This window comes from Pseudomonas sp. 3MAES_34.3B (assembly GCF_058145875.1).
In genome coordinates, this window is sequence record NZ_CM176960.1 from 3,648,046 (window position 1) to 3,701,648 (window position 53,603).

The 53,603-nt window shown below is 62.7% G+C and carries 57 protein-coding genes and 1 pseudogene (2 of these 58 only partly in view); 20 read left to right on the forward strand and 38 right to left on the reverse strand.

The window, feature by feature from the left end; translation table 11 throughout:
* Positions 1-23, reverse strand: partial view of an amidohydrolase gene (locus AC3Z8Y_RS16005; RefSeq protein WP_490086666.1) — the 5' end (the start) only. It extends 1,333 nt beyond the left edge of the window; only the first 23 of its 1,356 coding nucleotides appear in the window; the start codon lies at positions 21-23; the stop codon falls past the left edge of the window.
* 154 nt (positions 24-177) lie between these two features.
* On the opposite strand from AC3Z8Y_RS16005, the gene AC3Z8Y_RS16010 reads away from it, so the two are divergent.
* Positions 178-969, forward strand: coding sequence for a hypothetical protein (locus AC3Z8Y_RS16010; RefSeq protein WP_490086667.1), 792 nt, complete (start codon positions 178-180; stop codon positions 967-969).
* An 87-nt stretch (positions 970-1,056) separates the two neighbouring features.
* Here the strand turns inward: AC3Z8Y_RS16010 and AC3Z8Y_RS16015 are convergent, their stop codons facing one another.
* From AC3Z8Y_RS16015 to AC3Z8Y_RS16065, 11 genes are all read right to left on the reverse strand, one after another.
* Positions 1,057-1,191 carry a transposase domain-containing protein gene (locus AC3Z8Y_RS16015; RefSeq protein WP_490086668.1) on the reverse strand — a complete coding sequence of 45 codons (135 nt, stop codon included), beginning with the start codon at positions 1,189-1,191 and terminating at the stop codon, positions 1,057-1,059.
* 78 nt (positions 1,192-1,269) lie between these two features.
* On the reverse strand, positions 1,270-2,112 hold the full coding sequence (gene tnpC, locus AC3Z8Y_RS16020; RefSeq protein WP_490086669.1) for an IS66 family transposase: 843 nt from the start codon (positions 2,110-2,112) through the stop codon (positions 1,270-1,272).
* A complete protein-coding gene (locus AC3Z8Y_RS16025) occupies positions 2,013-2,498 on the reverse strand; it encodes an IS66 family transposase zinc-finger binding domain-containing protein (protein WP_490090017.1) in 486 nt (161 codons plus the stop codon). The genes tnpC and AC3Z8Y_RS16025 overlap by 100 nt, the downstream gene beginning before the upstream one ends.
* Before the next feature lie 187 nt (positions 2,499-2,685).
* The gene (gene tnpB / locus AC3Z8Y_RS16030) at positions 2,686-3,021 is read right to left on the reverse strand and encodes an IS66 family insertion sequence element accessory protein TnpB (RefSeq protein ID WP_490086670.1); all 336 of its coding nucleotides are present in this window, start codon (positions 3,019-3,021) and stop codon (positions 2,686-2,688) included.
* A complete protein-coding gene (gene tnpA, locus AC3Z8Y_RS16035) occupies positions 3,018-3,374 on the reverse strand; it encodes an IS66-like element accessory protein TnpA (protein WP_490086671.1) in 357 nt (118 codons plus the stop codon). Before tnpA ends, tnpB begins: the two co-directional genes overlap by 4 nt.
* 680 nt (positions 3,375-4,054) lie before the next feature.
* Positions 4,055-4,453 (reverse strand): hypothetical protein, encoded by a 399-nt coding sequence (locus AC3Z8Y_RS16040; RefSeq protein ID WP_490086672.1) that lies wholly within the window; start codon positions 4,451-4,453, stop codon positions 4,055-4,057.
* A gap of 144 nt (positions 4,454-4,597) precedes the next feature.
* Positions 4,598-5,161: a TetR/AcrR family transcriptional regulator gene (locus AC3Z8Y_RS16045; protein ID WP_490086673.1), complete on the reverse strand. Its 564-nt coding sequence runs from the start codon at positions 5,159-5,161 to the stop codon at positions 4,598-4,600.
* Positions 5,162-5,327: 166 nt separating this feature from the next.
* A complete protein-coding gene (locus AC3Z8Y_RS16050) occupies positions 5,328-6,029 on the reverse strand; it encodes a glutathione S-transferase family protein (RefSeq protein WP_490086674.1) in 702 nt (233 codons plus the stop codon).
* Positions 6,030-6,366: 337 nt separating this feature from the next.
* Positions 6,367-10,026, reverse strand: a complete 3,660-nt coding sequence (locus AC3Z8Y_RS16055) for an autotransporter domain-containing protein (RefSeq protein ID WP_490086675.1) — start codon at positions 10,024-10,026, stop codon at positions 6,367-6,369.
* Positions 10,027-10,327: 301 nt separating this feature from the next.
* Positions 10,328-10,969, reverse strand: a complete 642-nt coding sequence (locus tag AC3Z8Y_RS16060; protein WP_490086676.1) for a DUF1109 domain-containing protein — start codon at positions 10,967-10,969, stop codon at positions 10,328-10,330.
* Positions 10,956-11,543: a sigma-70 family RNA polymerase sigma factor gene (locus AC3Z8Y_RS16065; RefSeq protein WP_490086677.1), complete on the reverse strand. Its 588-nt coding sequence runs from the start codon at positions 11,541-11,543 to the stop codon at positions 10,956-10,958. The genes AC3Z8Y_RS16060 and AC3Z8Y_RS16065 overlap by 14 nt, the downstream gene beginning before the upstream one ends.
* A 207-nt stretch (positions 11,544-11,750) precedes the next feature.
* Here AC3Z8Y_RS16065 and AC3Z8Y_RS16070 point away from each other — a divergent pair, with 207 nt between their 5' ends.
* From AC3Z8Y_RS16070 to AC3Z8Y_RS16085, 4 genes are read left to right on the forward strand one after another with little or no spacing between them, the layout of a single operon-like run.
* Positions 11,751-12,029, forward strand: coding sequence for a BufA1 family periplasmic bufferin-type metallophore (locus AC3Z8Y_RS16070; RefSeq protein ID WP_490086678.1), 279 nt, complete (start codon positions 11,751-11,753; stop codon positions 12,027-12,029).
* A 16-nt stretch (positions 12,030-12,045) separates the two neighbouring features.
* Complete coding sequence (bufB, locus tag AC3Z8Y_RS16075) at positions 12,046-12,882, forward strand: MNIO family bufferin maturase (RefSeq protein ID WP_490086679.1); 837 nt, start codon at positions 12,046-12,048, stop codon at positions 12,880-12,882.
* Positions 12,879-13,637: an HvfC/BufC N-terminal domain-containing protein gene (locus AC3Z8Y_RS16080; protein ID WP_490086680.1), complete on the forward strand. Its 759-nt coding sequence runs from the start codon at positions 12,879-12,881 to the stop codon at positions 13,635-13,637. The genes bufB and AC3Z8Y_RS16080 overlap by 4 nt, the downstream gene beginning before the upstream one ends.
* 11 nt (positions 13,638-13,648) lie before the next feature.
* Positions 13,649-14,116, forward strand: coding sequence for a DoxX family protein (locus AC3Z8Y_RS16085; protein WP_490086681.1), 468 nt, complete (start codon positions 13,649-13,651; stop codon positions 14,114-14,116).
* Between the two features lie 63 nt (positions 14,117-14,179).
* Here the strand turns inward: AC3Z8Y_RS16085 and AC3Z8Y_RS16090 are convergent.
* A pseudogene (locus AC3Z8Y_RS16090) lies at positions 14,180-14,293 on the reverse strand (NADP oxidoreductase); the annotation flags it as partial.
* A 114-nt stretch (positions 14,294-14,407) separates the two neighbouring features.
* Here AC3Z8Y_RS16090 and AC3Z8Y_RS16095 point away from each other — a divergent pair.
* The 3 genes from AC3Z8Y_RS16095 to AC3Z8Y_RS16105 all read left to right on the forward strand — a co-directional run bounded on the left by AC3Z8Y_RS16095 (position 14,408) and on the right by AC3Z8Y_RS16105 (position 16,487).
* A complete protein-coding gene (locus tag AC3Z8Y_RS16095) occupies positions 14,408-15,184 on the forward strand; it encodes an AraC family transcriptional regulator (protein WP_490086682.1) in 777 nt (258 codons plus the stop codon).
* A 133-nt stretch (positions 15,185-15,317) separates the two neighbouring features.
* Positions 15,318-15,491 (forward strand): DUF1427 family protein, encoded by a 174-nt coding sequence (locus tag AC3Z8Y_RS16100; RefSeq protein WP_490086683.1) that lies wholly within the window; start codon positions 15,318-15,320, stop codon positions 15,489-15,491.
* 36 nt (positions 15,492-15,527) lie between these two features.
* On the forward strand, positions 15,528-16,487 hold the full coding sequence (locus tag AC3Z8Y_RS16105) for a quinone oxidoreductase family protein (RefSeq protein WP_490086684.1): 960 nt from the start codon (positions 15,528-15,530) through the stop codon (positions 16,485-16,487).
* 99 nt (positions 16,488-16,586) lie between these two features.
* Here the strand turns inward: AC3Z8Y_RS16105 and AC3Z8Y_RS16110 are convergent, their stop codons facing one another.
* Both AC3Z8Y_RS16110 and AC3Z8Y_RS16115 read right to left on the reverse strand, forming a co-directional pair.
* Positions 16,587-16,922, reverse strand: coding sequence for a hypothetical protein (locus AC3Z8Y_RS16110; protein WP_490086685.1), 336 nt, complete (start codon positions 16,920-16,922; stop codon positions 16,587-16,589).
* A gap of 46 nt (positions 16,923-16,968) precedes the next feature.
* Positions 16,969-17,388, reverse strand: coding sequence for a winged helix-turn-helix transcriptional regulator (locus tag AC3Z8Y_RS16115; RefSeq protein WP_490086686.1), 420 nt, complete (start codon positions 17,386-17,388; stop codon positions 16,969-16,971).
* Positions 17,389-17,534: 146 nt separating this feature from the next.
* Here AC3Z8Y_RS16115 and AC3Z8Y_RS16120 point away from each other — a divergent pair, with 146 nt between their 5' ends.
* Positions 17,535-18,524: a zinc-dependent alcohol dehydrogenase family protein gene (locus AC3Z8Y_RS16120; RefSeq protein WP_490086687.1), complete on the forward strand. Its 990-nt coding sequence runs from the start codon at positions 17,535-17,537 to the stop codon at positions 18,522-18,524.
* Positions 18,525-18,572: 48 nt separating this feature from the next.
* Here AC3Z8Y_RS16120 and nanR read toward each other — a convergent pair whose 3' ends face one another.
* The 3 genes from nanR to AC3Z8Y_RS16135 are packed head-to-tail and all read right to left on the reverse strand — an operon-like array spanning position 18,573 to position 21,229.
* Entirely contained in the window at positions 18,573-19,268 is a 696-nt protein-coding gene (gene nanR / locus AC3Z8Y_RS16125; RefSeq protein WP_181112837.1) for a transcriptional regulator NanR, read from the reverse strand.
* 39 nt (positions 19,269-19,307) lie between these two features.
* A complete protein-coding gene (locus AC3Z8Y_RS16130) occupies positions 19,308-20,510 on the reverse strand; it encodes a D-apionate lactonase family protein (RefSeq protein ID WP_490086688.1) in 1,203 nt (400 codons plus the stop codon).
* The gene (locus AC3Z8Y_RS16135; RefSeq protein ID WP_490086689.1) at positions 20,507-21,229 is read right to left on the reverse strand and encodes a D-apionate lactonase family protein; all 723 of its coding nucleotides are present in this window, start codon (positions 21,227-21,229) and stop codon (positions 20,507-20,509) included. Before AC3Z8Y_RS16135 ends, AC3Z8Y_RS16130 begins: the two co-directional genes overlap by 4 nt.
* 157 nt (positions 21,230-21,386) lie before the next feature.
* Between AC3Z8Y_RS16135 and AC3Z8Y_RS16140 the strand changes: the two genes are divergently transcribed.
* Genes AC3Z8Y_RS16140 through AC3Z8Y_RS16155 form a run of 4 tightly spaced genes read left to right on the forward strand, consistent with a single transcriptional unit; the run spans position 21,387 to position 25,800 of the window.
* Positions 21,387-22,145 (forward strand): DUF2291 family protein, encoded by a 759-nt coding sequence (locus AC3Z8Y_RS16140; RefSeq protein ID WP_490086690.1) that lies wholly within the window; start codon positions 21,387-21,389, stop codon positions 22,143-22,145.
* Positions 22,142-23,722 carry a sugar ABC transporter ATP-binding protein gene (locus tag AC3Z8Y_RS16145; protein ID WP_490086691.1) on the forward strand — a complete coding sequence of 527 codons (1,581 nt, stop codon included), beginning with the start codon at positions 22,142-22,144 and terminating at the stop codon, positions 23,720-23,722. The genes AC3Z8Y_RS16140 and AC3Z8Y_RS16145 overlap by 4 nt, the downstream gene beginning before the upstream one ends.
* A gap of 1 nt (position 23,723) precedes the next feature.
* A complete protein-coding gene (locus AC3Z8Y_RS16150) occupies positions 23,724-24,818 on the forward strand; it encodes an ABC transporter permease (protein ID WP_490086692.1) in 1,095 nt (364 codons plus the stop codon).
* Positions 24,819-24,849: 31 nt separating this feature from the next.
* On the forward strand, positions 24,850-25,800 hold the full coding sequence (locus tag AC3Z8Y_RS16155) for a D-ribose ABC transporter substrate-binding protein (protein ID WP_490086693.1): 951 nt from the start codon (positions 24,850-24,852) through the stop codon (positions 25,798-25,800).
* An 83-nt stretch (positions 25,801-25,883) separates the two neighbouring features.
* On the opposite strand, the gene AC3Z8Y_RS16160 is transcribed toward AC3Z8Y_RS16155, so the two are convergent.
* The 8 genes from AC3Z8Y_RS16160 to ttcA form a co-directional block, all read right to left on the reverse strand.
* Complete coding sequence (locus AC3Z8Y_RS16160; protein ID WP_490086694.1) at positions 25,884-26,924, reverse strand: Gfo/Idh/MocA family protein; 1,041 nt, start codon at positions 26,922-26,924, stop codon at positions 25,884-25,886.
* 69 nt (positions 26,925-26,993) lie between these two features.
* Positions 26,994-27,863, reverse strand: a complete 870-nt coding sequence (locus tag AC3Z8Y_RS16165) for a phosphogluconate dehydrogenase C-terminal domain-containing protein (protein WP_490086695.1) — start codon at positions 27,861-27,863, stop codon at positions 26,994-26,996.
* 24 nt (positions 27,864-27,887) lie between these two features.
* Positions 27,888-28,718, reverse strand: coding sequence for a sugar phosphate isomerase/epimerase family protein (locus AC3Z8Y_RS16170; RefSeq protein WP_490086696.1), 831 nt, complete (start codon positions 28,716-28,718; stop codon positions 27,888-27,890).
* A complete protein-coding gene (locus tag AC3Z8Y_RS16175; RefSeq protein WP_490086697.1) occupies positions 28,703-29,482 on the reverse strand; it encodes a triose-phosphate isomerase family protein in 780 nt (259 codons plus the stop codon). Before AC3Z8Y_RS16175 ends, AC3Z8Y_RS16170 begins: the two co-directional genes overlap by 16 nt.
* On the reverse strand, positions 29,479-29,949 hold the full coding sequence (locus AC3Z8Y_RS16180) for a ribose-5-phosphate isomerase (protein WP_490086698.1): 471 nt from the start codon (positions 29,947-29,949) through the stop codon (positions 29,479-29,481). Before AC3Z8Y_RS16180 ends, AC3Z8Y_RS16175 begins: the two co-directional genes overlap by 4 nt.
* Entirely contained in the window at positions 29,942-31,705 is a 1,764-nt protein-coding gene (locus AC3Z8Y_RS16185) for a dihydroxyacetone kinase family protein (RefSeq protein WP_490086699.1), read from the reverse strand. The genes AC3Z8Y_RS16180 and AC3Z8Y_RS16185 overlap by 8 nt, the downstream gene beginning before the upstream one ends.
* A 13-nt stretch (positions 31,706-31,718) precedes the next feature.
* Entirely contained in the window at positions 31,719-33,068 is a 1,350-nt protein-coding gene (locus tag AC3Z8Y_RS16190; protein WP_490086700.1) for an MFS transporter, read from the reverse strand.
* Between the two features lie 378 nt (positions 33,069-33,446).
* The gene (gene ttcA / locus AC3Z8Y_RS16195) at positions 33,447-34,271 is read right to left on the reverse strand and encodes a tRNA 2-thiocytidine(32) synthetase TtcA (protein WP_181112874.1); all 825 of its coding nucleotides are present in this window, start codon (positions 34,269-34,271) and stop codon (positions 33,447-33,449) included.
* A gap of 181 nt (positions 34,272-34,452) precedes the next feature.
* Between ttcA and AC3Z8Y_RS16200 the strand changes: the two genes are divergently transcribed.
* Positions 34,453-34,947 carry a SprT family zinc-dependent metalloprotease gene (locus tag AC3Z8Y_RS16200; RefSeq protein WP_490086701.1) on the forward strand — a complete coding sequence of 165 codons (495 nt, stop codon included), beginning with the start codon at positions 34,453-34,455 and terminating at the stop codon, positions 34,945-34,947.
* Between the two features lie 136 nt (positions 34,948-35,083).
* Here AC3Z8Y_RS16200 and AC3Z8Y_RS16205 read toward each other — a convergent pair whose 3' ends face one another.
* From AC3Z8Y_RS16205 to AC3Z8Y_RS16220, 4 genes are all read right to left on the reverse strand, one after another.
* The gene (locus AC3Z8Y_RS16205; RefSeq protein WP_490086702.1) at positions 35,084-36,406 is read right to left on the reverse strand and encodes a dicarboxylate/amino acid:cation symporter; all 1,323 of its coding nucleotides are present in this window, start codon (positions 36,404-36,406) and stop codon (positions 35,084-35,086) included.
* Between the two features lie 283 nt (positions 36,407-36,689).
* A complete protein-coding gene (locus AC3Z8Y_RS16210; RefSeq protein WP_490086703.1) occupies positions 36,690-38,039 on the reverse strand; it encodes an ATP-binding protein in 1,350 nt (449 codons plus the stop codon).
* The gene (locus tag AC3Z8Y_RS16215; protein WP_181112883.1) at positions 38,036-38,713 is read right to left on the reverse strand and encodes a response regulator; all 678 of its coding nucleotides are present in this window, start codon (positions 38,711-38,713) and stop codon (positions 38,036-38,038) included. Before AC3Z8Y_RS16215 ends, AC3Z8Y_RS16210 begins: the two co-directional genes overlap by 4 nt.
* 81 nt (positions 38,714-38,794) lie before the next feature.
* Positions 38,795-39,997, reverse strand: a complete 1,203-nt coding sequence (locus tag AC3Z8Y_RS16220) for an aminotransferase-like domain-containing protein (RefSeq protein ID WP_490086704.1) — start codon at positions 39,995-39,997, stop codon at positions 38,795-38,797.
* A 179-nt stretch (positions 39,998-40,176) separates the two neighbouring features.
* Between AC3Z8Y_RS16220 and AC3Z8Y_RS16225 the strand changes: the two genes are divergently transcribed.
* Both AC3Z8Y_RS16225 and AC3Z8Y_RS16230 read left to right on the forward strand, forming a co-directional pair.
* Complete coding sequence (locus AC3Z8Y_RS16225; protein WP_490086705.1) at positions 40,177-41,001, forward strand: NAD-dependent epimerase/dehydratase family protein; 825 nt, start codon at positions 40,177-40,179, stop codon at positions 40,999-41,001.
* A gap of 90 nt (positions 41,002-41,091) precedes the next feature.
* Positions 41,092-41,694 carry a TetR/AcrR family transcriptional regulator gene (locus AC3Z8Y_RS16230; RefSeq protein ID WP_490090018.1) on the forward strand — a complete coding sequence of 201 codons (603 nt, stop codon included), beginning with the start codon at positions 41,092-41,094 and terminating at the stop codon, positions 41,692-41,694.
* A 73-nt stretch (positions 41,695-41,767) separates the two neighbouring features.
* Here the strand turns inward: AC3Z8Y_RS16230 and AC3Z8Y_RS16235 are convergent, their stop codons facing one another.
* Together AC3Z8Y_RS16235 and AC3Z8Y_RS16240 are read right to left on the reverse strand one after the other, a co-directional pair.
* Positions 41,768-42,937 (reverse strand): zinc-dependent alcohol dehydrogenase, encoded by a 1,170-nt coding sequence (locus AC3Z8Y_RS16235; protein ID WP_490086706.1) that lies wholly within the window; start codon positions 42,935-42,937, stop codon positions 41,768-41,770.
* Positions 42,937-43,752 (reverse strand): SRPBCC family protein, encoded by an 816-nt coding sequence (locus tag AC3Z8Y_RS16240; protein ID WP_490086707.1) that lies wholly within the window; start codon positions 43,750-43,752, stop codon positions 42,937-42,939. Before AC3Z8Y_RS16240 ends, AC3Z8Y_RS16235 begins: the two co-directional genes overlap by 1 nt.
* Before the next feature lie 199 nt (positions 43,753-43,951).
* On the opposite strand from AC3Z8Y_RS16240, the gene AC3Z8Y_RS16245 reads away from it, so the two are divergent.
* From AC3Z8Y_RS16245 to AC3Z8Y_RS16260, 4 genes are all read left to right on the forward strand, one after another.
* Positions 43,952-44,458, forward strand: a complete 507-nt coding sequence (locus tag AC3Z8Y_RS16245) for a hypothetical protein (protein WP_490086708.1) — start codon at positions 43,952-43,954, stop codon at positions 44,456-44,458.
* A gap of 18 nt (positions 44,459-44,476) precedes the next feature.
* Positions 44,477-45,490 carry a zinc-dependent alcohol dehydrogenase family protein gene (locus AC3Z8Y_RS16250; RefSeq protein WP_490086709.1) on the forward strand — a complete coding sequence of 338 codons (1,014 nt, stop codon included), beginning with the start codon at positions 44,477-44,479 and terminating at the stop codon, positions 45,488-45,490.
* Between the two features lie 159 nt (positions 45,491-45,649).
* Positions 45,650-46,645 carry a sulfate ABC transporter substrate-binding protein gene (locus tag AC3Z8Y_RS16255; protein WP_490086710.1) on the forward strand — a complete coding sequence of 332 codons (996 nt, stop codon included), beginning with the start codon at positions 45,650-45,652 and terminating at the stop codon, positions 46,643-46,645.
* 167 nt (positions 46,646-46,812) lie between these two features.
* Positions 46,813-48,957, forward strand: a complete 2,145-nt coding sequence (locus tag AC3Z8Y_RS16260; RefSeq protein WP_490086711.1) for an acyltransferase family protein — start codon at positions 46,813-46,815, stop codon at positions 48,955-48,957.
* On the opposite strand, the gene AC3Z8Y_RS16265 is transcribed toward AC3Z8Y_RS16260, so the two are convergent.
* The 6 genes in view from AC3Z8Y_RS16265 to ccmE are tightly spaced (at most 14 nt apart) and all read right to left on the reverse strand, a layout consistent with a single transcriptional unit that may run on beyond the window.
* Complete coding sequence (locus tag AC3Z8Y_RS16265) at positions 48,852-49,250, reverse strand: hypothetical protein (protein ID WP_490090019.1); 399 nt, start codon at positions 49,248-49,250, stop codon at positions 48,852-48,854. The two genes, AC3Z8Y_RS16260 and AC3Z8Y_RS16265, sit on opposite strands and share 106 nt — an antisense overlap.
* A 14-nt stretch (positions 49,251-49,264) precedes the next feature.
* Positions 49,265-50,458 carry a c-type cytochrome biogenesis protein CcmI gene (gene ccmI, locus AC3Z8Y_RS16270; RefSeq protein ID WP_490086712.1) on the reverse strand — a complete coding sequence of 398 codons (1,194 nt, stop codon included), beginning with the start codon at positions 50,456-50,458 and terminating at the stop codon, positions 49,265-49,267.
* Positions 50,451-50,912 carry a cytochrome c-type biogenesis protein gene (locus tag AC3Z8Y_RS16275; RefSeq protein WP_490086713.1) on the reverse strand — a complete coding sequence of 154 codons (462 nt, stop codon included), beginning with the start codon at positions 50,910-50,912 and terminating at the stop codon, positions 50,451-50,453. Before AC3Z8Y_RS16275 ends, ccmI begins: the two co-directional genes overlap by 8 nt.
* Entirely contained in the window at positions 50,909-51,445 is a 537-nt protein-coding gene (locus tag AC3Z8Y_RS16280) for a DsbE family thiol:disulfide interchange protein (RefSeq protein ID WP_490086714.1), read from the reverse strand. Before AC3Z8Y_RS16280 ends, AC3Z8Y_RS16275 begins: the two co-directional genes overlap by 4 nt.
* Entirely contained in the window at positions 51,442-53,409 is a 1,968-nt protein-coding gene (locus AC3Z8Y_RS16285) for a heme lyase CcmF/NrfE family subunit (RefSeq protein WP_490086715.1), read from the reverse strand. The genes AC3Z8Y_RS16280 and AC3Z8Y_RS16285 overlap by 4 nt, the downstream gene beginning before the upstream one ends.
* On the reverse strand, positions 53,406-53,603 hold the 3' end of the coding sequence (gene ccmE / locus AC3Z8Y_RS16290) for a cytochrome c maturation protein CcmE (RefSeq protein WP_490086716.1). 246 nt of this gene lie beyond the right edge of the window; 198 of the gene's 444 nt are visible here — the last part of the coding sequence; its start codon lies off the right edge, out of view; it ends in the stop codon at positions 53,406-53,408. Before ccmE ends, AC3Z8Y_RS16285 begins: the two co-directional genes overlap by 4 nt.

Consider the following 53,603-nt stretch of genomic DNA (forward strand, 5'->3'; position numbering starts at 1 on the left):
CATAGGGCTGTGTATTTGATCATTTCAGCACCCCTTCCTAGACTCGATGAGCGTAGTGAGGCATCGGGGTTTTTTCCACGGTTTGATCAGTCCTACGCTGATAAAAACCAGGGCTCAGATAATCTCAAGCTTGAACTCCAGCGTCACAACGGCAAAAGATCTAGGGGGTGGTCAAACATGAGTCAATTCGTCAGCTCGCCAATACCAGCAATGATTTTGACGACGTGTTTTTTGTCGATATGCCCCACTGCTTCAGCGGATGAATGGCTGATCTTGGCTAGTCCTTATGTATGGGCAGCCTCTATGAAGGGCAACGTCACTGTCGGCGGCGTCAAAGGTGATGTCGATAAGTCGTTCTCTGAAATTCTTGATCATTTGGATTCGGTTTTTATGGGGAACGTGGAAGTCACCAATCGAAAGCTAGGGTTTTACGTCGATGGTGTTCATGCGCAGACCAGCGAAAGCCATGTGTTAAATGCCGGAAAAACCGACATCGCAATTACCCAGACGTCCTTGGCGGTCGGAGCGTTTTACCGCATCTATGAGAAAAATCTTGGAGGCTTGAATGTTTTCGGAGAGCCGCGTGTTTTCGCGATTGAACCATCACTAGGGCTACGCTGGACGAAGCTTAAGGCTAAAGTTGAGATTGATCAGTTGGGCATTCAGGAGACCAAAGGAGCGGATTGGCTCGATCCATTGGTAGGTGTACGGTTTACGGGAGACCTAAACGACCAATGGACGCTGCTTGGTCAGGCGGAGGTTGGTGGGATGGATACGGCATCAAAGAAAACTTTCAGTGCCCAAGCTTACCTTGGTTACCGAACCTACCTGTTGAGTCATCCAACTGTAGTTCGTATCGGCTACCGGCTCCTGTCACAGGAGTATGAAACTGGCGACTTTACTGGTAACAGATTCAGATACGACGTTACTCAGCGTGGGCCCGTTATGGGGTTCACAATGAGATTTTGACAGACCATGATCGCAATTGGCTGCCGGGTTTTGAAGTTGCCGATTATGATTCCAAGAGTGTCCGTCCTGGCATCCTGTCTTGAGTAGCTAAACGGGTTGCCATTTATGCGGCAGCAACTCGGAAATTTCACTTGCCCGCTGCGTCGGTAGACGCGTGAGAACGTCCTTCAAGTAGACATACGGATCGTGCCCATTTAGCCGTGCAGATTGGATCAAGCTCATGATCGCCGCCGCACGTTTTCCACTGCGTAGTGATCCAGCGAAAAGCCAGTTCTTACGTTCAAGAGCCCATGGCCGGATCTAGTTCTCTGCCCAATTGTTGTCTATGGGTACGGCCCCGTCATCGAGGTAGCGCGACAGCGCTGCCCAGCGTTTGAGGCTGTAATCCAGCGCTCTGCTGATGGCCGAACCTTCGGGCACGAGATCGCACTGGGCGATCATCCAGGCATGTAGCTTATCCATCACCGGCGCGGCTTTTTCCTGCCGTATTCGGCGCCGCAAATCCGGTTTCAGATCGCGGACTTCGCTCTCGATTTCGTACAGCAGCTGGATGTACTGCAAGGCTTGCTCGGCGAGCTGGCTCTTGTTGGTCGCGTGCAGTTCGAAGAATTTGCGTCGGGCATGGGCCATGCAGCCGATCTCGGTTACGCCAAGTTCGAAGCTGGCCTTATAGCCGCCAAAATCATCGCAGACCAGCTTGCCCCTCCAGTCTTGCAAGAAGTTGCGAGCATGCTCTCCGGCGCGACTGGGACTGAAGTCATAAACCACTGCTGCCACGTCCGAGAACTGGCTGGTGGCATAGGCCCATACATAGGAGCGGTGGGTTTTCTTCGTGCCCGGCGCGAGCATTTGCACGGGTGTTTCATCCGCGTGGACGACCTGCTGCCCCAGCACCACATCGCGCAGTGCATCGACCAGAGGCTGCAACTGCACGCCGGATACACCCACCCATTGAGCCAAGGTTGAGCGTGGAATCACCAGGCCCGCTCGACCGAAGATCGATTCCTGACGGTAAAGCGGCAGGTGGTCGGCGAACTTGGCAATCATGACGTGGGCCAGCAGGCTAGCAGTTGGGATGCCCTTATCAATAACCTGTGCCGGTACGGTGCCTGAATCAGCGTTTTGCAGTCGTTGCAGACCCATTTGCCACGCACATGGCGTTCGACGGTAAACACGCCGGGCGTGTAATCCAGCTTCTCGCTGACGTCCTCGCCAATGCGCTTGAGGGCGCAGCCGCATGGACAGTGAGTGTTGTCGGGTTCGTGATGGATCAAGATGCGGGGAAATTCTGCCGGTAAAGCAGTTCGTTTGGGCTTCTGCTTTTTCTCAGGCGCAACTATCACGGTCCGCAAGCTTTGAAACTCTGCTTCAATCGCTGCGATATCGGTATCGATCAGGTCATCAAGCAGGCTGGCCTGCTCAGGATTCATCCGTTCGCTGCGCTTGGCAAACTTCAAACGCTTTAGTTGTGCGATCTCGTGGGTCAGCTTCTCGATCACCGTTTGATCGCGGTTAATCTTCTTGCCCATTGTTTCGACCGTTTTGCCCAGGGTATCGACCTCCTGGTCGAGCGTCTCGACACGTTGTACCAACAGCGCCGCCAAAGCGCGCAGTTCTTCAGGGAGCAGGTGATCGAGACCGGGGAGCGAAATCATGGCGCCGATTTTGCCAGAGCAGACAATTTACGGCGATAAACCGATAGGCTAATGGCTACCGTTAAAGCAGTGTGATTGCTGCACTGGAGCCGGCTCGTTGCCATGGTAGCCCCAGTACCAGCGCCTGAAGTTGTTCGGTATCCAGCTCCATTTCAGAACCATGGCGAATACCAGGCCAGTTGAACCTACCCTGGTTCAATCGGCGAGCAGCCAGCCAAACCCCGAAACCGTCATGCACCAGCACTTTCATGCGATTGGCACGGCGGTTTGCAAAGAGGTATGCACCGTGCGGCTGCGCCGCACCGAACACCGCAATCACCCGAGCCAACGCGGTGTCTGTGCCTGCCCGCATGTCCATCGGCTCGGTGGCCAGCCAGATGGAGTCGATGCGGATCATTGCGCGAGCCCACGGATAAGTCGGGCGCATCCATCAGGGTCTGAAGATGGCCATTTCACGGTAAGTGTTTGCTGGCCGAAAGGGATCTCGATGCTGGCAACCCCTTGCTGACCGGGCTGATGTGCCGACTCAAGCTTCATCGGAACGAAAGCGGGCAGCGTCGTCGGTTGATCATCTCGATAAGCAGGAATCCATTTACGAACCAGGTTGGCATTTATGCCGTGGCGCAGAGCTACACTGGCCAACGACACACCTGGTTGCAGGCACTCCTGGACGACCTGGGCTTTAAAGGGCTTGGGATAAGAGATTCTTTGGCGCATGGAAATCCTGAAGATTAGGGTGATGGTGTCCACGTATTTTTAAGTGGAGAACATCACCCTTATCACCGGAGCAGGGTAGATGACTTCGCCGGACGGTTACGGTGCAGGGAACGGTCGTATGGTAAACCGAGCGTCCCGGCACCAAGGGCTGTGGGCAATTACCACCGCCCTGACAGGCCGCTACCGACCCAAAGCGGACGGTTCCGACAGGCAAAAATTGGCCCGAAGCAGCCTGTAGGATGAGAGTCTTCGCAATATGGCCATTATTCCAAGGAACCTTTATGAGTAGGTTATCGACTCTCATCGCGCAGGCAAGAGAAGGGATAAGTTTCGCGGAATCAACCCCCCAAGACAGATGGGAGGCTATTGCCTTCCAGTGTGGGCCTGAAGAGATAGCAGAAATTGAGCACCGTATCGCTGCATTGAGACGTGAGTTGCGCGAGGTTGAGGAGTGGGATGGTGACACCCAAGACGACATAAATATTGCAATCTACCAATTTTCTCAGTTGCTCAAAGCTTTCAACTGTTGGTAGTGGCCTTCCGAATCGCGCCGCCCAGCCTCATGTGGCTTGCAATGGTTGCAAAGAATTATTAAAGGTAAATCCCCGATAAAATGGATGGCTGAGGTCTAGCATCATCGCTATGATTGGGCCTTCTAGGAAGCGTAGGCTTGCCTGTGCGAAGGGTTGCTATCCATAATCGAAACGTCATTATCAAGGTTCTGATGCAACGGGGGTCACCCAGCCAGCCAAACTCTCAGTACTGGTGCTATCATAAACCGCGACATGTATTTGGTTATAACCAAATACAGTGGTTACTCGGCCCGAGGTTAGATTTTTGCAAAAACCACGATTGCCACGTCCGATGACATAGCTAGTCTGACCTTCTATTGTTTTTTCAAATAAAAGTTTTAATGTACAGGCATAGGGATCTCCAAGCTCAACATAACCAGCATTGCGTCCAGGCGTTTTGCCTGTTTTTAGGCCCAGCGTGATAGTGACGGAATTCCCAGAGCTCTGGATGACTTTACCCTGCAATACCTCGTCGCCGAAAGCAGGATAAGCGAAGGCTACCAACAGCGCTAAAGCTACTGGCATAAGCAGACTGTGCATTAATAGTTCCTTGATAAATTGCTTCCCATAAGACTACAGCAAGACGTTTGTCGAAGCTTGATGTGTGTTAGAAGGCGATGTGGTGTTTGCATTTTGGCTGAATTCCCCCGTTGACGAAGGGCCGCTTCGGGTCGATAGCCGCCCTTATCCTGGCAGTGGTCCGTATGCGCGATAGGTGTCTATCAGTGTGTCATATAGCGAAATGTCCGATCGGCTTCTGGCAATAAGCTGGGCACCCGCCACGGCCGAAAAGATCGCACGGGCCCGCTTCTCACTGTCTTCTGGCTTGCATACGTTCGCGGCTACCAGAAGCTTGCTCAACCAAGCCACATTCACCTCCGCAAACGCCTGAATCTCCTGAGTCATCTCTGCCGGCAAATTGTCGGTTTCAGCGCCCACAAAGCTGCCCAGACAAAGACGGTTATCGGCCTCCAGTGAGCGACGGAATATCTCGGGGAAACGACCCAAGGCATCGAGAGCGTCGGGCGTTTCCTGCGAGATCACTTCGAGTGCCGCAGCGCCGTCTTCCCAATACCGCCTGGCGACAGCAACGCCAAGATCAGCCTTGCTCGGGAAGTGGTAATAAATACTCGCAGGCTTGATTCCAACCGCAGTGGCCAGATCGCGGAAGTTCAAGCCGTTGTAGCCTTGGGACTGGGCGATATTTCTCGCCGCCAGCAGAATGGCTTCCCGGGCGTTGATCGTCATTGCTTTGCCTTTGTTCTTTGGTCGGTTATCGGAAAATCACCATGCTAGATCAAAAGCCTACCTTTTGTTAGGTAGCCGTCCTGTGCATCTTTCACCGACCTGGGAATAGCTCCGCCGAGAACGCCATGCATTGCGGTCCCGGCGACTCTACTCACGCAGCACGAGGTTACTCAGACGGCGAATCCAGTTCCGGAATTCCGCTGCTCCGATCAGCATAGGCAGCCTGGAAGCTTGGGCGTTTCTGCCAGCGCTTCCAATAGGCGTCGATGAACTCGAAACGCTCATCCAGAGGGGTGGCGTTGACCGGGAACTTGGAGAATGCAATCGCGGTTGCCAGGGTGATGTCCGAGAAGGTTGGAGCATCGCCGCCCAGCAACCATTCGCGGCCATCGGACAGATGACGATTGACCAGCGCCGCATGGGCCAACGCTTCCTTGCGGCAGTGCTCGCCCCACGCCTCATTCTTCGTCAGTTCAAGCTTGAAGCCCAACCCGGTGTGCAACACGTGAAACGCCGTCACTATCCGATAAAGAATATGTACCCAGACCCGGTTATCCCACATGTTATCGAGCCCTTGCTCCAAGGCGGTCTCGCCCATGATCTTGCGACCCGGATAGGACTGATCGAGATAGCGAACGATAGCTGCCGTTTCGGAAATGAAACTTCCGCCTGCGAGTTCCAGCGTGGGCGTTTCACCCCATGGATTCATATTGAGATGACGCCACCCGCGCTGTTGCCCTCCGGGCGCCATGTCATAAATCGTTTCTTCGAACAGGTCCGCTATCCCCTTTTCGTGCATGAACAGACGCAGGCGTTGAGGGTTGGGGAAAGCCGAGGGAGATGTGAAGAGATGCAATTTAGCGGTCATGGTCAACTCCAGAAGGAAGAGAAAAATCTACCTAACGACCGTTAGGTGAAGCTGAATCTATTCTTCCTTTCCCCTGAAGTCAACCACCTACCTAACGATTGTTAGGGGCTGCCAATCCAAGTGAGCATGACCACGAGCTCGCGGAAGTGACGGCGAGGTCTAACGACAAATGTGGAAGGCCTTCGTAGAAAAAAAGCAGCTAAGCCTGCCTAATTCGGGCAAGCATCCAGGTTTGGTTGGGTTGTAAAACGAGACAGTGAGATGAGGAAGCTATCGGCCAAAAGACCCAACTTGCGACAGTCCGCCACCTTCTTCCACGATTGCCCTGCCCCCGGGGTTAAAACGCCTTGCTCACCTGGAGCATGCCTACCTGCTGGGCAAGGCCACTACGGGTCTGGGCGTTCCAGGACAGTGACAGCGCTGTACCCCCGCTGCTGCGGGCGGTGAATTCCAGGCCGCCACGCAGCACCCACGCACCAAGGTCTTCGCCGGCCGTGGTGAAGCGCTGGCCAGGCGCGCCGGCGTAGCTCGCGGTTACTTCATTAGGCTGGTTGAGCACGTCATAGGCCACGCCCAAGCGGGCTTTGAACTGGCTGTCCGCAGCCAGGTCGTGGCTCAGACGGGTGTCGAATCCCACCAATAGCTGATCCGTGCTGCGCGCAGCTACATCGAGCAACAGCGGCGCCAGCGATGAAGCTCCGCGCTCGCGGTAGGCCTCGTCATGAATGCGCAGATAGTCTGCTGACAGGCTGGGCGTAAGTCGAGTGGCTTCACTCAGGTCATAGCGCTGGGAAAGCGATACCCCAGTGGTTATCGCCTGGCTGTCGAAGTGGCTTTTAGCTTGGCCACGGCTGCCACCAAAGTCGAGTGTGCGGCGGCCATCACTGGTGCTCTGGCCCATGCCCGCATGCAGGTTCAACTCAGTATCGGTATCCAGCTGATGGCTGGCATAGGCACTGAACTGGTACAACTCCGTCTGTGCGCGCTGGCCGGTTCCGCCAAGCGCCGCGTCGGCTCCACTGTTGCCATACGCAAAGGCAACGCCTACGCGGGTGTCTGACGACAGTGCCGCGTCCGCGCCTAGCAAAGTACCTCCCACGCTGGCGAGGTTGCTGCCGTCCGCGCCGCGTTCGGTCGACGCCAGGCGCGCGCCGAAGGGCTTGAGCCACAGGCCACCGGCCGGCTGGCTTGTCAGCCCCATCGGGGCCTTGCCGCTGATGTCCATGCGGTCGCGCAGGCTTTCGGTGATCTGCTCCTGCATAAACTGGCTGGCTGGCAGCGTGGACGTCAGCGGCAGGCTTTGCGCTACTGCGTTAGCCACCTCGGCCGCGCTGGTAGCACTGACAAAGTAAGGTGTAAGCGCGCTGTGCTGTCCCCCGGCGAACTGAGCATCCAGCACTCGCGCAGCACCTTGGGCCTGAGCGTTTGCCGCAACGGCTGAGCGGGCACTGCTGCCCGGCTTGGCGGCAAGCACCAGATCGACCGTGTTGCCGTCCTTCTGCCCGGTGAAATTGAACAACTGGGAATTACTGCTGACCTGGTAGGTACCGTCCGAGACCAGGCTTCGGGCACTGATCACGTTGTCCAGCCGGCTGATGCTGAAGGGTTGGGAGGGGTTGCTGACATCCACGTACACCCGCGCCTGGGATGGCAGCGTGGCCGTGCCCAGTACGACCAGGTGGCCGTAGTGTTGGCCGTCCTGTACCCGGGTAGTCAAAGTGGCGTCGGCGCTCTGGGTGTAGCTGCCCTTGATGGTAGCCACGCCGGCATGGGCCGGTGTGTCAGGGTCGGCCGGGTCGGTACCTTGCGCCGCTACGGCCAGGTTGCCGAAGTTATTGAAATTCACCACTTCGAAACGGTTGCCATCCTGCAGGGTGAAGGTGCTGCCCTTGGCCACCTCTGCATTGCTGCTGTGCGCGCGCACCAGGCCGGTAATGCGCGCGGTGTCTCGCCCGCTCAGCGTGATGGTTTCAAGCTCGGTGTCGTCATCCACATACAGCGCATAGCCGCCCAAAGGGTCGCCGAGCAGGCTGCCGCTGATGTTCAGGCCTTGGGCAATCCCTGAGTTGATCACGGTCAGGGCGCGGGGGCCTTCGATACGGCCACTGTTAACCAGCACACCTTCGATCTGCGAGTCCTGCACCAGCAGCGTGTATGGCGTGTCGCTGACGCCGCGCATCGTGCCGGCATTAACGAAGTTGCCGTGCACCCGGGAATTGATCAAGGTTGCCACGCCATCGCTGCCGCCATTGATCAAACCTCGGTTGGAAAAACTTCGGATGTTACTGGTGGCAATGATCAAACCGGCCGGGGCCGTCAGGGTTCCTGTGTTGCTGACAGCGCCTGTCACCGTACTGTTGATCAGGCTCATCGCCCGAGTGTGGGCGCCGATATTGCCGCTGTTGGAAAGATCCCCGTCCAATGACAGGACGTTTAAATCCAGCCCCGTATTCGTACCGAACACCTCACCGCTGTTCACCAGGCTGCCAATGATATGGCTACGCTCGATTCGCAGCGCATCCCCGTCAGCGTGCAGGGTGCCGCTGTTGAGCAGGCTGCCATCAAGGGTGGAATCGGCTAACGTAATGCCGGCGCCCACACCCTCCAGGCTGCCCGTGTTCCGCAAGCTGCCAGTGAGCGTACTACCTGCCAGGGCCACCGCCGCGTTGGAGCCGCTGATCGATCCCGCATTGGCGAGGCCACCGCTCACCTGGCTGTCGGTAATGCGCACCCCCGTGCCATCACCGGAGTTGTCTGTCGCGTTGATGCTACCGGTATTGATGATCCCGCCGGCCACCGGCGCGGCGGCCAGGTCAATGCCCACGTGCGCAGTAATGTCGCCGCCCAGGTTGCGAATGCCTTGGCGGGTAACGCTGCCAGTGTCCGTGACCTGGATACCCGCCAGCCCCTCGGTAGTAATGGTACCGGTGTTATAAACACCGGCTACCCGGCTGCCGAAGAATACCCCCATGGCCGCCTGGCCGCCCACGGTCTGGATAACGCCACCGCCCACGTTGATGGACCCGGAGTTCTGCATCAGGCCACGGATGTTTGCGCTGTACAACGCCATGCCATAGCTGCTGGTGTTGATGTTGCCGGCATTGGCTACGTTTCCAGCCACCTGGCCGTTGACCACCATGCCCACCACGGCATTCACCGAGGCGCGGTTGATCACATCGCCGGCGATCTTGCTGCCGGTCGCTTCAACGCCGCCGTAGTCGGAAGTGATTGTGCCTTGGGTAATCAGGTTTCCACCCAGCGTACTGAAAGCAACCCGCACGCCTTGGCTGCCGGCATGAATAGTACCCGCCGTGAGGACGTCACCGCTCACAGTGCTGGAGGTCACTGCCAGGCCAAAGTGGTTGGCTCGCAAGCTACCAGTGGAGGCCACGTTGCCGTTGACCTTGCTGGCATTGATCGCCAGCCCTTCGCTGTAACGGGACTCCATGCTTGCGCTGTTCAGCACGTCGCCATTCACCGTGCTCTCGAGAATGTTCATACCATAGGACGCGCCGCTGATATCGCCGCGGTTACGCACCGTGCCGAGGATGCTGTCGTGAACGTTCACGCCCATCCCTTGGGAAATGCCGCCCTGGATGCTGCCGTTGTTCACCAGCCCCTGGCTAAGCCGGCTGTTGGCAATGATCACCGCGTCGGTGGAAGGGATATTGCCGAGGATGCTGCCGGTGCGGTAATTGGTGAGGTTACCGCTCAACTGGCTACCGTCGAGGGTCACACCCTGGGTGCCGGCGAGGCTGCCGGCATTGAGAATCGACACCGCGCCATTCACGCCCGAGACCACCACGCCCGGCTCATCGGTACTCACAACCGAACCCGGCTGCGTAACCCGCAGCGTGCCCGGGCCGGTAAGGTTACAAGGCCCGGTAATACCAGCGCGAACAGTAATGTCGCCTCCGCCCTCGCAGGCCGCCCAAGCCGAAGGCGCCGCCAGGGCCAGGGCAACCGCCAAAGCCAGGGTGTGAGGCGCGAGGGGCAAATGTAAGGATGCCGATGGGCTACTGCGACGACTTTGCCCGTTGAGGAAGCGTTCCATAGCCCACCTCTGGCTTGCGCCGTGTCGTGAAGTGGATTGGGTATAGTTGCACGCGCAAGGTGTGTCAAAGCTGAAACAATTTGCCAGCAAGCATGCGCGACGAGAGGCAGGGGCACGACTTTTCGGTAACTACCTCAACCAAAGGCCTGTCCACATTGAGCGCTCGCGCTCAGGTCAGATTAAAAGTTGCGGGATGATGGGCGCGCCCGTATTTGCCTGGCTGAGGCATCCCGTTGCAGCCCCCCTACCACTGCAGCACCCTTCGCCCGAGAAGGCTACCCGCCACTAGCGGTAGCAGCATCCCGAGCACATACCACACCCCCCAGAATGGCACCGCCATTTCAGGGCAGTGCAAGGTATAGGCGAGCGTGCCGGTCGCTCCGGCGAGCAAACCGCCGCCTGCGCCCGCTTGGCGCGGGCAGGTAGGCGCCAGGCCCCGCAGGGCCCAGAACACGCTGATAAATGCCGGAACAGTCAGCAACGCAATGTTCAGCGGGCAGGTGCGCCAGGTATGCCCCAGTATCAGTTCGGCGCGCGCTCCAATGGGGGCCCAAGCCAATACCGCAAGGCTACCAAGCCATACCAACAACACCGGAAGCGCCAGCGCCCACCAGATCGCGCCGCCGCGCACGCCGGGCCTTGCCAGCCGGCTACACAGCCATAATGCCAGTATCGCCAAGCTGGCGGGCAGCGCGACCTTGGCCCAAAACAAAGGTGAGCGCATCACATCGCCAAGGTCGGCACGTACGCCATAGAGAGCGGCCATCAACAGGAACGCGCCAAACAGGCCACTGCACAAGGCCACGGCGAAACGCCGGCTCAGTGCATGCTTTTCCACCGTTGTGTCGCCCGCAGCAAGCAAGGAAATCAGCTCATCGGTGTTCATTGCTTCGCTTACCTCGAATCATGGCCGCCAAGGCCTTGAGCCCGCGGTGGATGCCTACTTTCACCGCCGAGCTGGACAGGCCAGTGAGACGGGCGGTTTCCGCTACCGACAGCCCTTCCAGTTTCACGTGGATGATCGGTAGCCGCTGGCGCTCGGGCAATGCCTGCAACAGTCGGCCGAGGTCGCGGCTGGCTTGAGCCGGCTCGTGTATTTCGCGGGCGAAGAGCTCGTCGTCTTCAGCCAGCGGTTGTTGCAGCGCCTCGCGGTGGGCGAAGGCACGAAAATGGTCGGCCAGCTTGTAGCACGCGATGGCTTGTACCCAGGCGGTCAACGGCTGATCGGCACGGTAAGTGTGGCGGGCGTTGTGCACGGCCAGCAGTACCTCCTGCAACAGGTCCTCGACCTCCCCTGGGCGTTGCATCAGCCGCCGGTGCAAAAAGCTGCGCAAGTGCCTGCTCAGGTCGCCGAGAAATTGGGCATACGCCGCACCGTCGCCTGCCATGCCACGCACCAGCAATATCCGCAGCTGTGCTTCGCGTGCGTTCAGCTGCTCCTGGCTGGTAGTTCGTTGCATGGGCCGCCCTGGTTACATCCAGTGGTTCTTATTGAAAAGCGCACCGGTCACGAACACTAAACCGTGTTTGAACGTTAGAAGGCTGAGGCGCAAACCTCAAAAATAAAATCTATCCATGGCTGTAACCCAAACCTCCATGGCGACGAACTGGTTCACGAGCCGCCGGTAAGCCACCGGTTGCCACTTACTGTTCCAGGAGAACGCACCATGAAAACTTTCGCCCTCGCTACCGCCGCCCTTGCACTCGCCTCGCTCGCGGGGGCAGCCGCCGCTGCCGACACGGGTGGCAGCGGCACCGCCATGGAAAAATGCTACGGCGTGGCCATGGCCGGCAAAAACGACTGCAAGGCTGGCGCGGGCACCACGTGCGCCGGCAGCGCCAAGACCGATTACGACGCCATGCACTGGAAGAATGTGCCAGTCGGCAGCTGCACCTCAATGAAAACGCCGCATGGCATGGGCTCTCTTACACCGATGAAATCCTGAGCCCGGGCCGCTGACCATGAACACTCCCCTGCCACCGCTGGGCGCCGGGTTGAGCCTGAAGGCGGACTATTACGCCGAAGCCGAGGCCTGCACCGCCAACGGCCTGTGGTTCGAAGTACATCCAGAAAATTACATGGTGGGCGGCCCTCGCCTTGCTTGGCTGGAGCGGGTAGCTGCGCGCCACCCACTGTCGCTGCATGGGGTGTCGTTGTCGCTGGCAGCCGATGCCGAGCCTGATCTGGCGCACTTGCGCCAGCTGCGTGCCTTGATCGAACGGGTGCAGCCCGTGCTGGTGTCCGAGCATCTGGCGTGGTCCACCTGGCGCGGCCACTACCTGCCCGACCTGCTGCCGTTCCCTCGTACTCATGAGGCTTTGACGCGCATCACCCGGAACATCCAGCAGGCCCAGGAAGTACTGGGCCAGCGCATCGCTATCGAGAACCCCAGCCACTATTTACACCTGGAGGGCCATGACTGGGATGAGATCGACTTTTTGGCCGAAGTCGCCCGCCGCAGCGGTTGCGGCCTGTTGCTAGACGTAAATAACGTACACGTCAGTGCGCACAACCTGAGTTTCGACCCGGCCGCCTACATCGATCGCTTCCCGGCGTGGGCAATCCTTGAGGTTCACCTCGCCGGGCACAGCCAGGATGCCGCTGAAGAATTGTTGATCGACTCTCACGATGCGTGGGTTGCCGAGCCGGTGTGGGCGCTGTTCCAACGTTTGGTGCAACGCATCGGTCGGCGCCCTACCCTCATCGAGCGCGACGGCCGGATTCCGGCCTTCGACGGGCTGTTGGGCGAGCGGGCGATTGCCCAACGCACCCTTGAACTCTCGAGGGTGCCGGCATGAACCTGTCCCTTGGTCAGTTCCAGGATGCTTTTACCGAGGCGCTGTACCAGCGGCCGGCACCGCAGCTGGCGGCCATCACTGCCCAGCCAGCGTTTGAGGTGTACCGCAACACAGTGTTCAAGGGCTGCATCGATGCCTTGTGCGCGAACTTTCCCGCCGTAGGGCGATTGGTCGGTTACGACTGGCTAACCGCGGCGGCAGCGGTTTATGCACGGCGTACGCCGCCGGTGGATGCCCGGCTGATCTACTACGGGGCAGGTTTCGCGGATTTTCTTGAAACGTTCGCGCCCGCCGCGGAACTGCCTTACCTGGCGGACATCGCACGCCTGGATCGCCTGTGGCTGGAAGCCTTCGCCGCGCCCGAGTGCGCCAGCCTGATGCTCGCCGAGCTTGCCGGCATCACCGCCAGCGACCTTGCCCGCTGTGGCCTACGCCCTCGCGCCAATGTGCGCTGGCGTTGGTTCGCCAGGCAGCCGATCTACACCCTCTGGCGCTCTAACCGGGAAGGGCTGGTGTCGCCTGAAACATTGGCTTGGCAGGGCGAAGGCGCGTTGCTGGTGGGTGGTGTGGCGGGCGTTACTTCGCAAGCGCTGGAGGTTGGCGCTTGTGCGTTTTTGGACGCCTGCGCCGCCGGCCACAACCTGGACCACGCCTCGGCCCTGGCGCTGGAGGTGCAACCTACCCTGGATTTCAACGCCTTGCTCGGCCAACTGCTGGCTGCCAAGGCCTTCGCTCCCCTCATCCAACCCAGCTAGAGGCATTGGCCATGGACGTGATCCAAGCATCAACTACCGACTTCGGCCTGCGCCATCGTTGGAACCAGCTCGCCGATAGCGTGCAACGCCTGCTCAACATCACCGTTCTGTGCCTGGTGGCGCGGCTGGGCATTGCATCGGTGTTTTTCCTTTCCGGGCGCACCAAGGTCGAGGGGCTTCTGACTATTACCCCGAGCACCTATGACTTGTTCCAGAGCGAGTATGCCTTGCCGTTGATCTCGCCCTACCTGGCAGCCCACCTGGCCACCTATGCCGAACATCTGTTCCCGCTGCTGTTGCTGCTGGGGCTGGGCACGCGCCTGTCGGCCCTGGCGCTCCTTGGGATGACCACTGTGATCGAAGTCTTCGTGTACCCCGATGCTTGGGCAACCCACTTGTCCTGGGCAGGCCTGCTGTTGTTGCTGATCGCCCGGGGCGGTGGCAACGCGTCGCTGGATCGGTTGCTGGGCATTCGCTGATGGGTCGGCAGCCTTGCTTGTTCGTCGACTTTGAATTGTTCATCGCCCCTTACTTCGCACAAGTCAGCCGTGCTTGACCAGGTTCAGGCCTGGCAACGGTCCACCTGGAAACTGGGCAAGTTGGCCATGCTGCAGGTCGCCCAGATCAATGCCGTGAAACCCCGATCGAGTGATCAATTCGGGCCTGGCACCGACCTGTCATCCCGAAACAAACCCGAACGCTCAATCGAACTGGCGATCCCCGGACCTCTCCCGCTACGATCTCCACATCCCACGGCGACCGGTTTTACCATGGCACTTGCAGCCCCACCCGACCTCACCGACACCGCCATCCCCGTGCAGCCGCTGTCACGGACTTACCCGCGCGGGTTGTACATCGAGCCCCACAAACATGAGTGGGGCCAGGTGCTGTATGCGATGTCGGGCGTGATGTGGGTGGAGACACCAAACGAAGCGCTGGTTGTCCCGCCGCAACGTGCGGTGTGGTTACCACCCGGCGTGCCGCATGGCATCCGCGTGGTATCGGACCTGGAGATGCGCAATATCTACCTGCGCCCCACCCTCGCCGTCACCCTCGACAGCACGGTTCAGGTTCTGGAGGTCGGGCGCCTGCTGCGCGAGCTGATCGTGAGCCTGGTCGCGGAACAGGACAACGCCTCGAATTACTACGATGCACTTGCCAACCTGGCGCTGCTCGAACTCATGCGCGCTCGGCGCTCGCTGCTGAAAGTGCCCATGCCAGATGACAGCGACCGCAGGCTGATGAATGTCTGTCAGGCGGTGATGATCGAGCCTTCCATTGACGTGTCGTTCGAGCAGCACGCCGAAAAGGCTGGCGCCAGCGTGCGAACACTGTCGCGGCTGTTCCAGGCGGCGCTGGGTATGGGCTTCGCCGAGTGGCGGCGGCAGGTGCAGTTGGCGACGTCGGTTGCGGAAATCATTCAGGGCGTACCGGTGAACACCATAGCCCGGTCATTGGGGTATTCGGCCAGCAGTTTCAGCGACATGTTCCGTCGCGAGCTGGGCATACCCCCCTCTCAATACCCAGTCAGCAATCCCGCCAACTGACGCCTGCGCGAACTCTGTCCGAAATTCAGAAGCATTTGGCCGGTAGCGTTGGCCGGCCCTCCTTACACTCCGGTCATTGCTTATCGCAGCCGCGCCGCACTCGGGCCGCGCGTCCCATGCCCCGGAGTTTGTCATGAGCTACGTCATTTCCCTCGCAATCGGTATCGCCGTCGGCTTGTTGTACGGCCTTCTGGATTTCCGCTCTCCTGCGCCGCCCCTTGTAGCACTGGTCGGGTTACTCGGCATGCAGGCAGGTGAATGGCTGTGGCCCGTGGGCAAGCAATTCTTTGCCGGCCTGACTTCCTGAAACGATTGGCTCTTTTCCATCTTCTGGACGACCACCATGAAAGCACTGCAATTCTCAAGCACTGGCGACCTGGCTGCGCTGCAAGTCGTCGATCTGCCCAGGCCTGTCCCGGCGGCCGACGAAATCCTTGTGCAGATCAAAGCTGCGGGCCTTAACCCAAGCGACGTGAAAAACGTGCTCGGTCGCTTCCCGTACACCACAATGCCCCGCGTACCGGGTCGCGATTTCGCAGGCGTCGTCGTCGAAGGCCCGCAGGCGCTGATCGGTCAGGCAGTCTGGGGTACCGGGAAGGAGATCGGCTTTCTTCGCGACGGCTCGCATGCGAGCTACATTGCGCTCCCCACCACCGGCGTGGCGCTCAAGCCGCCCTCGCTTACTTTTGCTCAGGCGGCAAGCCTGGGTGTGCCATACACCACAGCGTGGGACGCGCTTGAGCGCAACCAGGTGCAGGCCGGCACCCGTTTGCTGGTGATCGGCGCCAATGGCGCTGTGGGGAGCGCAGCCATTGCGTTGGCGAAAGTGCGCGGCGCTCAGGTGCTGGCAGCGGTACGTCGACCGGATCACCTGCAAGCACTGCAAACGCAGGGCTTCAACGCCATCCACCTCGGCAAGCCGGAAGACCTCGGCGCCCAGGTGAACGCCGTGTTTTCTGGCGGCGCAGACGTGATCTTCGACACCACCGGCTTCTGGCTCCCTGCCGCCGTGCCTGCACTGGCACAATTTGGCCGCATCGCCATCATCGCTGCACCCGTGGACGGCCACGTTCAGCTGCCAGCACTGGCGCTCTACCGCAAAGGGGGTTCGGTGGTGGGCATCAACTCGCTGTTGTACGGCGTTGAAGCCTGCGCGCGGATGCTGGAGCAGTTCGGCAAACTGTTCGACGAAGGCTCCCTGCCGCTACCGACAGGGCTGCTTGAGTCGCCGCTTGAAGAGGGTGTATCGCGCTACACGGAAGTACATCAGGGCAGCGCAGGCAAAGTCATTCTGGTGCCTTGATCGTGGAGGGCCTTGAGCAACCATCCGCCGCGACTAAAACCATGTGTACTACTGCCGACCAATCGCAGTATGACCTTCCTCGCCGCTCGGGATGCAGACCTACATCGGCTTAACCGAAACCACCTCCACATAGCGAAATTTCTTGCGCGCAGCCTTCACCGCGTCCTGCTCCGCCAGCAGAGTGCTCAACGTATCGGCCTCATGGACGAGCTCCTGCGTCTCGCCTTCAAAGGCATTCCCCACCCTGAGCGTAACCCTGAGCCTGGGGGTAAACGCTTTATCAACCTTCCGTTTTCTCGCCACGGCAGCAGCCGGCACGATGACTACGTCCGGGATAGCCTCCATGGGGTCGGGGATGTGTACATGCGAGGGCGCAGGCGCCTGCGCGGCGCCAAACAAGGCGCGGCGCATTTCTTCTTCGGTCAGGTCGTTCATGGTTGTCTCAATGTTTTAAATCTTCAGCGTGGCGTAGCGCCAGCGCTCATTCAGATGCATGGGTGGCGCTTTCGTCCGTGTGCACGGCGGATTCCGGTTCTGCATCGAGCTTCAGTTGCGCGGCAGTCTTCATGCCCCGCCGGGCCAGCCAGGCATCCCCCCAGGCACACAGCCCCAGCAGGAACGGCTCCAGGCTTCGGCCCTCATCGCTCAGTGCATATTCAACCTTGGGGGGTACTACGGCGTAGACGGTACGTACTACGAGGCCGTCCTCTTCAAGGTCGCGAAGCTGCTTGATCAGTAGCCTGGGCGGAACCCCGGTAAGGCGGCGCTGCAGCTCGTTGAAACGGTGGGTGCCATCCAGCAGATGATAGAGGATTACCCCTTTCCACTTGCCGCCCATGATATGCAACGCCGCCTCTACCGAGCAGCCGGGGGCACCGTCATAGTTTCGAAGTTTGGTCACCGGAATCTCCGCCGTGGTAGTACGCTTTTTGGCACTACATGCGGATTTATGCCGTATGCACGCCAGCGGACAAAACTCTAGCATGCTGCCTTCAAGCCGGGTCAAGCGCCTGGACCTGGGATACAACCATTTTGCGAGGATTACACATGTCTAAGGTTGTCCGATTCCATCGTACCGGTGGACCCGAAGTGCTCCAGATCGATGAAGTAGAGGTACGTGCCCCACGTGCGGGCGAGGTCCGCATCAAGGTGAAGGCATTGGGGCTGAACCGCGCTGAGGCTATGTATCGCCGAGGGGAATACACCTTCCTTCCCCAGCTGCCCGCTACCCTGGGGTACGAAGCTGCGGGAACTGTCGAAAGCGTTGGCGAGGGCGTCATCGAATATGCCGTTGGCGATGAAGTGAACGTGATCCCAGCGTTCTCGTTCGCCGACTATGGCCTGTATGGCGAGCTGGCGGTTGCGCCGGTACATGCAATCGTCCGCCAACCGCAGGGGCTCACGGCGGTGGAAGCGGCAGGCACATGGATGCAGTTCGTCACTGCGTATGGCGCCCTGATTGATATCGGCAAATTGCAGAAGGGCGAAACGGTTTTGATTCGCGCGGCGTCGAGCAGCGTTGGCCTTGCGGCTATCCAGATCGCGAACCTTGTAGGGGCGCTACCCGTGGCGCTGACCCGTAGCAGCGAAAAGCGGCAGGCGTTGCTGGATGCAGGCGCCGCTCATGTGATCGCAACCGAGGAAGAGGACCTGGTAGCCGAGGTCAACCGTATTACCGAAGGTAAAGGTGCGCGGATGGCATTCGACCCAGTCGGCGGGCCCGAGGTAGCCAATATGCTTCGCGCGCTCAGCTACCTTGGCATTTTCTTCCAGTATGGCGCCTTGGATACCGCGGACCTGAGCATTCCAGTGATGGAAGTGCTAGGGAAGGATTTGACGATCAGGGGATACCAACTGTTCGAGATCACGCAGGACCCCGAGCGCTTGAATGGTGCGAAGGCCTTTATTTCCCGGGGGCTTGAAAGCGGGGCGTTGCGGCCGTTGATCGCCAGAACTTTTAGCTTCGATCAGATCGTCGAGGCGCACGAATATATGGAGTCCAACGCTCAGATCGGCAAAATCGTCGTTCAGATCTAGGCCCGGCCTGGCCCTGCAACGAGGGCCATCCACTGATTGCTACGGCCCCTATCGCGCCTCGACACGCTTGACCAGATGATCCGACATCGCGCGCTCGGCACCGGCCGGGTCACGGGCCTTGATGCAGGCCAGGATGGCCTCGTGCTCTCGCAAGGTCTGCTCACGCTCCTTGAAGCGCAGCATTTCCCGACGGTAGTCGGCCATCCATTCGAGGATGGCCCGGGAAATGGCCATGTAGATCGGGTTACCGGAGATGCGCGCGAGCTCTCCGTGGAATTCCATGTCGATCAGAATGAAGTCGTCGCTGTCGCGGAAGGTGTGCATGCGCGCGACGACATCCTCCAGCACAGCGATGTCGGCGTCCGAGGCACGCTCGGCGGCCACCTTTACCAAGCCGGTTTCGAACAGTGCCCGTGCCTGCCGCAGATGGTCGACGTTTTCAGCCGAGCTCGATAGCAGGTGGCGAGCAGCCAGGTCGATCTGGCCGATCATCGAATGCATGTCCACCCGCCCTACCCGCGCCCGTTCGCCGTGCTGGATGGTAATCATGCCCATGCCGGCCAGCCGCTGCATCGCTTCACGCACTACCGGGCGGCCTACGCCAAAGGTTTCCATCAACTCGCGCTCGGCGGGCATCTGGTCGCCTGGTTGCAGGTTTTCCTCTTCGATCAGGCTGATCAGCTGCTCGAAGACAATGTCGGACAGCTTCTTGCGCTGAATCAGGCGTTTCTTGATCTCGGACATTAGGCAGACAGCTCCGGCATTCACCAAAAAGGCGGTAAGTTAGCACCATTTCGAGGCGGGCTCGACGTCCAGCGAACAGTCGATCACCGCGCAGGCAAAGGGTTCAAGCACCCTCGGTGCGGCTTCGTGGTGGTCCATGAACCCCGGCTCTTCCAGCGCTAGGTGAAACGCCAGGGGCCCAAGCACGGCGGCGGCATGCGGCACCAGGCCGGCAAACCCCAGCGTCACCGGCTGCGCCGTGAGGTTCGCTACGCATACCCGGGCCAGGTTGCTTTCGTGTTGCAGCCACCCTACCGCCGCTGCGCCGGGCCCGGAGCAGTCGAGCGCCAGAGCGCGCTGGCCATGCCCTGCGGCCAGTGCCCTGAGTACGTGGAACACGGGCCAGTAGCGGCCTTCATCGGCGATGGCGAAGGGCGGATTGAGGGCCCATAACGCCGTGGCCTGAACCCCGCCGCGATGCGTTGCAGCGTAGTGCCCCAGCGTCCATGCTGCCGCCAATAGCCCATGCTGCCGAGGATCGCGGTCGCTCAGGGTCAGGCGCTGGCAGTCGGGGTTTGGCGTGAGCTGGCCACCATACGGGTTACGCCATGCGCCGATGGCACTGGTGGTGATGCGGTAGGGTTGGCCTGCGGCCAGGGCTTGGGCTGAACGAACGATATCGGGCAGTGCCTGCAAGGTCTCCATCACCGACACATCATCGGCCGCATGCACGATGGGCGACGTGGCATGGGTCAGGTAGTCGAAACTGCCCGGAGTGGGCCGGCAGCGGTTGAGTTCGGTGAAATAGGTAGGTACGCCCGCACCGATGGGCACACCCGGCAACGCAGCACGCGCCAGTTCCACCGCCTTGTTCGGCGTAAGCCCAAAGGGCCATGGCCCACTGGGCTGATAACTTTCCAGGTAAGCGGCAGGTGTGACCAGCACGCCCGAAGGTTTTACTGCGGCATGGGACAGGCTGGCGGCCAAGGCGTGCAGTTGGGCCTCGCCTTCGTTGTCGTCGATGATCACCAGCAGCCAGGCCTGAGCGCCACACAGCGCACAAATCGCCAAGCCTTGCTGCAAGCGCTGGTGGCTGCCTGGCAAGCGCAGGTCCACTAACAGATCCAAATGCTGGGGGGCCAACTGCGACGCCAGCCAGCTGGCCTGTGCGCCGTCGTCCAGGTGATCGACCCAAAGCCCATGGCCGAGCGCAGGCAGCGGCTGGGGCGCAAACCCGGAAACGCGGATCATGGCGTGGTTCATGCCGCCACCTCGCGGCTGAGGGTGAGCACTGCCTGTTGCTCCACATAACTGCCAGCGTCGATCACATACGGGCACGGCCAGGCCAGGGGCCGGTTGTAGGTCTTGAAGGATGCATCGCCCCAGTTGCGCTGGTCTTCCATCTCGAACGTATCCCCGCTCAAGCGCCAATGGGCGTGCAGGCCCGGTGCCGGCGCGTGGCGTAACTCTCGGATATCACGGAAGGGCTGCGCCGGGCTGATGAGGTCAGGGAAATGCCCCTCCTCCACGTCTCCATTGCCATGGGTGACGGCGACCGGGGCGCCGACAACACCGGCCAGCGGATGCAGCAACATCAAACCGGCGCGGCAGGTGGTGAAATCTGCGTGGGCTATAAGGCGGGCGGTGGCCGCCAACCCCTGTTGACCTACCTGCACCACCAGTTGCCAACCCAGTGCCGCGCCGCCATCGGGGCCCGGCACAGTACCGCTGAGTTCCCCTCGCCACTGCGTATCGCTGGCCTGCACGTCCCAGGCTTGGGCTTCAAGTACATGGCTACCCCACCATGCGTCGCGAATCACCAGGCCTACCGCCCGCAGCACCTCGATGCCTTCGAAGGTGAGGTGGCGCAACTGCGGCCCTTCGGCCCAGAACCCGATAGGGCCTAACGTCACATGGGTGCGCGCTTGCGCAGGTTGATCGGTGCCATAAAGGCGCTTGTCCAGCGACCAGGCAGGCATCATGGCGTCACACTCCCTTGTAGTTATTGGTGGGCAATGCGCGAAGCTCGGCGAGCAAAAATAGAGTAACACCACTGGTATGATGATGGTATATAGTGATTTCAGAACCTCCTGACAAGTACAAGAAATCGCCCCACGATGGGCGAGGAGCTCTGCACACATGACGTCTGCGCCAGCCGCTGCCCATCCCCACAAGGTTACTCCACCCCGCCGCCTGCCCTTGCTGTTCGGTGGCTTCGCTGTTGCCGCCTTCGTTGCCGTGAACCTGGCCGGCGGGCCGCTGGTCACCTTGCGCCCGCTGGACCCAGCCACCGGCCGCGTGGTGCTCAACGACGCCCAAGGCGCAAACGGCAAGGGCCAGAACCAGAAGTTCGCCGTGGACAGCTTCGACGCCACGGCCTATGCCCGCCAGCAGTGGGCAACCGACGTCGCGCCCATCCTCCGGGAGAACACCGTGCCACTGGCCACGTTGCTCGGCGCGCTAGCGGACGACAGCAATGCCGCAGCGGACCGCTATGGCCTGCCACACAACACCCGGGCAAAAAACGTCGCCGTGAGCGGCCAGGCCCGCGTTGCCCAGGCCGACGTCAAGTCCCCCATGGGGCTGCTTACTTTGGAGTTCCCGGATGAGCCCGCCCTGGCCCATACCAAGGTCCAGTTGCTCACAGGCCCGTTGGTGATCAGCACGGTGCTGCGCGACATCGTGCCGGACATGTCGCTGAACAACTTCACCAACCAGACCCAATACGCCGACGTGGCGGCCGCCTTGAACAAGGTAGCGCTGGAAAACGCCTACGGCCAGGTGCCCGCCGCCAGCCTTGTTGGCAAGACCGTGGACTTCACCGGGGTGTTAAACCTCCAGTCGCCCTCCTCCCTGCGCATCGTGCCCGTCAGCGTGACGATCAAGGAGGCGCCATGAGCACCGTCGTGCACCGCAGCAACGCGGCGCCTCCAACCCCGGCCATGCATGCGCGGCAGATCACCAAGGTGTACCAGGGCACCACGGCCCTCAAGGGCGTGGATTTCAACGTGATGTACGGCCAGGTGAACGTACTGATCGGCGAGAACGGGGCCGGCAAATCCACGCTGATGAAAATCCTCGCCGGGATCGAGCAGCCCACCAGCGGCCAGCTGTTTCGCGGCGAGGAGGCGCTGCAGTTGAGCGACCCGCGCCAGGCCATGGCGCTGGGCATTGGCATTGTGCATCAGGAACTCAACCTGTGCCCCAACCTCAGCGTTGCCGAGAACCTGTTCGTCGGCAAGGAACTGCGTAACGTCTGGGGCATGGTGCGCCACGCCGAGCAGCGCCGTCGCGCGCGGGCGACCCTGGCGCGCATGGGCCAGGCAATCGACGTGGACGCCCTGGTACAGGACCTGAGCATCGGCACCCGGCAGATCATCGAGATCGCCAAGGTGCTGGTCAGCGATGTTCAGGTACTGATCCTCGACGAGCCCACGTCTTCGCTCAGCGAAGCCGAAGTGAAGGTGTTGTTTTCACTGATCAGCGACCTCAAGGCCCAAGGCGTTTCCATCATCTATATCTCGCACCGGCTCGAAGAGCTGATCGAAATTGGCGACACCTTCACCGTGCTGCGCGACGGGCATTTGGTCGGTACGGGGGTCAAAGGCTCGGTCACCATCGAGTGGCTGGTGGAACGCATGATCGGCAGCAACATGGCGACCCAGCTGCGAGAGGGAGCCGCCAGCCCTGCAGGGCCGTGCGTGCTGGAAGTACGGGATTTGACGGTGGCCAATGGGCGCGGCGGCCTGTTATTGGACAGGCTGTCCTTCAGCGTGTGCCGGGGCGAAGTGGTGGCTTTCTACGGGTTGATGGGTGCGGGGCGAACGGAGCTCTTCGAAACCCTGATCGGCCTGCGCAAGGCCATCGGCGGGCACATCATGCTCAATGGCGTGGAGCTGCCACTGCGCCAGGCGATCGCCGAACGCATCCAGGCCGGGATCGCGCTGGTGCCCGAAGACCGGCAGAAGCTGGGGCTGGTGACCGGCGCTTCGGTGCGCGACAACCTCTTGCTGGCCAACCTCAAGCGGTATGCCCGCGGCCATGGGCTGGCACCCGCGCCCATGCAGGTAGATGTGGCCCGCATGATCGAACAGCTGCACATCAAGGCCAGCAACGCCGACATCGCCATTTCCTCGTTGTCGGGCGGCAATCAACAGAAGGTGGTCGTGGGCAAAAATTTGCTCACCGAACCCCACATTCTGCTGCTGGATGAGCCCACTCGCGGCATCGACATCAAGGCGCGCCGGGAGCTGTTCGAGGTGCTCGACGGCCTGGCCAAGGCGGGGCTGACCATCCTGTACGCCTCCAGTGACCTCACCGAGATCCTGGGCGGCGCGGACCGCGTGCTGGTGATGTGCCAAGGCCGGATCACCGCCAACCTTCCTCGCGCTCAGCTGTGCGAAGCCAGCCTGGTGGCTTGGTCCCAGGTGGGCGCGTACAGCGACCCCACTCACCCTCAGCAGGAGCCCGCGTAACATGGCCCAGATCCTTTCTGCCGCTCCAGGTAACCCCACCGGCCTGGGCGTGCGCTCGCTCCCGCTGCTTTTGCTCAAGCTGCGCGCATACCTCGCGCTGGCGGTACTGGTGGTGTTGTTTTCCTCGATCGCGCCCTCGTTCCTTTCCGCGCGCAACCTGGTGATCGTTGCCGAACAGGTGGCCGTGTTCGCCATCCTCGGCATCGGCATGACCTTCGTGATCCTGGCCGCGGGTATCGACCTGTCGGTAGGCGCCATCGCCGGGCTGGTTGCCATGGTTGCCGGAAGCCTGATCGCCGAGGGGCTGCGCCTGCCCTGGCTGGGGGTGGCGGCATTCGGCAGCATTCCGCTGATCTGTGCCGCCACCCTGGCCCTGGGTACGTTGGTGGGCGCGGTGAATGGCTGGTTCATCACACGGCTGAAGGTCACGCCCTTCATCATGACCCTGGGCATGTTGTACATGGCGCGTGGCGCCGCGTCGCTGGTGTCCAACGGCGCCACCTATGGCAACCTGGCGGGCAACCCTGAACTCAACAACACGGGCTTTTTGTGGCTGGGTACGGCGCGCGTGCTGTCGGTGCCCGTGTCGATCTGGCTGATGATCCTGCTGACCCTGGTGGCGGTGTACATCAGCCGCAAGACGGTGTTCGGCCGGCAGGTGTTCGCCATCGGCGGCAACGAGCGCGCCGCTGAGCTGTCCGGGGTGCGCGTGGGCCGTGTGAAGATCGGCACCTACGCCATCTCCGGCTTCTGTGCGGCCCTGGCCGGCTTGATCATCGCGTCGCGGTTGGGCGCGGCGAACCCGGCCATTGCCAGCTCGTACGAACTTAACGCCATTGCCGTGGTGGTGCTCGGTGGTGCTTCGCTGTTTGGCGGCGTGGGCACCATTGGCGGCACCCTCATTGGCGCGTTCGTGCTGGGCGTGCTGAGCAACGGCATGGTGCTGGTGGGTATCTCCGACTTCTGGCAGACCGTGATCACCGGCGCGGTGATTATCCTGGCCGTGGTCGTGGACCAGTTGCAGCGCCGCGTTGAAAAATCCAGCGCCGAGCGCCAGGCCAAGGCGCAGGAAGCACTGTCCGGCCAGCAGGCCTGACCCGATCACCCACGAAGAGATGACAACAACAATGAAAAACGTCTTTGCGCTTTCCCTGTCCCTTGCCTGCGTAGTGTCGGCCGCCGCTCACGCCGCCGAATTCAAGCCGGCCGATCATCTGATCGTGATCATCACCCCGTCTCACAGCAACGCGTTCTACAAGGCCGAATCGGACACCGCAGAGGCCGCGGCGAAAAAGCTCGGCTACCGCACCAGCGCCCTGGTTCACAACGACGACCCGGACGTGCAGCTTCGCCTGGTGCAGACGGCCATCGGCGACCGTGCCAGCGCGATCATCCTCGACAACGCCGGCTCCGATGCTTCGATCGCGGCCGTCAAGCGCGCGCAGGAAGCCGGCATTCCGGCCTTCCTGATCGACCGAGAAGTGAACGCCAACGGTATCGCCACCGCGCAGATCGTGTCGAACAACTCGCAATGCGCCACCTCGGTGGCGGAGTTCTTCGCCGAGAAGGTGGGCTACAAGGGTGAATACGTGGAACTGCAGGGCCGCACCTCGGACATCAACGCCCATGTGCGCTCCGACGGCTTCCACCGGGTGCTGGACCAGATCCCCGACCTGAAACTGGCGGCGCAGCAATCGGCCAACTGGGACCAGACCCAGGGCTACACCGTCATGCAGACGATTATCCAGGGCAACCCGAACATCGTCGGGGTGATCGCCGGCAACGACACCATGGCCCTGGGCGCCGCCGCGGCGCTTAAAAATGCCGGTAACGACAAGGTGATCGTAGTTGGGATCGACGGCAACCCTGACGTGGTGCGGCAGATCGCAACCACCGGCCCCATCGCGGCCACGGGCCTGCAGCAAGCCACCCAGATGGCAGCGATGGCCATGGAGCAGGCGGACCAGTTCCTTCGCACCGGCAAGACGGACAAGCCCGAGAAGCAATCGGTGGATTGTGTACTGGTGACCAAGGAAAACAGCAAGGACGTGCGCGAAGGTGGGTTTGGGATGAGGTAGTAGCGCTTATTTGCGAGCTGCGCCGGATGGCCGGCCCCCCGTCTCCCACAATAGCGGGCGCACCTCGCAACTTCGCTACATGATCAATACCTGGACGGCACCACCACCGTACCTTGCTCGGCCGCCTGGTAGGCCGCTTCCACCAGCGCCTGGGTGTTGTAGTTGTCCGCCCCATGGGTTTCGCACGGCGTACCTGCCCGCTGGTGGGCCAGCCATTCCTGCTGCAGGCGTAGCACGCTGCCCTGGATCGCAGCCCAGGGCGCTTCCGCCCAGCCCGGGGCCTGTCCACTGACATCAATCGTTTCAACCTGCCCCGGGCCGCGGTGAACCTCCAGCCTATAGCCGGCCAGCAAGCGTAGCGAACCCTCGCTGCCGTCCACTTCGATCAGGCTTTCAGGAAAGGGATCACGCGCCAGCCGGGTCGCGTAGCTCATGTCCACAACACAGCTGGCGCCGGTGTCGTGGCGCAGGAGAATGGTCGCCACGTCTTCGCCTTTGATAGCAGGGTTCACCCGTTGCGTGTGGGCGCTCAGCCGTTGTACGTCACCGAACAGGGCCCGGGCGATGTCCAGCACATGCACGCCCAGGTCTTCGATGATGAAACGCGGCGCCTGGGCCAGGTAGGGCTGTAGCCGGTACACATCGAAGCCGCTGCGAAAACTCACCCGGCCGAAGAACGGGGTGCCTACCACCCCGGCGCGCAGGTGTTCGATGGTGGCGCGCACTGCTGCTTGCCAGCGGAAGTTCTCGTGGATGGTAAGGCTCACGCCCTGTTCGGCGCAGGTATCGACCATCAGCCGGGCATCGTCCAGGCTGGTGGCGAAGGGCTTCTGGCAGATCACCCGCACGCCGGCGCGTGCCGCCATCAGCACCAGCGGCTTGTGCGCGGAGGTGGGCGTGGCAATGTCCACGAAGTCCAGGGCCAACGCGTCGAGCATCTGCTGGGCATCGGTATAACGCGCGGCGCTCGGGCAGTGAGCTGAAAAAGCATCCAGGCGTTCGGGCTGGGTATCGCACAACGCGACGATTTCGACGCCGGGCAGGTCCTGCCAGGCGCGCAACTGATTGAGGGCGAAGAAGCCGCAGCCGATCAAGGCGCCGCGAAGGGGTGGCTGATGCGCCATGTTGCCTCCTTTTTATTCTGCACACGGCAAACGCCCGGGCTTTCCCCGGGCGCTCCATTTACATCGAACTCAGGCCGCGTCGACCCGCCGCACCGCCTCGATCTTCAACATGCGGGCAATGATCAGGTCGAGCTCCTGCTCGTCGAAGATGGTTTTCCAGTCGGGCTTGATGATTTTCTCCCGGCCGTAGTCGATGGCGATCATGCAGGCATCGGAGAAGGGGTTGGTGCTGCGGAACGCTACCGCCAGGGCGATCTGGATATGCCCGTACAGCATGGCCTTGGCCGCGGCCTCCGGTACGCCGATACGGTTGATGGTTTCGTCCAGGGCTTCCTTCATGAAGGTGCCGACCATGCAGGCCACGGTTTCGACCAGTGTAGGCTCCAGGTAGGCCAGCTGCTTGACGGTGACCCAATGCACCTGCCCTACCGGGCCATACATCACGGCAATGATATTGGCCAGTTCCGAGCGCTGTTTGTCGTTGCCCGATTCGAAGGCTGCACACACGTCCTGCACAGCGGCGGTGCCGCCGAAGGCGTCGGCGTGTTCTTCCGGAGTGGTGCGTTCCAGGAACACCGAAGGGTGACACGGGTGCGCCACGGCCTGGTGAATACCTTCACGTTGGGCCAGCAACCCGGCATAGGACGCGGCAGGGTCGAGGGTCAGCAGGATGGCGCCCTTCTTCAACTGCGGCACTACTTGCGCCGACACGGTTTCCAGCGCCACATCCGGCACCGCCAGGATCACCACATCGGCGTTGGGTACCACCTCGGCGGTCTCCGACAGGCTACGGCCAGCCGCAAGGATCTGTTCCTGGGCGCGAGGGGAGTTCTCGCAATAGGTGACGCTGTATGGGCTGTTCTGCAGGTTGGCCGAAATGCGCATGCCCATCTTGCCGCCGGCACCAACGATGGCGATTTTTTTCAGTTCGTAGGTCATGGGTGGTTCCTCGGATTGTTCTTGTCAAAGAGGGAAGTGAGGGGCGCCGGGCGGTGTGGCAGCCTTGGCGTTGAGGTAATCGAGGTTGTGACGGGTCCACTGGTCTTCCAGCGCGCAGGTGCTGGCGGCATCGAGCTGCCACGGCAGCCAGTGTTCGATGATCTGGTTGATGCCCCGCGCCTCGGGCTGCACCGCCGCGCGCAGATAGTCGTAATCCAGCAGCCCCTCGCCCAACGGGCACCCGGCGTAGGTAAAGCCAACCCAACCGTCCCGGCGCGAGAATGCAAAATCCTTCACATGCACGTTGAGGGTGCGCGCTGCGCAGCGATCAATGACGGCCTGAGGTAGTTCGAGCGCGGCTACGCAGTTGCCAGGGTCGAGGCAAATGCCTACCCAGGGGCTGTCGAGGCGCTCGACCACAGCCAACATCGTGCTGGAAGGCACTTGTTCATAGGTTTCAAGCGCCAGCCGTACGCCCTGCTCGGCGAGCCGTGGGGCGATGGTTTCCAGCAGGGCGAACGCTTCGTCAGGGCTGGGCCGGTGCGCGGCGCTGTTGAACATGCTGCGCAGCACCTTGGCGCCGAGGATGTCTGCGTATCCCAGGTACTTGAACAGGTGCTCGGTGCGCAGGCCACGGGTACCAAGCTCCAGGGTAAGCCCGAGGCCATCAGCCTGCTGGCGCAGTTCGCGCAGCTGCTCCGGCGACAAGGCTTCGAGCCCGGCATAGTCACAGATCTGAAACACCGTAGCGCCCAGGTCGGCGGTGTGCTGGAGCATCGCTGGCAGGCCCATCGGCTGGGGCACCCGATCCGATGCGCGCCAGAAGAACGAATAGGTACTCAGGCCGATTGCCATAATTGCGTCTCCCTCGGGTGTGCGGCGCACTGTGCGGCTTCTTGCAGAATGGCGGCGAAAGCATGGGGATCGTGGGCGAAGCGGCCCAGGAACAACCCATCCACCTGCCCGCCCAGCTGGCTCAGCAAGCCGGGCTTGGCACTGCCGCCGTAGATCACGCGCGCCCCTTCGCGCCGCAACTGCTTGCACACCCCGGCGATATAGTCCGGGCTGGCCGGCTCCGCCGCGCCGATGGCCCATTGCGGCTCGTATGCCAGGATCAATTCGCCGCTCAACCCGGCCGCCAATGCAGGCGCAAGGGCTGTATCCAGCTGGCCGGTACAGACCGCTACCGCCTCGGCCACGCTGCCTTGTCGGGTTTCGCCCAGGCACAGCACGGGGGTGAGCCCGTTGCGCCAGGCCGCTGCAGTCTTGTCGGCGATCTGGCGATCGGTCTCGGCGAAGTACCGGCGGCGTTCAGCGTGGCCGATTTCCGCCACCTGGCAGCCTATTTCCGCGAGCACGCGCGGGCTGACTTCACCGGTCCAGGCGCCCTGGTCTTCCCAGGCGAGGTTTTGCGCCCCGACCGCCGCCAGGCCCTGAAAAATCTCCAGCGTGGCAGCCAGCATCGGAAAGCTGGGAATCACGAACACCTCAATGGCGCCGCTGCGCACCTGCGGATGTTCACGCAGCAGCGCGGCGATGGCCCGGGACCAGTCCAGCGTCTGCTGGTAGCCGAAGTACATCTTCAGGCTTACCCCCAGCGTAACGGCTGGGCGGCTCATCGGGTGCCGACCTGCTCGTAGTCCGACAGCGTCTTGACCTTGAGGGCGGAGGCTGAGGTTTCGTCGAAGCGGTAGGTGAGCCACTCCTTCAGCAGTCGGCGGGCCAGCTCCAGGCCAATCACCCGTTGGCCGAAGGTCAGCACCTGGGCGTTGTTACTGAGCACGGCGCGCTCCACCGAGAAACTGTCGTGGGCCGTGACCGCACGAATGCCGGGTACTTTATTGGCGGCGATCGCCACCCCCAGGCCTGTGCCGCAGATCAACAGCGCGCGATCGGCGTCGCCGGCGGCCACCTTTTCCGCTGCCGCGATGGCCACCAAGGGGTACGCGGTGTGGCTTTGGCTGTCCACGCCCACATCCTCCACATGGCTGACCAGCGGGTTGGCGAGCAGGTCGCGCTTGAGCGCTTCCTTGTATTCGAAACCGGCGTCGTCGCAGCCGATGACTATTCGCAGTGTGTCACTCATGAAGGCTCTCCTCTGGGCGGCGTGCGGCGCTCACTCCAGCCGCCAGCAGCGGCTCGATGGCGGTGATGATCAGGCTCAGCGATACGGCGCCGGCGTCCGGGGTGCCCAGGCTTTTCTCCGCCAGGGGGCGAGCGCGGCCGATTTTCGGGCGCAGTTGCGCGGTGGCCGCGCAGGCGTCACGGGCTGCCGCGGCGGCGCCACGCCAGGCCTCGGCCAGCTCAAGCCCCTGCCCCGCCGCCTCGTTCAGGGCCTGGGCAAACGGCACCAGCACATCCACGAGTGTCTTGTCGCCCACCTGCGCCTTGCCGAAGTGGCGAATACCGTCGCTGGCGTGTTGAATGCCCTCGGCCACTCGAGTGGCGTCGGGGTCGAGCGTGTCGCCCAGGCTGCTCCCGAGCGCGGTAAGCGCCACACCCCAGATGGCCCCCGAGGTGCCACCGGCCTTGTCGGCCCAGGCATCGGCGGCGCAGCGCAGCAAGGTACCGGCACCCGCGCCCTGGGCGAGCACTTCACGCGCCCGGGCCACAGCGGCCACCACGCCGCGTTGCATGCCGATGCCATGGTCGCCATCACCGGCCACCGCGTCGATACGGCCCAATTCTTCTACGTGCTCGAGCACGGTACGCTCGGCTATTTCCAGGGCCTGGAGCACGCAATGCGCCGAGCGCCGGGATTTGGCACTGGCGGGGGGGATCGCAGCACTTTGCAAAGGGGCCAGGTCCAGCGCGCCCAGCCGTTCGGCGACCACCACGTTGCCCTTGCGGTAGGCCGGCGTGGCGGCAGCGGCGCACCAGAACCGCTCCAGTTCCGGGTCCAGCCAGCAGAGGGTCAGCGATACGCCGGCCATGTCGAAGCTGGTCACCAGTTCACCCACTTCGGGCTCTACCACGGTCAGCCCCACATTGCTCAGCAATTGGGCCACACGCCGATACACCACAAAGAGTTCTTCGTACTTGACGCTGCCCAGCCCGTTGAGAATGACCGCCACACGGTGCCCGGCGGGCTGGTCGATCCCTTCTGGCAGGTCCTTGAGCAAGGATGCCACCAGCAGCTCGGCCAACTCGTCGGCGCTGGGCACGGGCCCCTCGTCGATACCGGGCTCGCCATGGATGCCCATGCCCAGGGCCATCTTGCCGTGCGGCACGGTGAACAGCGGATGGTCGGCGCCTGGTAGCGTGCAGCCGGTAAACGCCACGCCCAATGACCGGGTGCGTTGGTTGGCATGCCGCGCCACCCGCACCACCTCGGCAAAGTCATAGCCTTCCTCCGCGGCGGCGCTGGCGGCCTTGAACACCACCAGGTCACCGGCGATGCCCCGGCGCTTGTGCAGCTCCTGGCTCGACGCACTTGAAATGTCATCGGTGACCGCGATCACTTCGCAGGCAATGCCTTCGGCCAGCAGGCGGTCCCGGGCCAGGCCAAAATGCAGCACGTCACCAGCGTAGTTGCCGTAGCCGAGCAGCACGCCCGCGCCTTTGTTCGCCAGGCGGGCCACGCCGTAGATCTGCTGCGCCGAGGGCGAGGCGAACAGGTTGCCCATCACCGCGGCATGGGCCAGCCCCTGCCCTACCAGGCCGGCGAACGCGGGGTAGTGGCCTGAGCCACCGCCAATCACTACGGCAACGCTGTTGTCCGGGGTGCGGGTATTGCGCACCACCCCACCAGGCACCCGGCGGACCTTGTCGCTGTGTACCGCGACAAAGCCTTCTACCAGTTCACCGGCGAAATCGGAGGGCTGATTAAACAGACGGGTCATTATTGTTATCTCCTCAGTGCGCGTGACGCACGGGCGCCAGCGTGTCTTTCGACGCGGTGGGCCGCTGCTGGCCGAGCAATACCATCAGCACCGCCGACATCAGCATCAGCCCGCCAACCACGAACATCGGCACGGCGTAGCTGCCGGTGCTTTCCTTGAGCATGCCGGTGACGAACCCCGCCGAAAAACCGGCCACGTTGCCCACGGTATTGATCAGCGCCACCGCGGCTGCCGCGGAGGCACCGGTGAGGAAGCGGGTGGGCAGGGTCCAGAAGTTGGGCAGCGCCGCAAAGATGGAGCATGCGGTGATGGTGACGACTGCTACCGTCGCGGTCGGTGACCCCATGGCCAGCGCCAGCGGAATGCTGACCGCGCCGGTCACCGCCGGCAACGCGATGTGCCAGGTGCGGCAGCCGCGCTTGGTAGCGTCACGCGACCAAAGGTACAGCGCTACCGCTGCCGGCAGGTACGGGATGGCGGTGATGAGCCCCTTCTGGAATACGGTAAACGTGGTGCCGAACTGCGCCTGGAAGCCGCCAATGATGGTGGGCAGGAAGAACGCCAATGCATACAGGCCATAGATGAACCCGAAGTAGATGAAGCACAGCACCCATACCCGCCCGTTGAGCATGGCCTTGCCGACGCTGAGGTGGTGGGTACTGGCCTGGGCCTGTTGCTGCTCGCGTTCCAGCTCGCTTACCAGCCAGATGCGTTCTTCTTCGTTGAGCCACTTGGCGCTGGCCGGGCGGTCTACCAGGTAGAACCAGGCGATCAAGCCGACCACGATCGCGGGTATCGACACCCCGAGAAACATCACGCGCCAGCCTGCCAGGCCGAACAGGCCGTCATGGCTGATCAGCCACGCCGCCAGCGGGGCGCCGATGACCACGGTAAGCGGTTGTGCCAGGTAGAACAGCGAAAGGATTTTGCTGCGATAGCGCCCGGGTACCCAGAGGCTGAGGAACAGAATGGCCCCGGGGAAGAACCCTGCCTCGGCAACCCCCAGCAGCACACGCAAGGCATACAGCCCTTCCACGCTGGACACCCAGGTGAACAGCAGCGAAACGATGCCCCACGACACCATGATCCGTGCCAACCACTTGCGCGCGCCGAAGCGATGCAAAGCCAGGTTGCTCGGCACTTCCAGAAGAATGTAACCAATGAAGAAGATGCCCGAGGCCATGCCGAACTGGGCGATGGTCAGCCCCAAGTCTTGGGTCATGCCATTGGGGCCCGCGAAGGAAATCGCCGTACGGTCGAGGAAGTTGATGAAGAACATCAGTGCCACGAAAGGCACCAGGCGAAGCGAGATCTTGCGGATAGCCGATTGCTCGACCTGGGGGGCTGCGGAGACCTGGGACATGTGTGTTCTCTCCGGCTCATCGACAGGGTGTTCGCCAGGGCGCCCACCGATGTGACGAGTGTTTTCTTATTAGGGTCGCGATAAGGCAGCGATCCACGCCTCACCCGGGCTCACAGCGGCACGGGCATGGAAGAGTTCTAGCATCACCTGAACTGTTTGTATACTTGGATGATGGTATGATCTCTCTACCACCGAAAAGGATGCGCAAAAGCGCCGCTGAGGCCACGAAGATAGAGGGGTTGTTACGGGATTACCGTTCGTCCGATGCTTTTAACAAGCGTGAGGGATAGCAGGTTTCGGCGGAGTTGGGGAGCGAGCGGAACACAGGCGGCCATTGTGCCAGCGCTCGACGGCGGCTGGCACGGCCAATGGCTGTAGTCAGAGGTTCATTACATCAACAAAGCGGGGCGTTGCGCTTTCGTCGATCCGCAGGTCGGTGAAGTTGAACAGGTCACGGTCGGCCAACTGCGACGGGACCACGTTCTGCAGGCCACGGAAAATGTTCTCGGTGCGCCCCGGGTGCTTGCGCTCCCACTCCACCAGCATGTCCTTGACCACCTGGCGTTGCAGGTTTTCCTGGGAGCCACACAGGTTGCACGGGATGATCGGGAACTGCTTCATGTCCGAGTAAGCCTGGATGTCCTTCTCGGCGCAGTAGGCCAGCGGGCGGATCACCACGTTGCGGCCATCATCGGCCAGCAGCTTGGGCGGCATCGCCTTGATGGTGCCGTTGAAGAACATGTTCAGGAAGAACGTTTCGACGATGTCGTCCCGGTGATGCCCGAGCGCCATCTTGGTGGCGCCGATTTCATCCGCGAAGGTGTAGAGCGTGCCGCGGCGCAGGCGCGAACACAGCGAGCAGGTGGTCTTCCCTTCCGGGATGAGCGCCTTGACCACCGAGTAGGTGTCCTTCTCGAGGATGTGATAGTCCACCCCCAGTTCCTTCAGGTAGGCCGGCAGCACATGCTCCGGGAACCCAGGCTGCTTCTGGTCCATGTTCACGGCCACCAGCTCGAAGCGGATGGGCGCGACCTTCTGCAGGTGCAGCAGCACGTCCAGCATGGTGTAGCTGTCCTTGCCCCCGGACAGGCAAACCATCACCTTGTCGCCGTCCTCGATCATGTTGAAGTCAGCCACGGCTTCCCCCGCCAGGCGGCGAAGACGTTTCTGCAGTTTGTTCTGGTTGACCGAGAGGGTGCCCATGATGAGGAAATCCTGATACGTGCCGACAGCGGAATACGAAGGCGCGCATTCTACCTGCAAACGCCGGCGGAGCGTAGGCCGGGAGGGGGCGCTGGCGAGGCATGTGGCAGGAACCGGTGACGAGCGGCTCGGCAACGCAACCGCACGCAGGGCATAATTGCGCTTCGTGGAGCCAATACTTATGTCCGACCCCCTCCTTAACCGTGTCGAAGCCTGCTACGAACAGGCCGAGGCCTTCTTCAAGCGCCCGTTCAAGCGGCCTGTGGTAAGCCTCAAGCTGCGAGGCCAGAAGGCCGGCGTGGCGCACCTGTACGAAAACAAACTGCGCTTCAACAACGAGCTGTACCAGAAGAACGCCGAAGATTTTCTTCGCCAGACCGTCCCCCACGAGGTGGCCCACCTGGTGGCGCATCAAATGTTTGGCGACCGCATCCAGCCCCATGGCCAAGAGTGGCAGCTGATCATGCGCGGCGTGTACGAACTGCCGCCGCTGCGCTGCCACAACTACGAAGTGAAACGCCGGCAGGTGAAGCGCTACATCTACCGCTGCCCCTGCACCGACGGCGTGTTCCCGTTCACTGCCCAGCGCCATGGCCTGGTGCGCCAAGGGCGGCGTTACCTGTGCCGCCGTTGCCGGCAAACGCTGGTGTTCAGTGGCGAAATGCGGGTGGAGTGAAGCGGCACGGACGGGCATCCACCGACTACCCCTACCCCTGTGGGAGCAAGCGAAGCCGAAGGCGGAGCTCACGAATAAGGGCGCAATGAAAAGCCCGGGCACATTGCCCGGGCTTCGTTCACTGCATCAGCCAACCTTACAAGCGCGAGCCTTCGGCCACTTGCAGGTCGTCCTTGGGCTGGGTGAGTTCCAGCGGGGTGCCGCCGGAGGCCAGCTCGCGTTGCAGCGCGGTTTCGTCCAGCTCGCCCACCCACTTGGCAACCACCACGGTTGCCACGGCGTTGCCCACCAGGTTGGTGAGGGCGCGGGCTTCGGACATGAAGCGGTCGATGCCCAGGATCAGCGCCAGGCCGGCCACCGGCAGGTGACCTACCGCGGACAGCGTGGCCGCCAGCACAATGAAGCCGCTACCGGTTACGCCCGCGGCGCCTTTGGAGGACAGCAGCAATACCGCCAGCAGGGTGATCTGGTGGGTGATGTCCATGTGGGTGTCGGTCGCCTGAGCGATGAACACAGCCGCCATGGTGAGGTAGATCGAGGTACCGTCCAGGTTGAACGAGTAACCGGTGGGGATCACCAGGCCAACGACCGACTTCTTCGCGCCCAGGCGCTCCATTTTCACCAGCATGCGCGGCAGGGCGGACTCCGACGAGGAGGTGCCCAGCACGATCAGCAGTTCTTCACGGATGTAGCGCACCAGCTTTAGCACGCTGAAGCCGTGGGCACGGGCGATGGCGCCCAGCACCATCACCACGAACAATACGCAGGTGATGTAGAAGCACAGCATCAGCTGGCCAAGCTGCACCAGCGAACCCACGCCGTAGTTGCCGATGGTGAACGCCATGGCGCCCAGCGCACCCAGCGGAGCGAGCTTCATGATCATGTTGATGATGTTAAACATCACATGGGCGAAGCGATCGATCAGGTCCACCAGCAGCTTGCCGTACGACCCCAGGCGGTGCAGGGCGAAGCCGAAGATCACCGAGAACATCAGTACCTGAAGGATATCGCCGTTGGCGAACGCACCGACGATGGTGTTGGGGATCACGTTGAGCAGGAAGCCCACAACGCTTTGGCCTTCACCCTGGGTCACATAGGTAGCGACCTTGGAAGCGTCCAGGGTAGCGGGGTCGATGTGCATGCCAGCGCCGGGCTGCACCACGTTGACCACGATCAGGCCGATGATGAGGGAAATGGTGGATACCACCTCGAAGTACAGCAGTGCGTAGCCGCCGGTCTTGCCCACTGCCTTCATGTTCTGCATGCCGGCGATACCGCTCACCACCGTACAGAAGATGATGGGCGCGATGACCATCTTGATCAGTTTGATAAAGCCATCACCCAGCGGCTTGAGCATAGTGCCGGTCTGGGGATAAAAGTGGCCAAGCAGAACGCCGATGATGATCGCGAGGATCACCTGGAAATACAGGGACTTGTAGAGCGGCTGACGGGTCGTCATAGCAGTTTCCTCAAGCGTGCCGGCGAATGCCTTCCCGACACCCCAACACATGAAGCGAGAACCCTCCTGACTGGAGGGATTTGTTCTTGGCCTGCAGCCTGCGCATACCCGCGCGGGCGGCCTGAGGACACTATCGCAAGGCTCATGCCAACCTCGCGTAGCGCACGGGACATCAGCTGATACGGGATCTGCAAGCAGTATAGAAAGCCCTGGCCACACGGCAAGCTGGCGGATTCTCGCCAACTACCATGCCCGAAGGCACGCCGCTGGCGGATATCCGCCATCATTCCTTGGGAAAGCTGATCCTGAAGCGGGCGCCACCCAGTGGCGAGTCTTCGAGGGTAAGGGTGCCGTGGTAACTGCGAATGATGTCGTGCGCTACGGCCAGGCCGATCCCCTGCCCCGGGTGTTGCCGGTCCAGCCGTTCGCCTCGTTGCAGGATACGGCTGCGCTGTTCCGGTGGAATGCCCGGGCCGTCGTCTTCGAGCAGCAGCTCCAGGCGCCGGCCGATCACGCTCAGGCTCACGCTCACGTCTTCCAGGCACAAACGCCAGGCGTTCTCGAGCAAGTTGCCCAGCAGCTCCATCAAGGCGCCCTCCTCGATCGGCAATACACCCGGCGAGTCGAGGGCGATATGCAGCTGCACGGGTTTGTCCGGGTATACCTTGCGCAGGCTTGCCGCCAGGCTATCGAGCACCGGGCGCACGGCCACTTGCCGCCGTACCAGCCCGCCGTGGCGCACATTGGCCCGCTGCAATTGGTAGTCGATCTGCTGGCTCATGCGTGCCACCTGGCCGCGCAGGATCGCTGCCTGCTTACCTTCCTCGCTGTGCGGATGGTCGCTGGCCAGGGTTTCGCCGATGCCCTGGAGCACGCTCAGTGGGGTTTTGAGGCTGTGGGCCAGGTCGCCGAGCGAATCCCGGTAGCGCTGGCGCTGTTCGCCTTCGCTGGCCAGCAAACGGTTGAGCGAGCGCGTAAGGCGCAGCAGTTCGCTGGGGTGGCGCTCGCTCAGCCCCTGCCGCTGCCCGCTCTCGATCTCGTCCAGCTCGTGGCTCAACCGCCGCAGCGAGCGCAGGCTCCAGGTCATGCCACCCCAGAACAGCACGAGCAGCGTGAGCAGCGCCGCGCCGAAGCCCAGGTAGAGGCGATCACGCAGGGCGCTCAATGTGCGCTGGTAAGGTTCTACAGACTGCATAGCCACGAAGCTGAACGCCGCGTTCTCGCCTCCCAGCAACCGTACCTCTACGTCGTATACCCAGAACGCCTGGCCATCGGCGCTGGTGAAGCGGGAAAACCGATTGCCCTTCCCGTCGTAGCGGGGGCTGTACTCGGGCGACGGCGCGCCGGGGCTACGCCATAACAACGCGCCCTGCCGGTCGAAGATGTACCCGAGCGAGCGTTCGGTGGGCACCTCGTAGCGCTCATCCGGCACCGGCGCGGGCATGCGCAACTGCCCCTGCTCCAGGCGTGCGGCGGATATAAGGGTAGTCACTTCAGTGGCCAGGCGCTCCTCCACGGACTCGCGCAGCGCCAGGCTGAAGGCCCCTTGCAGCGCGGGCAACAACCCCAGCATGAACAGCACCGCCAGCAAGGCCCCGGCCAGCATCAGCCGCAGCCGCAGCGAACGGATCATCGGCAGCGCTCGGTAAACAGATAGCCCAGGCCACGCACGGTGTCGATAGGCCGGAAGCCATCGGCGGCTTCCAGCTTGCGGCGGATGCGCCCCACCAGCACCTCGATCACGTTGGGGTCGTGTTCGCCATCGTCCGGGTAAAGCTGCTCCATCAACCGCTGCTTGGCCACCACCTGCTGGTGATGGCGCATCAGGTATTCGAGGATGCGGTATTCGAACGCGGTGAGGGCCAACGCCTCGCCCTGCAATGTTGCCTGCTTGCGGTTGAGGTCCAGTTCCAGCGGGCCGGCCACGATGGTGGGCTGGATAAAACCACTGACGCGCCGCAGCAAGGCGCCAAGGCGGGCTTCTACCTCCTCGAACTGAAAGGGCTTGACCATATAGTCGTCCGCCCCCGCCGCCAGCCCTTCGACCTTGTCCTGCCAGCTACCCCGCGCGGTGAGGATCAAGATAGGAAACGCCAGGCCCTGGCCGCGCCACTGGCGAATCAGCTCAAGGCCCGACAGGCCCGGCAAACCCAAGTCGACGATCACCAGATCGAATGCGGTTTGCGCGGCCTGTTGCAAGGCCGCCTGGGCATCGGCCACCGCTTCCACGATATGGCCGCATTCGCCCAGGCGTGTGTGCAAGTGATGGCGCAGCAGCGCCTCATCTTCTACCAGCAGCAGCTTCATGGCGGGCTCGCGTGTACTTACGGATCAAACGACGGGCGCCAAGAGTAACCCGCGAGCCATCGCCCTCGCTATCCGGCCGCTTCAGTTGAACGCCCTGGCAAGCCGATGCAAGCCTTCGTCGATGTCTTCAAGCCCCGGAGCGGCGAAGGATAGCCGCACGCTGGCAGGGTCCGGTTCGCTGGCATAAAACGCTTTGCCCGGCACGAACATCACGTTCTGCTCGATGGCGCGCTCAAACAACGCCTGGGCATCGCCGCCATCGGCCAGGCGCCCCCACACAAACATACCGCCGGCAGGTGCCGCCACCTCGAGGCGCCCGCCCAGCGCCGCGATGCCGGCCATCATCCGCTGGCACTTTTCGCCATAGCGCTGGCGCAACAGGGGCAAATGACGCTCCAGGCCACCGCTGGCCAGGTAGCAGGCGGCCATCTGCTGGCTGATCGGCGAGGTGCACAAGTCGATGGTCTGCTTGGCGATCACGCAACGCTGACGAACCGGCGCGGGCGCAATCATCCAGCCCACCCGCAGCCCAGGGGCGATGATCTTGGACAGGCTGGAAAGGTGAATCACCCGCCCTTCCGCGCCCGGCACCTGGCGGGACAGCGCGAGCAGCGACGGCACAGGCTCACCGGTAAAACGCAGCGCGCCGTAGGGGTCGTCCTCCACCAGCAACAGGTCATGACGGGCCGCCAGCGCCAGTAATTCCAGCCGCCGCGCCAGGGGCAGACACGCGCCGGTAGGGTTGGCAAAATCCGGCACGCAATAAAGCAGCCGGAAATGCGCCGGGGGCGCCGCCTCCAGCTGGTGTGCCAATGCCTGGGGGTCAAGCCCGTCGGCGTCGCCCGCGATGCTGCCGATCGCGCACCCGGCCAGCCGGAACGCTTGCAGCGCGGCGGGATAGGTAGGCCGCTCCACCAGCACCGCGTCACCCGGGCTGAGCAATACCCGAATCAACAGGTCCAGCCCTTGCTGGGAACCGGTGGTAACGATCAAATCCTCCACCGACACGGCCGCGCCGCGCCGCGCCATCAATGCGGCCAATTGCTCACGTAACGCCGGAGTGCCTTCGGTGGCACCGTATTGCAGGCTGGTCACCGGCTCGGCCATGGCCTGTGCACTGGCCTGCGCCAGGCCTTCAGCATCGAACAGGCCAGGCGCCGGGTACCCTCCGGCGAACGAGATCATTCCCGGCCGCGACAGGTATTTGAACAGCTCGCGGATCGCCGAACCGCCCGGCGCCTCGAAGGCCGGGTTGAAACGGTACCCCTGGGCGTGTGCTTGCATGCCTGGCTCCTCGTCTAAAGGTGCAGTATCCAAGGCTGGCAGGCGGCAAAACAAACGAGCATTGGGCACTACGTCATGCCATAGGGGCATGAACGCGTGTGCCCTTTGACAAATCAGACGGCATGGCGATACTGGGCCAAGTTATATGACAACCGATAACGACAATAACGGGAGCACCCATGACTGCATCGACCCCTGACACCTTCACCCCCCGCCGGATTCTGCTTACCGGTGCCGCGGGCGGCCTGGGCAAGGTTTTGCGGCAAACACTCAAGCCCTACGCCTCGATGCTGCGCCTGTCGGATATCGTCGCCCCGCAGGAAGCCGGCGAAAATGAAGAGGTGGTGATTTGTGACCTCGCCGACAAGGCAGCTGTGGACCAGCTGGTGAAAGGCGTGGACGCCATCTTGCATTTCGGTGGCGTGTCCGTGGAGCGCCCGTTCGAGGAAATCCTCGGGCCCAACATCGCCGGCACTTATCACATCTATGAAGCCGCGCGCCGGCACCACGTGAAGCGCGTGATCTTCGCCAGCAGTAACCACGTGGTGGGCTTTTACAAGCAGACCGAAACCATCGACGCCCTCGCGCCACGTCGGCCCGACGGCTATTACGGCCTGTCGAAGTCGTACGGCGAAGACCTGGCGACGTTCTATTACGACCGCTACGGTATCGAAACGCTGAGCATCCGCATCGGGTCGTCCTTCGATGAACCCCAGAACCGCCGCATGCTCTGCACCTGGCTGAGCTACGACGACCTCACGCAACTCATCGTGAAAGGCCTGGAGGCGCCAAACTTGGGCCATACCGTGGTGTTCGGCATGTCGGATAACCCGCAGGTATGGTGGGACAACCGCCTTGCAGCGCACCTGGGCTACGAGCCCAAAGGCAGCTCGGCGCGTTTCCAGGCTAAAGTCGAAGCCCAGCCGCCGGTTGCCGCGGATGATCCGGCTGCGCTGTACCACGGCGGTGCGTTCACTGCACAGGGGCCCTTCGAGGACGCTTGAGGCGTGTTTTGCATGACGACGCGCGGTTTCCCCGCGCGACGCTTGCGTGTAGATGCGTTTGCGCCGAAGCTTGCGGCTTTTGCGCCTGCCATGACCCGTATCCGCGAACGTAACCGCGAACTGATCCTTCGCGCCGCCAGCCAGGAATTCGCCGACAAGGGCTTCGCCGCCGCCAAGGCCAGCGACATTGCCGCCCGCGCCGGGGTGCCCAAGCCCAATGTGTACTACTACTTCAAGTCCAAGGAAGGGTTGTACCGCGAGGTGCTGCATAGCATCGTGCAGCCATTGCTGCAGGCATCGGCCCCATTCAACCCGGACGGCAACCCGCGAGAGGTGCTGACGGCCTATATCCGCGCCAAGGTGCGAATTTCCCGCGACCTTCCCCATGCGTCAAAGGTGTTCGCCAGCGAAATCATGCACGGCGCGCCGCACTTGCCGCCGGATCTGGCAGAAGCCCTCAACGCCCAGGCGCGGCACAACATTGGTTGCCTCCAGCAATGGGTGGACCGCGGCCTGATGGCACCGATGGACCCCCACCACCTGATGTTCAGCATCTGGGCGGCCACCCAGACCTACGCCGACTTCGACTGGCAGATCGCAACCGTGACGGGCAAGGCGCAGCTGAGTGTGGATGACTACGAGGCGGCTACCCAGACCATTACCACGCTGGTGCTGAAGGGGTGCGGGCTGTAGCCCTTGTTCGCGAGCTCCGCCTGCGGCTGCGCTTGCTCCCACAATAATCCGTGGGATGCGGCGGGGCCGCCACTTACGGCCTGAACACAGCCCTCAGGCACTCATCGCCTTTTTCCTTGAACAGTTTGTAGCCTTCGGCGCTGTCTTCGAGGTCCATAGGGTGGGTAAGCATCCAGGACGGATCGAGCTGGCCGTTCTGGATGTGCTCGAACAGTCGGTTAGCGTAGCGTTGGCCAGGCTGCTGCCCTGCGCGCAGGGTGAGGGCTTTGTTCAGCACGGCGCCCATGGGGAATTTATCCAGCAGGCCACCATACACCCCCACCACCGACACCGTCCCGCCCTTGCGACAGGCGCGAATGGCTTGGCGCAATACTGAACCGCGTTCGGTGTGCAGCCGCATCAGCTGCTTGGTCTTGTCGTACACATAGTCCACTTCGGTGCCGTGCGCCTCCATGCCCACGCAGTCAATGCAACGGTCGGGCCCTCGGCCGCCCGTGAGCTCGAGCAGGGCTTGGTGAATATTGGTGGTTTCGTAGTCCAGCGGGATAGCACCCACCTTGTTCTCCGCCAGGGTAAGCCGATCGGTCAGGCGGTCGATCGCGATTACCCGTTCGGCACCCAGCAGGTAAGCGCTGGCAATCGCCATCTGCCCTACCGCGCCGCAGCCCCATACCGCAACCGTGTCGCCCGGCTGGATACCCGCGTTGTCGGCGGCGAAGTAACCGGTTGGCGCGGCATCGGACACAAACACCGCTTGCTCGTCGGTCACGCCGTCCGGCACCTTGAACAGGTTGACGTCGGCATAAGGCACCCGGATGTACGTCGCGTGGCTACCGGCGTAGCCACCGAACGCGTGGCTGTAGCCGATGATCCCGCCGCAGGGTTGCCCGTAGGCCATTTCCGTTACGCAAGGGTTGGGGTTGGAGTTGTCACAGCAGGAAAAATCCTGTCGCCGACAATGTTCGCACTCGCCACAGCCAATGATCGACACGGTAATCACCCGGTCCCCCTTGGCCACGGAGTTCACGCGCGCACCTACCTCCACCACTTCCCCGAGGAATTCATGGCCGAGGATGTCGCCGGCGTGCATAGTGGGCACATACCCGCCGAGCAGGTGAAGATCGGAGCCACAGACCGATGACAGCGTGACCTTGATGATGGCGTCCTGCGGGTTGATCAGTATGGGGTCTGGAACAGTCTCGACCTGCAGCCGGTTTGGGCCTTGCCAGGTTAGCGCGCGCATCAGTGAATGCCTTCTTCGAGGGTCTCGGTCGCCACGGCTTCGTCGGCCTGGGCGCGATGATCGGGGTGAATGAACAGGAAATCGCGTACGCCGTTGCGCGGACGACTGGTCGCGATCTCGCCGGTTTCCATTTGCTGTTTGAGCGCGCGAAGCAAGTACAGCAGCGCTTTGTGAGTGAAGCGGCTGATCAAGCTCGCCACGGCATAGCCAGGCGCTCCCTCGGGTGGTTCGGTCGCCAGCACCAGCTTGATTTCCGTGCCCTGCCCCTGCGGTGCTTCGGTGAAACGGGCATCGGCTTCGTGCTGCCATACGCCTTCGCCCGGTGTGTTCCAGCGTAACGCCCGGCCAGCGTCGGGCTCGCTCTGAATCAGCGTCCAACTGAAGGTACGGTCACCCGGGCCGCGCACGGTCCAACGGTAGGTGTCGTCGGCGATCTGCTCGATGGAATCGACCCAGGGAATCAGCGGCCCGATATTGGCCGGGTTCCGGCACCAGGCGATCACTTCTTCCAAGGGCTTGTTCACCGTGATGCTTCGGCTTACCAGCTTGGTGCTCGCCCAGCCAGTTTCCTCCTCCCACTCCTGCTCCAATGGCGTGTGCGCCAACGCTGCCTTGAGCTGGCAATGGCCCTGGTAGCCCCGCCACAGTGACCAGCCACCCGCCACCAGTTGCAGGGCGCCACTCACCCCGCCGGTGCGCAGGCCATTGAGCAGCAAGGCGCCGCCGCCGGCCACAGACAATACTCGCTCAGGCTGGCTGAGGTTTTCATCGGTACGGTTGGACTGGGCAGACGCTAGGGTCGGACGAATCGCCATGGCGCTTCCTTCTTTGCAGGGGCTTTCAAAAAGGATCGGCCACAGGCCGAGGCGTTCCATCGGCGCGGTGATTTCCTGATGAACTGTGACGCGGGCCCCACACGCTATCGGGCGGAGCAATCGCTTCGCTGGCGCGGTCGTATGAAGCGCCAATAGAGGGAGCCTGACTGTGAAGATTGCGTGCCTTGGATGGGGCTCTTTGATCTGGAAACCGGGCAACCTGCCGGTCGCCAGCGAATGGTTCACCGACGGCCCCCGGTTGCCCATCGAGTTCTCCCGGGTGGGGGATTCAGGCGAACTGGCTACGGCGCTGTGTGCCAACGCCGAGCCGGTGCCGGTACTCTGGGCCTGGCTTGCCTCCCCCACGCTGGAAGCCGCATGCAGCGCGCTGAAGGCGCGTGAGGGCATACCCCCGGACCGCGACGACGGTATCGGCAGCCTGGTGATCGAGGGCAACCCCGCAGGGCTTATCTGCCAATGGGCCCGGGAGCGCGGCGCCGAGGGCGTGATCTGGACTGGCCTGCCGCCGCGGGTCAACGGCGTGGAAGGCCGCATACCCACCGTTGATCAAGCGATCGCCTATCTGGCTTCGCTCACCGGCGAGGTTCGCCAGCATGCCCGGGATTATCTCGAGGCGGTACCCGCGCAGATCAACACGCCGTATCGCCAAACCATCCACGAGCTATGGTTGTCCATTGCCAACTGATTCGAGGAGGAAATACAGATGAGAGCCGTGACCGTTCGCGCCCCCGGTGGGCTGGATCAACTGCAGCTGGTGGATTTACCAGACCCGGGCGAACCAGGCCCAGGCGAGGTGCGGGTTGCCGTACGCGCCACCTCGCTCAACTTCCACGACCTGATGGTGGCCAACGGCAGCATGCCGGTTGCGGATAACCGCATCCCTATGGCCGACGGCGCAGGTGTAGTGGAAGCGGTGGGCCCTGGCGTGACCGAATTCAAGCCGGGGGATTCGGTAGTGTCCACGTTCTTCCCGCAGTGGCCCGCGGGGCCTGCCTTTACCGCAGTAGGCGGCTTTGCCGAAACGCCGGGCGACGGCGCCGACGGCTTCGCCGCTGAATATGTGGTGCGCCCTGTCAGCGCCTTTACCCATGCACCGCGCAGCTGGAGCCATGCCGAGGCCGCGACCATCACCACGGCGGGCCTCACCGCCTGGCGCGCCCTGGTGGGCGACGGCGGGCTGAAGGCGGGCGAAACGGTGCTTACCCTGGGTACTGGCGGCGTGTCGATCGCGGCCCTGCAGATTGCCAAGGCCATGGGTGCCCGGGTGATCGTCACCTCCTCCTCGGATGAGAAGCTGGGGCGGGCCAGGCAGTTGGGTGCCGACCATGGCATCAATTACAAACAGCAACCGGAGTGGGGCAAGGCCGTGCTGGAATACACCGCAGGCCGCGGCGTGGACCATGTGGTGGAGCTCGGGGGCCCGGGCACCCTGGCGCAGTCCATCGCCGCCGTACGGGTGGGTGGCCATATTTCGCTGATCGGCGTGCTTACTGGCTGGCAGGGCGACGTACCCACGGCGCAACTGATGGCCAAACAGGCAAGGTTGCAGGGCTTGATCGTCGGTAGCCGGCTGCAACAGCAGGAATACGTAGCGGCGCTCGAACAAACCGGTATCCGCCCGGTGATCGACCGCAGCTTCCCGCTGGAGCAGCTCGCGGAAGCGTTCCGCTTCCAGGAAAGCGGTGACCACTTCGGCAAGGTGGTGGTGGAGTGGTAGCGAGGCAGCCCTGTAGCAGCCCGCCTTGGCGGCGACCGGCCCGGCAGGGCCGTGAGCATAAGCTCAGCACATTTGGTGCTTTCGGGCGTTTGGCCTGTTGGCTATAGTCGCCGACAGGCCAACCCACACCACCAATAACGACACCACAGGGACCGCTTCGTGAATAAACTGCTTGCCGCCTCGCTGCTCTGCGCCGGGGCGCTGTTCACTACCGCCGCCAGCGCGGCGCCCACCTTGCTGAACGTTTCCTACGACGTGATGCGCGACTTCTACAAGGATTACAACGCTGCCTTCCAGAAGCACTGGCAAGCCGAGCACAACGAAGCGGTAACCGTGCAGATGTCCTTCGGTGGCTCGAGCAAGCAGGCGCGTTCGGTGATCGATGGCCTGCCAGCGGATGTCATCACCATGAACATGGCCACTGACATCAACGCTTTGGCCGATAACGGCAAACTGGTGCCCGACAACTGGGTCACGCTGCTGCCCAACCACAGCGCACCGTTTACTTCCGCCACGGTGTTCATCGTGCGCAAGGGCAACCCCAAACAATTGAAGGACTGGCCCGACCTCCTCAAGGACGGCGTGCAGGTAATCGTGCCCAACCCTAAAACCTCGGGCAACGGGCGCTACACCTACCTTTCCGCCTGGGCGTACGTACTCAAGAACGGCGGCGACGATGCCAAGGCCAAGGCCTTCGTTGGCAAGCTGTTCAAGCAGGCACCCGTGCTTGATACCGGTGGCCGCGCCGCCACCACCACGTTCATGACCAATCAAATTGGCGACGTGCTGGTGACCTTCGAAAACGAAGCCGAAATGATCGCCCGTGAATTTGGTCGCGATCAGTTCGAAGTGGTGTACCCAAGCGTTTCGGCCGAGGCCGAGCCTCCGGTCGCCGTGGTCGACAAGGTGGTGGAAAAGAAAGGCAGCCGCGCCCTGGCCGAGGATTACCTGAAATACCTCTGGTCCGCCGAGGGCCAGGACATCGCCGCCAACAACTACCTGCGCCCTCGGGACCCGGCAGTGCTGGCCAAATACGCCGACCGCTTCCCGAAGGTCGATTTCATGTCGGTCGAGAAAACCTTTGGCGACTGGCGCACCGTGCAGAAAACCCACTTCGCCGACGGCGGCGTGTTCGACCAGATCTATCAGCAATAAAGCCTGCGCGCCTGGCTTGATCTTCCGCAGGGCGCCGGGTACTTTGTAACCCATCCCATACGCATACCCCGCCGCAGGGCCTTTCTCTGGAAGGCTCCGCGGTAGCGTTTCTGCCTGCCTGGCTTTTTTTCCTATCCTCACTCGCCCCGCCCGGGGGGGACACCCACATGACTATTGCTCATTCACCCGCTGTGCCGTATCGGCCGGAGGTCGACGGCTTGCGCGCGCTCGCCGTACTCCCCGTGGTGCTTTACCACGCCGGTGTGCCGCTGTTCTCCGGAGGCTTCGTCGGTGTCGACGTGTTCTTCGTTATCTCGGGTTACCTGATTACCTCGATCATCCTTGCCGAACTGGCACGCGGCGAGTTCTCCCTTGTGAGGTTCTACGAGCGGCGGGCGCGGCGCATTCTTCCAGCGCTCACGGTGATGATGCTGGCCTGTCTGCCGATGGCCTGGCTGTGGCTGGACCCACTGGACCTCAAGTCCTTCGCCAAAAGCCTGGTCGCCGTGCCGCTGTTTTCCTCCAACGTGCTGTTCTGGATGGAAAGCGGGTACTTTGACGGCGAAGCCGACCTCAAGCCATTGATTCATACGTGGACCCTGGGCGTTGAAGAACAGTACTACGTGCTTATTCCCCTGTGGCTGATGCTCACCTGGCGGCTGGGCCTGAAATTTCGTGTGCTTAGCCTGGTGGCAATGGCGGTAGCCAGCCTGGCATGGGCTGAATACGGTGCGCAGCAGGCGAGCAATGGTGCGTTCTTCCTGCTGCCTGCCCGCGCCTGGGAACTGCTGGTTGGCTCGTTCGTCGCGTTTTATGCCAGCGCGCGCCCCCGGCATGCCGAAGGCGATGGGCTGCTGCATCAAAGCTTTGCCGCGGCGGGGCTCGGGTTGCTGGCCTGGGCGTTTTTCACGTTCGATCGCAGTACGCCGTTCCCAGGGTTGCACGCCCTTGTACCTACCCTTGGCGCGGCGCTATTGATCCTGTTCGCTGGCGCAAGCACCTGGGTAGGCCGGCTTCTGACTACACGCCCGCTGGTGTTCATCGGGCTGATCAGCTACAGCGCCTACCTCTGGCACCAACCCTTGCTGGCGTTCGCTCGCCACCGCAGCCTGGTGCCGCCGCCGCTGACCGAACTATTGCTGGTGGCGGCGGCGTCGCTGGTGGTCGCCTGGCTGAGCTGGCGCTACGTAGAGCGGCCTTTGCGCCAGCGGCAAGGCTTTAGCCGCCGCCAGGTATTCAGCTATGGCGCGCTGGCCTCGGTGCTGTTCATTGCAGTGGGCTTGGGCGGATACCTCACTTACGGTTTCGCGCGGCCCGCAGTACCAGACCCCAGCCTGGCACAAGCCTTCGAGGATCCCACCGTACGTGCGGAGTGCGACCGGGATTATCGCGGGGATGGCTGGGGCATCGGGCTGTGCTTCTTCGGCGCACCGTCCAAAGCCGGCGCGGCGGATGTGGCCGTATTCGGCGACAGCCACTCCGAGGCCATGCTGCCGGTGTTCGATGAAGCCGGCCGGCGGCTTGGCCTCAGCATTGCCCACCTGGGCGTGGGCGGCTGCCCGCCATTGCTGGGCGTGGACGTGGCGGTGGGCAACTACGGGCCAGGCGCCTGTGCCGACTTGGCCCAGCGACAGCTGGAATACGTACGCGAGCACGGTATCAAGCGGGTGGTGCTGATCGCCCGCTGGAGCCTCTACACCGATGGTGGCTATGGGCAACACGAGATGACTCGGTACTTCCTGGTCACGCCCGGGCATCAGGCCCGCACCCAAGAGAACTCTCGCGAGGTTTTTGACGAAACGTTCGAGAAAACCATCGACGCTTACCGCGCGCTAGGGGCGCAGGTAGACGTGATCGCCCAGGCGCCTCAGCAGTTGGCCAGTCCAAAATACGTGTATTACCGCCTTGCCCAGAAAACGGACGTCACCCCCGACGAGAAACAGCAGGCGCTGCGGGCCATTTCCATCTCGGTGGCCGAGCATCAGCAACTGCAGCACTACACCCGATCACGCTTTGAACGTGATCAAGCCGCGGGGCGTATACGCCTGGTCACCCTCGACGATCGCCTGTGCGACGGCGAGCGCTGCCTGATCGGGGACGCTGGCTCGTTCTACAAGGACAGCGACCACCTTAACGGCCATGGCATCGCCCTGTTCACCGAGGACATGCAGCGGTTGCTGGCAACCCAGGGCGTGGCAGGCTGCGATCAGGGGTGCTGGCGGCCAAGCCCGGGCGGCACGCCGGTGGCGTCGGTAGGTTCCCAAGGGCCGTTGGGGTTGGTGGCCCAGCCCCAGCCGTTGCTCCAGCGGTAATAGGTGCGCTGGCGGTAGTACACGCCGGGCTGGTTATCCAACACGTACACGCCCAGGCCTTGGTCCCAATGGCTGGGGCCGCTGGGCGGTGGCGCGAAGCTGGCCGAGGTGCGCGGCGCCGGGCGGGCTGCCGGGGTGGCCGGCGTGGGCTTGCTGGCCGGAGGCTTGGTGGCGGGCACGGTCTGGATCGGCGGCAACGGCTGTGGCTGTGGCTCGCTGCTGGGCCGTTGAACGGTACATGCCCCCAGGCCGAGCGCCAGTGTTAACAGCGTAAGGCGGGAAGTGGCGGTGATGAACTGGGGCATGCTTAGTGTTCCGGGCTATCGATGGTGAGTACATAATCGGCCGAGCCGCCACCAGCGGTAATGCCGGTACCGGTCCACTCGCCGCGAGTGGGCTGGCCAGAGCGGCTGATGCGTGCCATCACGTTGACCTCGCCGAAGGCCGAGAGTTTCAGCGCCGGCTGCATGGCGTCGGCGTCGCTCAGGGTGATGTTCACGGGAAGGTCCGCGACCCGCAGGCGCTTTACCGCCAGCGGAATGGGCGGCCCGCTTACCGCGCGCGCGAACACGAACACGGCATCTTGTGGGCTTACCTGTGCCGCCAGCGCGGGCGCCAGGCGCACTTGCACCCGCAGGGCCCGCCCTGATACCTCGCTACCCCCCTCCTCTCGCAGCGCTTGGCGCGCGCGGTCTATACCGGTTTGCAGCGCAGCCCGGGCGGGGTCGTTCGGCGCGAGGCCGGCCTGCAAACGCTGCCAATAGCTGACGGCGGCCGCCCAGTGCTTGCCCTCGAACGCTGCAATCCCCAGCAAGCCCAGGCTGGTGCTTTCGTTAGGGTTGCCACGCAGCGCCTCATCCACCAAGGCCTGGATCTCTCCCGACCATTGCCGGCCTGCCGCAAAATACATCGCTTGCGCCCACTGGCCCAGTAGCTCCGGTGGCCTTCCTGCCAACTGCGCGGCACGCTGGAGCAGCGGCACCGCCTCGCCGGCGCGGTTCTGCGACAGGTAGGTGCGGGCCAGCAGGTACAGCGCATCGGGGGCGTCGGGCTGGGCTTCGACGGTGCGCTCCAGGCGCGATAGCATCTCTGCGGGGGAGCTTGCCGGCGTAGCCATCTCGCGGCTGAGGCTCAACCGGTCCAGGGCGCCCACGTTCAGGTACAGCACCAGCGCAGCGATCGGTACCAGCACCATGACCGTGAGGGTGACGCGTCGCCCCTTGGCGGCCGCCAAAGGCGCCTCGGTATCGGTGCCCGCCTCGGCATCCACATCCTCAAGCAACGCCATGCCCGCTTCGGCCTTGGCCGCTTCCCATCCCGGCGTATCCAGCCGCCCCGCCTTGTATTCCTCTTCCAGCAACGCCAAACGTTCTTCGTACACCGCCACGTTAACGGCGCGCCTCGGCCGTGCCGTGTAACCCCGGGCAGACAACAGGGGCCAGGCCAGCAAGGCACAAGCAATCAGCAGCAGGGCAATGGCCGCCGCCCAGAAATCAATCATCGTCGGTGCTCTTGAGCAAGGTGGCGAGGCGTGCCTGATCCGCCTCGTCCAGGGTGGCGGGCAACTCTGCGGTGTGGCGTCGACGCAGCAGCGCCCAACCTACGCCAAGCCCGATCAGCAGCAGAAGGCCGGGGCCCAGCCACAGCAGCCAGGTACGGGCCTCGAACGCGGGCTTGTAGCGTACGAATTCGCCGTAACGATCGACCAGGTACGCGATCACCTGCTCGTCCGTCTTGCCTTCCACCATCAAGCGATGGATTTCCCGCCGCAGGTCCGCCGCGATGGGGGCGTTGGAATCGGCAAGGTCCTGGTTCTGGCATTTGGGGCAGCGCAGCTCGCGGGTAAGCGCAGCGAAGCGCTCGCGCTGGCCGTCGCTATCAAAGCCATAGGTGTCGATGGCGGCGTTGGCAATGCTCGCGAACGCCAGTGCCAGTATCAGCAACATGCCCTTCATGGCCGCCCCTCTTCGCGCAACGCCTGGTAGCGCGGTGCGATTTCGTCGCGCCATACCTCGTCACTCACAATGCCCACATGCTTGTAACGAATCACACCCTGGGCGTCGATAAGGAAGGTTTCCGGCGCGCCGTATACGCCCAGGTCCAGGCCGAGGGTGCCTTGGGGGTCGCTCACGTTTACCCGATAGGGGTTGTGCAGTTGGCGCAGCCAACGATTCGCCGCGGCGGTGTCGTCCTTGTAGTTGATGCCATGAATGATCACGCCCTGCTCTGCCAGCCGAGCCAGGGTGGGGTGTTCGTCGCGGCATGCGACGCACCAGGTGCCCCACACATTCACCAGCGCCGGCTGGCCCAGCAGCGCATTACGGCTCAGCGGCCGGCCATCCTCCAACGCTGGCAGATCGAACGCCGGGAACGGCTTGCCGATCAGCGCCGACGGCAGCTCGGAAGGGTCCAGGTACAGGCCGCGATACAGCACCACGGCCAGGCCGATGAACAGCAGCAACGGCACCGCCAGCCATGCGCGCTTCATGAGGCGGCCTCCAGTTCGGCGCCAGCGCGGGCGCGCTGGCGCAACCGCGCCCGGTATCGAGGGTCCAGTGCGGCCAGTGCTCCACCCAGGGCGGTCAGCAGCCCGCCCAGCCAGATCCAGCGCACGAAGGGCTTCACCTGCAAGCGCACCGCCCAGGCGCCATCGGGCAGCGGCTCGCCGAGTGCTACATAAAGGTCCGCGAACAGGCCGGCGTCTATGCCCGCCTCGGTCATTACCGAGCCTTGGGCGGTGTAAAGGCGCTTTTCCGGATGCAATACGCTCTCGGTGTGCCCGTTGCGGCTGACTTCAATGATCGCCCGGTCCCCCTTGTAATTGGGCCCGTGCATGGTTTGCGTGCCCCGGAAGATGAACGTGTAGCCGCCCACTTCGGCGCTGTCGTTGGGCGCCATGCGCAGGTCCCGCGCGGCATCGAGCTGGGCGGAGAACACCACGCCGAGGGCCGCCACCGCCAAGCCCAGGTGTGACAGCTGCATGCCCCAGTAGCTGCGGCGCAGTTTCAATACACCCGCCAGGCCTTGGTGGCGCAGCTTGTCGGCCAGGTCACGCACACCGGCCAGTACCACCCAGGCGGCCAGGCCGGTGACCGCGAGCAAAGGCCAGCGGTCCAACCCAGCGAACAACCCCAGCCCTACACACAGGGCCACCGCCGCCAGCAGCACGGGCGTGAGCAGGCGGGCCAGCCAGGCGCCGGGCGTGCTTTTCCAGCGCATGGCCACCCCAACGCCCATCGTTGCCAGCAGCACGCCCATGATCGGCACGAACAGCGCATTGAAATACGGCGGCCCCACCGACAACCGCGCGCCCGTCACGGCATCCAGCAGCAAGGGATAGAGCGTGCCCAGCAGAATGGTCGCGGCCGCAACCACCAGCAGCAGGTTGTTGGCCAGCAGGAGTGTTTCCCGTGAAGCCCAGGCGAAGCGGGCATGGCTGCGCACCACCGGCGCGCGCACGGCGAAAAGCGCCAGCGAGCCACCGGTGACCAGCAGCAGGAACATCAGGATGAATACGCCCCGAGTAGGGTCCGAAGCGAATGCGTGCACGGAGGTGAGCACCCCTGAGCGCACCAGGAAGGTCCCCAGCAGGCTGAGGGAAAACGCAGCGATTGCCAGCAGCACGGTCCAGCTTTTGAATACGCCGCGTTGCTCGGTCGCGGCCAGCGAGTGGATCAGTGCCGTGCCCACTAGCCAAGGCATGAAGGAGGCGTTTTCGACCGGGTCCCAGAACCACCAGCCGCCCCAGCCCAGCTCGTAATAAGCCCACCACGAGCCCAGGCTGATACCAGCGCCCAGGAAGCTCCACGCCACCAGGGTCCACGGCCGGGACCAGCGCGCCCAGGCGGCGTCCAGCTGCCCGCCCAGGAGCGCTGCGATGGCAAAGGCGAAGGCCACCGAGAAGCCCACGTAGCCCATGTACAACATGGGCGGGTGAACGATCAGCCCGAAGTCTTGCAGCAAGGGGTTGAGGTCCCGGCCTTCCAGCGGTACTTGGGGAAGAATGCGCACGAAGGGATTGGACGTGGCTACCAGAAACAGCAGGAAGCCGCTGCTAATCAGCCCCATTACGCCAAGCACCCGAGCAAGCATGGCCGTGGGCAGTTGCCGCGAGAACAGCGCAACGGCGAAGGTCCACCCGCCGAGGATCAACGCCCACAGCAGCAGCGAGCCTTCATGGGCGCCCCAAACCGCGCTGAACTTGTAGTACCAGGGCAGCGCGGTGTTGGAGTTCTCCGCCACGTAGGCGACGGAAAAATCGTTGTGGAGAAAGGCGTGGGCCAGGCAGCCGAAAGCGAACAACAAGAAGGCGAATTGACCACAGGCGGCCGGGCGCGCCACCGCCATCCACACCGGCACGTTGCGCCAGGCGCCCAACAGGGGTAACACCGCCTGGGCCAACGCGAGGCACAGCGCCAAGGCGAGGGCCAACTGGCCCAGTTCAGGAATCATGGGGTAGCTCCCAGGCGGCCGCTGTCTTTCAAGGCTTTGTTCACTTCGGGGGGCATGTACTTTTCGTCGTGCTTGGCCAGCACTTCATCGGCCTGCACTACTCCTTGAGGGTCCACGACCCCCAAGGCGACGATCCCCTGCCCTTCGCGGAAAAGGTCAGGCAGGATGCCGCGGTAATGGATGGTCACCGAGCG

What these genes read in the sequence shown, in the direction of transcription:
- AC3Z8Y_RS16050 (WP_490086674.1), bottom strand. Translation starts at nt 6,029, where the DNA reads ATGACCGCTAAATTGCATCTCTTCACATCTCCCTCGGCTTTCCCCAAC.
- AC3Z8Y_RS16095 (WP_490086682.1), top strand. Translation starts at nt 14,408, where the DNA reads ATGGCACTTGCAGCCCCACCCGACCTCACCGACACCGCCATCCCCGTG.
- AC3Z8Y_RS16015 (WP_490086668.1), bottom strand. Translation starts at nt 1,191, where the DNA reads ATGAGCTTGATCCAATCTGCACGGCTAAATGGGCACGATCCGTATGTC.
- AC3Z8Y_RS16135 (WP_490086689.1), bottom strand. Translation starts at nt 21,229, where the DNA reads ATGATGCCTGCCTGGTCGCTGGACAAGCGCCTTTATGGCACCGATCAA.
- AC3Z8Y_RS16280 (WP_490086714.1), bottom strand. Translation starts at nt 51,445, where the DNA reads ATGAAGCGCGCATGGCTGGCGGTGCCGTTGCTGCTGTTCATCGGCCTG.
- AC3Z8Y_RS16150 (WP_490086692.1), top strand. Translation starts at nt 23,724, where the DNA reads ATGGCCCAGATCCTTTCTGCCGCTCCAGGTAACCCCACCGGCCTGGGC.
- tnpB (WP_490086670.1), bottom strand. Translation starts at nt 3,021, where the DNA reads ATGATCCGCATCGACTCCATCTGGCTGGCCACCGAGCCGATGGACATG.
- AC3Z8Y_RS16175 (WP_490086697.1), bottom strand. Translation starts at nt 29,482, where the DNA reads ATGAGCCGCCCAGCCGTTACGCTGGGGGTAAGCCTGAAGATGTACTTC.
- AC3Z8Y_RS16185 (WP_490086699.1), bottom strand. Translation starts at nt 31,705, where the DNA reads ATGACCCGTCTGTTTAATCAGCCCTCCGATTTCGCCGGTGAACTGGTA.
- AC3Z8Y_RS16250 (WP_490086709.1), top strand. Translation starts at nt 44,477, where the DNA reads ATGAGAGCCGTGACCGTTCGCGCCCCCGGTGGGCTGGATCAACTGCAG.
- AC3Z8Y_RS16285 (WP_490086715.1), bottom strand. Translation starts at nt 53,409, where the DNA reads ATGATTCCTGAACTGGGCCAGTTGGCCCTCGCCTTGGCGCTGTGCCTC.
- AC3Z8Y_RS16105 (WP_490086684.1), top strand. Translation starts at nt 15,528, where the DNA reads ATGAAAGCACTGCAATTCTCAAGCACTGGCGACCTGGCTGCGCTGCAA.
- AC3Z8Y_RS16065 (WP_490086677.1), bottom strand. Translation starts at nt 11,543, where the DNA reads ATGCAACGAACTACCAGCCAGGAGCAGCTGAACGCACGCGAAGCACAG.
- ttcA (WP_181112874.1), bottom strand. Translation starts at nt 34,271, where the DNA reads ATGGGCACCCTCTCGGTCAACCAGAACAAACTGCAGAAACGTCTTCGC.
- AC3Z8Y_RS16230 (WP_490090018.1), top strand. Translation starts at nt 41,092, where the DNA reads ATGACCCGTATCCGCGAACGTAACCGCGAACTGATCCTTCGCGCCGCC.
- ccmI (WP_490086712.1), bottom strand. Translation starts at nt 50,458, where the DNA reads ATGATTGATTTCTGGGCGGCGGCCATTGCCCTGCTGCTGATTGCTTGT.
- AC3Z8Y_RS16220 (WP_490086704.1), bottom strand. Translation starts at nt 39,997, where the DNA reads ATGCAAGCACACGCCCAGGGGTACCGTTTCAACCCGGCCTTCGAGGCG.
- AC3Z8Y_RS16260 (WP_490086711.1), top strand. Translation starts at nt 46,813, where the DNA reads ATGACTATTGCTCATTCACCCGCTGTGCCGTATCGGCCGGAGGTCGAC.
- AC3Z8Y_RS16155 (WP_490086693.1), top strand. Translation starts at nt 24,850, where the DNA reads ATGAAAAACGTCTTTGCGCTTTCCCTGTCCCTTGCCTGCGTAGTGTCG.
- AC3Z8Y_RS16275 (WP_490086713.1), bottom strand. Translation starts at nt 50,912, where the DNA reads ATGAAGGGCATGTTGCTGATACTGGCACTGGCGTTCGCGAGCATTGCC.
- AC3Z8Y_RS16085 (WP_490086681.1), top strand. Translation starts at nt 13,649, where the DNA reads ATGGACGTGATCCAAGCATCAACTACCGACTTCGGCCTGCGCCATCGT.
- AC3Z8Y_RS16210 (WP_490086703.1), bottom strand. Translation starts at nt 38,039, where the DNA reads ATGATCCGTTCGCTGCGGCTGCGGCTGATGCTGGCCGGGGCCTTGCTG.
- AC3Z8Y_RS16080 (WP_490086680.1), top strand. Translation starts at nt 12,879, where the DNA reads ATGAACCTGTCCCTTGGTCAGTTCCAGGATGCTTTTACCGAGGCGCTG.
- AC3Z8Y_RS16200 (WP_490086701.1), top strand. Translation starts at nt 34,453, where the DNA reads ATGTCCGACCCCCTCCTTAACCGTGTCGAAGCCTGCTACGAACAGGCC.
- AC3Z8Y_RS16060 (WP_490086676.1), bottom strand. Translation starts at nt 10,969, where the DNA reads ATGAACACCGATGAGCTGATTTCCTTGCTTGCTGCGGGCGACACAACG.
- AC3Z8Y_RS16180 (WP_490086698.1), bottom strand. Translation starts at nt 29,949, where the DNA reads ATGAGTGACACACTGCGAATAGTCATCGGCTGCGACGACGCCGGTTTC.
- AC3Z8Y_RS16145 (WP_490086691.1), top strand. Translation starts at nt 22,142, where the DNA reads ATGAGCACCGTCGTGCACCGCAGCAACGCGGCGCCTCCAACCCCGGCC.
- AC3Z8Y_RS16225 (WP_490086705.1), top strand. Translation starts at nt 40,177, where the DNA reads ATGACTGCATCGACCCCTGACACCTTCACCCCCCGCCGGATTCTGCTT.
- AC3Z8Y_RS16190 (WP_490086700.1), bottom strand. Translation starts at nt 33,068, where the DNA reads ATGTCCCAGGTCTCCGCAGCCCCCCAGGTCGAGCAATCGGCTATCCGC.
- AC3Z8Y_RS16205 (WP_490086702.1), bottom strand. Translation starts at nt 36,406, where the DNA reads ATGACGACCCGTCAGCCGCTCTACAAGTCCCTGTATTTCCAGGTGATC.
- AC3Z8Y_RS16140 (WP_490086690.1), top strand. Translation starts at nt 21,387, where the DNA reads ATGACGTCTGCGCCAGCCGCTGCCCATCCCCACAAGGTTACTCCACCC.
- AC3Z8Y_RS16010 (WP_490086667.1), top strand. Translation starts at nt 178, where the DNA reads ATGAGTCAATTCGTCAGCTCGCCAATACCAGCAATGATTTTGACGACG.
- AC3Z8Y_RS16160 (WP_490086694.1), bottom strand. Translation starts at nt 26,924, where the DNA reads ATGGCGCATCAGCCACCCCTTCGCGGCGCCTTGATCGGCTGCGGCTTC.
- tnpC (WP_490086669.1), bottom strand. Translation starts at nt 2,112, where the DNA reads ATGGGTCTGCAACGACTGCAAAACGCTGATTCAGGCACCGTACCGGCA.
- AC3Z8Y_RS16045 (WP_490086673.1), bottom strand. Translation starts at nt 5,161, where the DNA reads ATGACGATCAACGCCCGGGAAGCCATTCTGCTGGCGGCGAGAAATATC.
- AC3Z8Y_RS16070 (WP_490086678.1), top strand. Translation starts at nt 11,751, where the DNA reads ATGAAAACTTTCGCCCTCGCTACCGCCGCCCTTGCACTCGCCTCGCTC.
- AC3Z8Y_RS16170 (WP_490086696.1), bottom strand. Translation starts at nt 28,718, where the DNA reads ATGGCAATCGGCCTGAGTACCTATTCGTTCTTCTGGCGCGCATCGGAT.
- AC3Z8Y_RS16110 (WP_490086685.1), bottom strand. Translation starts at nt 16,922, where the DNA reads ATGAACGACCTGACCGAAGAAGAAATGCGCCGCGCCTTGTTTGGCGCC.
- AC3Z8Y_RS16040 (WP_490086672.1), bottom strand. Translation starts at nt 4,453, where the DNA reads ATGCACAGTCTGCTTATGCCAGTAGCTTTAGCGCTGTTGGTAGCCTTC.
- AC3Z8Y_RS16120 (WP_490086687.1), top strand. Translation starts at nt 17,535, where the DNA reads ATGTCTAAGGTTGTCCGATTCCATCGTACCGGTGGACCCGAAGTGCTC.
- AC3Z8Y_RS16100 (WP_490086683.1), top strand. Translation starts at nt 15,318, where the DNA reads ATGAGCTACGTCATTTCCCTCGCAATCGGTATCGCCGTCGGCTTGTTG.
- AC3Z8Y_RS16130 (WP_490086688.1), bottom strand. Translation starts at nt 20,510, where the DNA reads ATGAACCACGCCATGATCCGCGTTTCCGGGTTTGCGCCCCAGCCGCTG.
- bufB (WP_490086679.1), top strand. Translation starts at nt 12,046, where the DNA reads ATGAACACTCCCCTGCCACCGCTGGGCGCCGGGTTGAGCCTGAAGGCG.
- AC3Z8Y_RS16240 (WP_490086707.1), bottom strand. Translation starts at nt 43,752, where the DNA reads ATGGCGATTCGTCCGACCCTAGCGTCTGCCCAGTCCAACCGTACCGAT.
- AC3Z8Y_RS16165 (WP_490086695.1), bottom strand. Translation starts at nt 27,863, where the DNA reads ATGACCTACGAACTGAAAAAAATCGCCATCGTTGGTGCCGGCGGCAAG.
- AC3Z8Y_RS16235 (WP_490086706.1), bottom strand. Translation starts at nt 42,937, where the DNA reads ATGCGCGCGCTAACCTGGCAAGGCCCAAACCGGCTGCAGGTCGAGACT.
- AC3Z8Y_RS16025 (WP_490090017.1), bottom strand. Translation starts at nt 2,498, where the DNA reads ATGGGCAAGAAGATTAACCGCGATCAAACGGTGATCGAGAAGCTGACC.
- AC3Z8Y_RS16215 (WP_181112883.1), bottom strand. Translation starts at nt 38,713, where the DNA reads ATGAAGCTGCTGCTGGTAGAAGATGAGGCGCTGCTGCGCCATCACTTG.
- nanR (WP_181112837.1), bottom strand. Translation starts at nt 19,268, where the DNA reads ATGTCCGAGATCAAGAAACGCCTGATTCAGCGCAAGAAGCTGTCCGAC.